At 43.2% G+C, this 57,671-nt stretch carries 38 protein-coding genes (2 of these 38 running past the window's edge); 11 read left to right on the top strand and 27 right to left on the bottom strand.

The annotated features are described in order from the left end of the window. From fliF to QUE46_RS12115, 4 genes are all read right to left on the bottom strand, one after another. Positions 1-1,033 carry the 5' portion of a flagellar basal-body MS-ring/collar protein FliF gene (fliF, locus tag QUE46_RS12100; protein WP_286244955.1) on the bottom strand. Its footprint begins 683 nt before the window's first position, so the window shows 1,033 of its 1,716 coding nt (coding positions 1-1,033); its start codon is at positions 1,031-1,033; the stop codon falls past the left edge of the window. A 20-nt stretch (positions 1,034-1,053) separates the two neighbouring features. Continuing rightward, positions 1,054-1,386, bottom strand: a complete 333-nt coding sequence (gene fliE, locus QUE46_RS12105; RefSeq protein ID WP_004588289.1) for a flagellar hook-basal body complex protein FliE — start codon at positions 1,384-1,386, stop codon at positions 1,054-1,056. A gap of 172 nt (positions 1,387-1,558) precedes the next feature. Continuing rightward, positions 1,559-2,983 carry a sigma-54 dependent transcriptional regulator gene (locus QUE46_RS12110; protein WP_286244956.1) on the bottom strand — a complete coding sequence of 475 codons (1,425 nt, stop codon included), beginning with the start codon at positions 2,981-2,983 and terminating at the stop codon, positions 1,559-1,561. Next, the gene (locus QUE46_RS12115) at positions 2,980-4,092 is read right to left on the bottom strand and encodes a PAS domain-containing sensor histidine kinase (RefSeq protein WP_286244957.1); all 1,113 of its coding nucleotides are present in this window, start codon (positions 4,090-4,092) and stop codon (positions 2,980-2,982) included. The genes QUE46_RS12110 and QUE46_RS12115 overlap by 4 nt, the downstream gene beginning before the upstream one ends. A gap of 132 nt (positions 4,093-4,224) precedes the next feature. On the opposite strand from QUE46_RS12115, the gene QUE46_RS12120 reads away from it, so the two are divergent. Then, the gene (locus QUE46_RS12120; protein WP_286244958.1) at positions 4,225-4,812 is read left to right on the top strand and encodes a DNA-3-methyladenine glycosylase I; all 588 of its coding nucleotides are present in this window, start codon (positions 4,225-4,227) and stop codon (positions 4,810-4,812) included. Positions 4,813-4,907: 95 nt separating this feature from the next. On the opposite strand, the gene QUE46_RS12125 is transcribed toward QUE46_RS12120, so the two are convergent. Beyond that, complete coding sequence (locus tag QUE46_RS12125) at positions 4,908-6,344, bottom strand: sigma-54-dependent Fis family transcriptional regulator (protein ID WP_286244959.1); 1,437 nt, start codon at positions 6,342-6,344, stop codon at positions 4,908-4,910. 358 nt (positions 6,345-6,702) lie between these two features. Between QUE46_RS12125 and fliS the strand changes: the two genes are divergently transcribed. Next, on the top strand, positions 6,703-7,104 hold the full coding sequence (fliS, locus tag QUE46_RS12130; RefSeq protein WP_024032327.1) for a flagellar export chaperone FliS: 402 nt from the start codon (positions 6,703-6,705) through the stop codon (positions 7,102-7,104). A 4-nt stretch (positions 7,105-7,108) separates the two neighbouring features. Beyond that, a complete protein-coding gene (locus QUE46_RS12135; RefSeq protein WP_286244960.1) occupies positions 7,109-7,405 on the top strand; it encodes a hypothetical protein in 297 nt (98 codons plus the stop codon). 106 nt (positions 7,406-7,511) lie between these two features. Here the strand turns inward: QUE46_RS12135 and fliD are convergent, their stop codons facing one another. The 17 genes from fliD to QUE46_RS12220 all read right to left on the bottom strand — a co-directional run bounded on the left by fliD (position 7,512) and on the right by QUE46_RS12220 (position 26,038). Then, complete coding sequence (gene fliD / locus QUE46_RS12140) at positions 7,512-8,918, bottom strand: flagellar filament capping protein FliD (RefSeq protein WP_286244961.1); 1,407 nt, start codon at positions 8,916-8,918, stop codon at positions 7,512-7,514. A 56-nt stretch (positions 8,919-8,974) separates the two neighbouring features. Then, positions 8,975-9,409, bottom strand: a complete 435-nt coding sequence (locus QUE46_RS12145) for a flagellar protein FlaG (RefSeq protein ID WP_286244962.1) — start codon at positions 9,407-9,409, stop codon at positions 8,975-8,977. A 165-nt stretch (positions 9,410-9,574) separates the two neighbouring features. Next, a complete protein-coding gene (locus tag QUE46_RS12150) occupies positions 9,575-11,089 on the bottom strand; it encodes a flagellin (protein ID WP_286244963.1) in 1,515 nt (504 codons plus the stop codon). A gap of 309 nt (positions 11,090-11,398) precedes the next feature. After that, the gene (locus QUE46_RS12155; protein ID WP_286244964.1) at positions 11,399-12,904 is read right to left on the bottom strand and encodes a flagellin; all 1,506 of its coding nucleotides are present in this window, start codon (positions 12,902-12,904) and stop codon (positions 11,399-11,401) included. Positions 12,905-13,179: 275 nt separating this feature from the next. Beyond that, the gene (flgL, locus tag QUE46_RS12160; protein WP_286244965.1) at positions 13,180-14,448 is read right to left on the bottom strand and encodes a flagellar hook-associated protein FlgL; all 1,269 of its coding nucleotides are present in this window, start codon (positions 14,446-14,448) and stop codon (positions 13,180-13,182) included. Between the two features lie 2 nt (positions 14,449-14,450). Beyond that, the gene (flgK, locus tag QUE46_RS12165; RefSeq protein WP_286244966.1) at positions 14,451-16,457 is read right to left on the bottom strand and encodes a flagellar hook-associated protein FlgK; all 2,007 of its coding nucleotides are present in this window, start codon (positions 16,455-16,457) and stop codon (positions 14,451-14,453) included. A 1-nt stretch (position 16,458) separates the two neighbouring features. Then, entirely contained in the window at positions 16,459-17,475 is a 1,017-nt protein-coding gene (flgJ, locus tag QUE46_RS12170) for a flagellar assembly peptidoglycan hydrolase FlgJ (RefSeq protein ID WP_286244967.1), read from the bottom strand. 126 nt (positions 17,476-17,601) lie between these two features. Continuing rightward, complete coding sequence (locus QUE46_RS12175; protein WP_286244968.1) at positions 17,602-18,696, bottom strand: flagellar basal body P-ring protein FlgI; 1,095 nt, start codon at positions 18,694-18,696, stop codon at positions 17,602-17,604. Between the two features lie 11 nt (positions 18,697-18,707). Then, on the bottom strand, positions 18,708-19,391 hold the full coding sequence (flgH, locus tag QUE46_RS12180) for a flagellar basal body L-ring protein FlgH (protein WP_286244969.1): 684 nt from the start codon (positions 19,389-19,391) through the stop codon (positions 18,708-18,710). 20 nt (positions 19,392-19,411) lie between these two features. Beyond that, positions 19,412-20,200, bottom strand: a complete 789-nt coding sequence (flgG, locus tag QUE46_RS12185) for a flagellar basal-body rod protein FlgG (protein WP_004588020.1) — start codon at positions 20,198-20,200, stop codon at positions 19,412-19,414. 21 nt (positions 20,201-20,221) lie between these two features. Then, positions 20,222-20,965, bottom strand: coding sequence for a flagellar basal body rod protein FlgF (locus QUE46_RS12190; protein ID WP_286244970.1), 744 nt, complete (start codon positions 20,963-20,965; stop codon positions 20,222-20,224). Positions 20,966-21,141: 176 nt separating this feature from the next. Beyond that, a complete protein-coding gene (gene flgE / locus QUE46_RS12195; protein ID WP_286244971.1) occupies positions 21,142-22,512 on the bottom strand; it encodes a flagellar hook protein FlgE in 1,371 nt (456 codons plus the stop codon). Between the two features lie 59 nt (positions 22,513-22,571). Beyond that, a complete protein-coding gene (locus QUE46_RS12200) occupies positions 22,572-23,252 on the bottom strand; it encodes a flagellar hook assembly protein FlgD (protein WP_286244972.1) in 681 nt (226 codons plus the stop codon). 13 nt (positions 23,253-23,265) lie between these two features. Continuing rightward, a complete protein-coding gene (gene flgC / locus QUE46_RS12205; RefSeq protein ID WP_004588016.1) occupies positions 23,266-23,697 on the bottom strand; it encodes a flagellar basal body rod protein FlgC in 432 nt (143 codons plus the stop codon). A 5-nt stretch (positions 23,698-23,702) separates the two neighbouring features. Further along, positions 23,703-24,110 carry a flagellar basal body rod protein FlgB gene (gene flgB, locus QUE46_RS12210; protein WP_286244973.1) on the bottom strand — a complete coding sequence of 136 codons (408 nt, stop codon included), beginning with the start codon at positions 24,108-24,110 and terminating at the stop codon, positions 23,703-23,705. A gap of 143 nt (positions 24,111-24,253) precedes the next feature. Beyond that, complete coding sequence (locus tag QUE46_RS12215) at positions 24,254-25,084, bottom strand: protein-glutamate O-methyltransferase CheR (RefSeq protein ID WP_286244974.1); 831 nt, start codon at positions 25,082-25,084, stop codon at positions 24,254-24,256. Between the two features lie 21 nt (positions 25,085-25,105). Beyond that, positions 25,106-26,038 carry a chemotaxis protein CheV gene (locus QUE46_RS12220; RefSeq protein WP_004588013.1) on the bottom strand — a complete coding sequence of 311 codons (933 nt, stop codon included), beginning with the start codon at positions 26,036-26,038 and terminating at the stop codon, positions 25,106-25,108. Positions 26,039-26,178: 140 nt separating this feature from the next. On the opposite strand from QUE46_RS12220, the gene flgA reads away from it, so the two are divergent. From flgA to flgN, 3 genes are all read left to right on the top strand, one after another. Then, positions 26,179-26,886: a flagellar basal body P-ring formation chaperone FlgA gene (flgA, locus tag QUE46_RS12225; RefSeq protein ID WP_286244975.1), complete on the top strand. Its 708-nt coding sequence runs from the start codon at positions 26,179-26,181 to the stop codon at positions 26,884-26,886. A gap of 76 nt (positions 26,887-26,962) precedes the next feature. Further along, a complete protein-coding gene (flgM, locus tag QUE46_RS12230) occupies positions 26,963-27,286 on the top strand; it encodes a flagellar biosynthesis anti-sigma factor FlgM (protein WP_286244976.1) in 324 nt (107 codons plus the stop codon). After that, positions 27,279-27,710 (top strand): flagellar protein FlgN, encoded by a 432-nt coding sequence (gene flgN, locus QUE46_RS12235; RefSeq protein WP_286244977.1) that lies wholly within the window; start codon positions 27,279-27,281, stop codon positions 27,708-27,710. Before flgM ends, flgN begins: the two co-directional genes overlap by 8 nt. Positions 27,711-27,866: 156 nt before the next feature. On the opposite strand, the gene QUE46_RS12240 is transcribed toward flgN, so the two are convergent. Then, positions 27,867-46,115 (bottom strand): Ig-like domain-containing protein, encoded by an 18,249-nt coding sequence (locus tag QUE46_RS12240; protein WP_286244978.1) that lies wholly within the window; start codon positions 46,113-46,115, stop codon positions 27,867-27,869. A 225-nt stretch (positions 46,116-46,340) separates the two neighbouring features. Between QUE46_RS12240 and QUE46_RS12245 the strand changes: the two genes are divergently transcribed. Genes QUE46_RS12245 through QUE46_RS12260 form a run of 4 tightly spaced genes read left to right on the top strand, consistent with a single transcriptional unit; the run spans position 46,341 to position 52,532 of the window. Next, positions 46,341-48,314 (top strand): TolC family outer membrane protein, encoded by a 1,974-nt coding sequence (locus QUE46_RS12245; RefSeq protein WP_286244979.1) that lies wholly within the window; start codon positions 46,341-46,343, stop codon positions 48,312-48,314. A 53-nt stretch (positions 48,315-48,367) separates the two neighbouring features. After that, entirely contained in the window at positions 48,368-50,506 is a 2,139-nt protein-coding gene (locus tag QUE46_RS12250; RefSeq protein ID WP_286244980.1) for a type I secretion system permease/ATPase, read from the top strand. Continuing rightward, on the top strand, positions 50,500-51,921 hold the full coding sequence (locus QUE46_RS12255) for an HlyD family type I secretion periplasmic adaptor subunit (RefSeq protein ID WP_286247760.1): 1,422 nt from the start codon (positions 50,500-50,502) through the stop codon (positions 51,919-51,921). Before QUE46_RS12250 ends, QUE46_RS12255 begins: the two co-directional genes overlap by 7 nt. A gap of 23 nt (positions 51,922-51,944) precedes the next feature. After that, on the top strand, positions 51,945-52,532 hold the full coding sequence (locus QUE46_RS12260) for a LuxR C-terminal-related transcriptional regulator (RefSeq protein WP_286244982.1): 588 nt from the start codon (positions 51,945-51,947) through the stop codon (positions 52,530-52,532). 136 nt (positions 52,533-52,668) lie between these two features. On the opposite strand, the gene QUE46_RS12265 is transcribed toward QUE46_RS12260, so the two are convergent. From QUE46_RS12265 to QUE46_RS12275, 3 genes are all read right to left on the bottom strand, one after another. Further along, the gene (locus tag QUE46_RS12265) at positions 52,669-54,627 is read right to left on the bottom strand and encodes a LapD/MoxY N-terminal periplasmic domain-containing protein (protein ID WP_286244983.1); all 1,959 of its coding nucleotides are present in this window, start codon (positions 54,625-54,627) and stop codon (positions 52,669-52,671) included. After that, a complete protein-coding gene (locus QUE46_RS12270) occupies positions 54,627-55,334 on the bottom strand; it encodes a transglutaminase-like cysteine peptidase (protein ID WP_308447153.1) in 708 nt (235 codons plus the stop codon). Before QUE46_RS12270 ends, QUE46_RS12265 begins: the two co-directional genes overlap by 1 nt. Before the next feature lie 139 nt (positions 55,335-55,473). Beyond that, entirely contained in the window at positions 55,474-55,929 is a 456-nt protein-coding gene (locus QUE46_RS12275) for an LPP20 family lipoprotein (RefSeq protein ID WP_286244985.1), read from the bottom strand. Positions 55,930-56,071: 142 nt separating this feature from the next. On the opposite strand from QUE46_RS12275, the gene QUE46_RS12280 reads away from it, so the two are divergent. Then, positions 56,072-57,268 carry a flagellar assembly protein FlgT gene (locus tag QUE46_RS12280; RefSeq protein ID WP_286244986.1) on the top strand — a complete coding sequence of 399 codons (1,197 nt, stop codon included), beginning with the start codon at positions 56,072-56,074 and terminating at the stop codon, positions 57,266-57,268. A gap of 252 nt (positions 57,269-57,520) precedes the next feature. On the opposite strand, the gene QUE46_RS12285 is transcribed toward QUE46_RS12280, so the two are convergent. Beyond that, positions 57,521-57,671 carry the final stretch of a LysR substrate-binding domain-containing protein gene (locus QUE46_RS12285; protein ID WP_286247762.1) on the bottom strand. It continues 746 nt past the right edge of the window, so 151 of the gene's 897 nt are visible here — the last part of the coding sequence; the start codon falls outside the window, past its right edge; it ends in the stop codon at positions 57,521-57,523.

The following is a 57,671-nucleotide window of genomic DNA, read 5'->3' on the forward strand; positions in this document are numbered from 1 at the left end:
GCCCTGCCACCTCTGGAATAGTTGAATTCACAGGTGGTTGATTAGTGAGTGCCCCAGGAATACCTACCGCTAAGCCACCTATGTTGTTTTCTTCAAATGTAGTTTCGCTTCTTACCGCAGGTAAGTCTGGGTTGTAACGCTTTTGTGTTTCTTCTACTGAGCTAAAGTCCATATTTAAATCAACTTGCGCTGTGTAGTTACCTAAGCCGACTACAGGAATAAGAATACTGTCTATTTTTTCTAGATACTCTTGCTCACGCTTTCTCTCAATGTCGTATTCTTTACGCGAGCGCGCAGCTAATGAGTCTTGTGAACCTGAATTAAGTAGACGGCCATTTTGATCTGTTACCGTCACACGTGCAGGCTCTAGTCCTTGCACAGCAGAGGCAATCATATCAACTACTGAATCAATTTCTTCGCCATCAAGCGTACGCCCACGTTTAAGAGTCAATACCACTGTGGCTGATGGCTTTTTCTCTCTACGGGCAAATACGTTTTCTTTGGGTATAGCGAGTAAAACTTTAGCGCGCGTTACGTTGTTTAGCTCTTCTATGGTGCGGGCAAGTTGTTGCTCGCGGCCATGCTTTAAGCGCTCTCGCTCTAATCGTTGGCTCACACCAAAGCCCATATCTTGCATTATGATATCGGTGCCTGAGGCCGGGCCTTGCTCTAAGCCTTCACGAGCCATCAGCAATTTAATATTTTGGTACTCGCTTTCATCAACCGAAATTACGTTGCCGTCTAGCTCGTAGTCAATTTTTTGTGCATCTAAAAAATCAAGGGTTTGGATCAGCTCTTCTGTTGGCATTTTACCAAGTGGACGCATATCGGGTTGGCGCGCCCAAATAATCACAAATATGGCAATAGCTAAACAAATAGCCAGCGCAATAATTAGGGTGACTTGGCGAAGCACATCAACACCATTTAAGGCGCTTAAGTAGCCCGACTTTTGTTCTTGTTGCTCGTTGTCTTCGCTTTGGTCAATACCGCCGCCAGCAAGAGCAAGATCTGTTGATTGATTAGATTGCGCCACAATAATTCTCCACTACCTACTTAAACAGGCATGTTCATAATTTCTTGGTATGACTCAACAAGTTTATTTCTTACTTGTACTGTAGCCTCAAATGCCACTGACGATTTTTGTGAGGCAATCATTGCCTCAGCAAGCGATACACTTCTGTCACCCATTTCAACAGCCACTACTTTTTGTTTGGCATCTTGTTGTAAGCCATTAACCGTATTTAATGCATCGCTTAGTAAGTCACCAAATTGAGCAGATGACGTTGGCTGAGCTTGAGTTGGTAGCTTATTAATTTGATTTGTATGGCCTGCTTCTAAAGCCATTGATTGCATTTCTTGAAATAGCGCGCTGTTTTGAATTTTCATAATTTTCTCTGGCAAATGCAGTTAACGTTCATAAAAGGATTAAAGCACAAAGCGTGCCATAAAAATAAACCTTTAATTACAAATAGTTAACTTCAATTTTATAGAGTCAGAGATTTGACAACCCTAAACTAAGCGAGGTTAGTTTAGGGTTATTTATAGAGGAGGAGTAAATTTATGCGGGTAGTGAAATACCTAAATCGCGCATTTGCGCTAGTTTATAACGTAAAGTACGCGGGCTGATCCCAAGTGTTTGTGCAACATCTTTACGTTTACCTTGGCAGCGCGCGAGGGTTTCTAAAATTATTTTATGCTCTTTATCTTTTAACTCATCTTTATAGCTGCCAGTATCAACACTTGGCAGTGAGCTACTCGTCTCTAGAGGCGTTATTTTGTCATCATAATATGCGCCACTGGGGGTAGGTGCTCGTTCCGGCACTATCTCCTGTGTAGGCATACTGTTAACTGGCATTTGCATCAAGTTTTCAATAAAAATGGCTTGCTCGCCAATTACATTGCCCGTTCGCAAAATAAGCGCACGTTGAATTACATTATCAAGCTCGCGTACGTTACCAGGCCATGCGTGGCTTAGTAACTTTTGTTCTGCAGCACTATCGAGCGTTGCTAGTGGCTCTTTATTTTTAACCAAATGGCGCTCTATTAAATGTTTTGCCAATACTATTATATCGCCTGGGCGCTCACAGAGCGGTCGCCACATTAGTGGAAACACATTTAAACGATAATATAAGTCTTCTCTAAATTGGTTGTCTGCAACGGCTTCTTTTAAATCGCGGTTACTGGTTGCGAGTACTCTTACGTCGAGTGAAATTGTTTTTCGGGCACCTAAACGCTCAACTTCACGCTCTTGCAATACCCGTAATAGCTTAGCTTGAAGCCCTAAGTCCATTTCGGTTATTTCATCAAGTAATATAGTGCCGCCCTGGGCTTGCTCAAATTTACCTGGGCATGCTTGTATTGCACCGGTAAAGGCGCCTTTTTCATAGCCAAATAAAGTGGCCTCAAGCATATTTTCGGGAATAGCCGCACAATTTATTGCCACAAAAGGCGCATCGCATCGGTTTGACTTATCGTGAATATATCGCGCTAATACCTCTTTACCTGAGCCGCTAGGGCCAAGTACCATAACGCTTGCATCTGAGCGCGCTACTTTACTTGCAAGCTCTAATAGTTGAATGCTACTAGGATCGGCTACGATTGGGCCATCAGTGTCTTTAGGTTTTTCGGGTAAATAGCGACTAACCATATTTAACAACACTTCAGGGGCAAAGGGTTTAGCCATATAGTCAATGGCGCCTAAGCGCATAGCCTCTACTGCATCATCAATCGTTGCGTAGGCTGTCATCATTAATACAGGCAGCTCTGGGTAGTTAAGTTTAATGCTTCTGAGTAAATCTAGGCCGCTCATTGTGCCCATTTGCACATCGCTGACCACTAATGAAAACTCAGACTTTTTTAACTGGATCATGGCTTGCTCAGCACTATCAGCTGCAACGCAGGCAATACCCGACATTTCTAACGTGTCTATGAGTGCTTCTCTTAAGCCTGCATCATCTTCAACTACTAATATAGTATTGCTCATGCTGTTTTCTCCTGCGTTGAGGCCGTGCATATTGGCAGCAATAAACTAAAACATGCACCACCATTGGCATTATTAACCACTTCAACACGTCCTTGATGCGCATTTGCCACAGAACTTACAACAGCAAGCCCAAGCCCTGTACCTTGGCTTTTTGTGGTATAAAACGGTTCAAAAATTTTCTCTATTTGGCTCAGCTCTACCCCAGGGCCATTATCGCAAACGCTAATACGTACGGTGTCAGCTTCGCTGCTATCGCGCTGCGCTTTTAATGTCACCTGTGCTTGGCTGCCAATAATTTGAATACTATTGTGAATAAGGTTTTGAATAGCGCTGGCCAGCGCGGTTTTATTACCGGTGATTTCTATATCTGGCTCTGGTAGCTCAACGGCAAGTTCACTGTTATTTAAGGCCACCATTGCATCAGCACCTAGTTTTACTTCGTTTAAAAGCTGCTGCATAGACACTTGCTCAACCACTTGCTGCTCACCACTTTTAGCAAAAAGCAGCATATCGTTAACTTGGGTTTCTAAATCTTTTAAACGCGACATAAGCTTGGTTTGAAAGTTATCACGCGATGACTCAGGCAGCTTTTTTGAGCCTAAATTTGCAGCATATAACATAGCGGCCGAAAGTGGCGTACGCACTTGGTGTGCAAGCGATGCCACCATTTTACCAAGCGCACTTAAGCGCTGCATGTGGGCAACGCGCTTTTGTAAACGGCGCGTTTCGGTTAAATCTGTCATTAATATTAACTGCCCTGGCTCTGGCGCCAGTGCTGTAATATCAAGTTTTATAAGACGACCATCTTTGAGCGACACTTCATGTCCATCATCTTGGTGAGGGCGAAAAGAGCGTTGAATAATGTTAAACCACTTCTCCCCTTCTAGCGGTTCGCCTAGCATATCAATTGCGATTTGATTGGCTTTTGCAATAAGCCCTTTGCCATCAAGCACAACAACACCCGCTGGCATGGTATCAACTAAGTGCGACAGCCAACTTGCTTGCTGTCTTAAATCACTTAATTCGCCAATGTACTCTTCTTGAAGTAAACATGGGTTATACTGTTTTGCAGTAATAAACTGTGGTTTAAGTACACTTGCAAGGGCCATAATCAAATCTCTTAATGATGTAGATACAGGGCTAAATGCACAATTTATACCAATATTATTTTATATATTTTTCATTTAGTTATCATACAATAACGCGTAACAAAAAAATGACGCACACTAAAAGGAATAACAATGAGTGAGCAAAGTAAATGCCGTTGTGCATGGCTCGACACCACAAAGCCTGATTATGTGAAATACCATGATGAAGAATGGGGAGTGCCACTTTATGACGACACGAAATTATTTGAATTTATCACGCTAGAATCGGCACAAGCGGGCTTAAGTTGGTACACTATTTTAAAAAAGCGCGCTGGCTATAAAAAAGCATTTGCTAATTTTAATGTGCAAAAAGTGGCTAACTTTACAGCCGATGATATAGAACGGCTAATGCAAGATGAGAGCATAGTGCGTAACCGCTTAAAAATTGCTGCCACAGTTAATAATGCTCAGCGTTTTATCGAAGTACAAAAAGAATTTGGCAGTTTTAGCCATTACCAATGGCAATTTGTGGGCAATAAACCAATTATTAATAATGTAAATAGTGTTGAAGACGCCCCTACAATGACCGAGGAATCAAAAGCGTTTGCAAAAGATTTAAAAAAGCGAGGCTTCAAGTTTTTAGGGCCCACAACAGTGTATGCACACATGCAGGCCTGCGGTATGGTAAACGATCATGGTAATGATTGTTTTAGAAGAGCCGAGATAATTAAAAGTTATTAGCTGTAAGCTGTAAGCTGTGAGATGTGAGCTGTAAGCAAAAGATTAAAACAGCCAAACTCGGTAATTCATAATGGTTCGGCACTTGCTACGCTTGGCTAATCTCGCGATAGATTGTACTTTTTCATTTTTTCGACAAGCGTTGTACGCCTTACACCTAATATTTCTGCAGCGCGAGCAACAACGTAATCAAAACGCTCTAACGCTTGAGTAATTAAGCTTATTTCAAGCTCTGCTAAATAATCTTTAAGTTCAATACCCTCTTCGGGTAATACGCCAGATCCTGGTTGGCTAAATTCAGGCTCTGGTTCATTATCATAATCGCTAAAACCTGAACTAAAAATGTCGTTAAAGGCATCTTTTTCAAGTAGCTCTTCAGGGTATTCAGGCTCGTAGGCATCGACCTCAATATAGCGGTATTTATTAGGTAAATCGGGAACATCAACCACCTTTTCAGGGAACATAATCACCATGCGTTCCACTAAATTAGCAAGCTCTCGGATATTACCAGGCCAAGCATGTTCTTTGAGGCTCTCAACCGCGCGCTCTGTAAATTTAGCCGACGTACCACTTTGCTCATTCACACGGCGCATTAACTCTTTAAGTAATAAAGGTATGTCGTCAGCACGCTCATTAAGAGACGGGTTTTCAATAGGAAACACATTTAAACGGTAATATAAATCTTCCCTAAAGCTGCCCTTTTCAATCATTTCCTCAAGGTTACGGTGGGTAGCTGCAATCACTCGTACATCTGCTTGAATCGCTTTAGTGCCGCCTACACGCTCGTAGCTGCGCTCTTGTAATACGCGAAGTAGCTTAACTTGCATTTGCAGTGGCATATCACCAATTTCATCTAAAAACAGCGTACCGCCTTGCGCTAATTCAAACCGCCCTTTACGTGCAGAAATAGCGCCGGTAAACGCCCCTTTTTCATGGCCGAATAACTCGCTTTCAAGAAGCTCTCCTGGAATGGCACCACAGTTTACTGGTACAAATGGCCCAGTATTGCGTTTAGACAATAAATGTACATTACGCGCAACTACCTCTTTACCCGTACCCGATTCACCTAAAATAAGCACGTTTGCATCGGTTTTAGCCACTTGCTCAATTAAAAAGCGTACGTTTTTAACCGCGTCTGTTTCCCCTACTAAACCATCAAATGTTTTGTGTGATTTATGCTGCTTGTGACTACCAGGCAACATACGTTGGTACTGTTGGCAGTCGTGTAAAAGCTGTGTAGTTACTTCGTGATTAAACGGCTCACAAATTAGTCCTACCACATTTGCAATACTTAATAATGGCTTGAGTGTTTCACCAATCAGTAAAAAAGGCAGGGTTGGGTAGCGCTTGATTAAGCTTTCATGATCTAAGCTTTGCAATGCACCTAATATAACAATGCATTCTTGCTGTTGATACTTACTGCATACTTCTTCAAAGCCATTTTCATCAAGCAACTGCACAGCTTCCCCAATAAAGGTAAGCGATGCATTCAATCCTATTGCACGGTTATTATTATTATCTAAAATCAAGATCATAGTTAGCGAGCCATAATTTCACTAATTTATTATATTAGCTAAATTGTAAGCGAGATCTGAATGGATGCAAGTAATAGCGGCGGTTTTTTGACATAAACGCCAAAAAACAGACAGTACGTTAAAAACAATAATACTTAATGATTAAAACTTAAGTATTGTTTTGTTATTTAATACTTAAAGCTAATGCCATGCATTGTTTTTTACTTAGTGCATAAAATTACTTTAGTCAAAAATATAAACTATAATTAACTTAAGTTGAAAGCAACGATGCCGATAACTAAATAAACGCAATATGCTTGGCATTAATATTGCTTTTGTTTCGTATAGACGATTTCACATATTTATTTAGGACTTTTCCATGGCTCATGTTTCATTAAAAAAATATTCTCAAGTGCGTGCCAGCAACATTGCAGAAATGGCACCCTATGAGCAAATTAACCTTATTTTTAGTAACATAATTGGCCGCTTAGCTGCTACTAAAGGGTTTATTGAGCGCAAAGAAATAGAAAAAAAAGGCGAAAACATCTCTGCCTGTATTTTACTCTTGGGTGCATTACAAGACGCGCTTAATTTAGAAGTGGAACAAGACCCGAGTATATCAAATAATTTATTAGCGCTTTATGACTACTGCCAAAGGCGCTTGGTGCAAGCAAATGTTGACAATGACATTGAGATTATTTCTGAAGTAGCTGGCATTATTAAAGAAATAAAAGAAGGTTGGGATAGCATTCCTGTCGATCAGCGTACTCCTGCGGTATAAGCTTATGGCTTTAAAAGAAACAAGCAAAGCTGAGCATATTAATCAATTGCTCAGCAAAATTGAAGTATTAGTGCAAAGCAATGAAGCTGATGAAGCCACTCCTATTATGGATACTTTAAATAGTGAGCTTAAGCGCTGGTGCGAAAGCGATAACCCGCCTACCGCCGAGCAACTTATGGTTGTGCAAGCCAATATCAACAACATTAGCAAACAAGCAAATGCTGTAAAAAATGAATCATCTAAAGCCATAATTAAGCAAAAAAAAACAGGTAAAGCAATCTCGGCTTATAAATCGGTTTAGCTACCTCTAGCAGCTTTTAAACTTACTAAGCACCTTAAAGGTAATATTTAGACATAAAAAAACCGTTTTTAAACGGTTTTTTTATGTTCATAATTAATATGGAAAATTAAGAATTATTACTCACCACACCAGGCATATTTTCAAGCTGCGCTTGCACGTAACTACTTGTAGAGTTTAAGCTCGCTACCAATAAATCCATGGCGTTGTATTGAGCATATAATCGAGAAGATAACGATTCCATTTTACTTGTCAGGCTTTCACGCTGCTCATCAATATCTTCTAATTGGTTTGTTTTACTGTCGATACGGTTTTGGATAATGCCGTCAGAGTCGGTATAAAAACTCATTAACTCATCAAACGATTGGGCAAAGCCACCCTCGTCATCGTCACTGCCTACAAAAAACTGCTGTACTAAGTCGACATCTTCATCAATTTTTTCATTCAAAGTCTCGGTATTAAGCGTCAATACTCCATAACGATCGGCTTCAACACCTAACTGTGAAAGTGATAATGAGTTGCCATTGCCTAAATCTACTGAGTCGGTAATCTGCTCTCGCAATTTAGACATTACACCGCGTAGTAACGAATCACCGGCCATTACACCCGCCCCATCTTCACTCGAAGCGCCTAAGTTGTTACTCAGCTCAAGTAATTCGTTATAACTAGAAATAAAATTGTTTAATCCTGTTTTTATGTTGTTGTTATTTTCTGTAATCGAAATTTTACTTAAATCGTCATCAGCATCCTGTGCTTTTTTTGCCGTAATTGTTATGCCATCTATTACATCGGTAAAGGTATTTGAAGAGCTGCTTACTGTGAGCGAGCCATCGATAGTAATTGATGCATCGGTTGCAGCAATAATTTCAGAGGCGTTTTGAACACCAGCAGAATCAAAGGCTAAACGAGACAATCCATTAGTGTCGGTGTTATTACCATCAGTATCGGTTACCTCTACTTTAATCTCGTTCTCAAGGCCGCTATTTTTGGCAGAAAGTACTAAATGTTGGCCGGTATCATCGGTAATTATTGTTGCGTTTATGCTGTCGTTATCACTGCTGTCGTTAATTGCATCTCTTATTTCACTTAAAGTAGCGGTATCTGATACTTCAATATCAAAACTATTCTCGCCGGAGCTGAATGTCATAGTACCTTCACCCACTGCAGCGTCAGCGTCAAATGCTTCTGATAGTATTTTATGCTCTGTAGCAAGGTTATTAACCTTTACAGAATAACCACCTGGTTGAGCGTCTTCATCAGCACTGATAGAGACAAAATCATCATTGCCTGATGTACTACGTTTTTGATAGTTATCAGCGTCACCCAGCGCTTCCATTGCTGTTTGTACTTGCTGTAGCGCAGACTTTAAAGCACCTACAGCAGAAATATCAGTAGTTAGAGTACTTTCTTGAGTGTTTAAACGAGCCTCAGCTGGAGCCTGCTCAGCATTAACTAATGCATCAACTATGTCTGATACCGCTAAACCAGAGCCTAAACCATTAAACGAAATAGACATACTTCACCTCTTTAAACCCAAAAAACTTAACTAATAATATATCAACAGTACGGCGGCTACACCGTTTGGTCGATTAAAATACCTGCAGACTCAGATAGTTTAGACACTAAACTTAATACTTCTTCCGAAGGGTATTGCTTAATTACATCACCACTTGTTTTATCAAGTATTTTAATTACATCACGGCCTGAGTCTTCATCAACCTGAAATTGCAGAGTACGGTTCATCTCACCCATAAACTCTTGCAATTGCTGCGCCACTTTTTCAAGCTGCTCTCGTTCAAGCTGTTGGTTTTGCGAACTATTAGTCTCAGTTCCTTGTTGTGCGTATTGGTTACTTAACTGGTTTTGTGAGCCTTGTTCATCCATTTTATTTACGTCATCAACAGCGCGCTGAGTCAATGTTGATCCACTCTGCCCTACTTGTTTATCTTCACCAGTTAAAGATGTTGATGCTATCGTAACTTCTGCGTTTGAAGTAATGGTGTTCATAACGCCTCCTAATATTGCCGAACTTGTATAATTATTAGACTAACAATAGCTTAATTTATACCCTTAAACCACAAAAGGAGGTAGCTAAAGCCACCTCCTTGTTTTAAAACTAATACTGACTTTATGTACTAGCTAGCTATTCATTAAGCTATAACGTTTTACTTATTAACCTAATAAGCTAAGTGCTGTTTGTGGTAGCTGATTCGCTTGCGATAAGATTGATGTACCTGCTTGTTGCAAGATTTGGTTTTTAGTCATCTCTGCTGTTTCAGTTGCAAAGTCTGTATCTTGGATACGGCTACGTGATGCAGATACGTTTTCTTCAATGTTAGCAAGGTTACTAATAGTGTGGTCAAAACGGTTTTGAACCGCACCTAAACCAGCTCGTTGAGCATCGATGTTAGCAATTGCGTTATCGATAATTGCTAGTGCATCTTGTGAACCTGATTGAGTAGTGATGTCAACTTGATCCACATCTGTCAAAGTACTTGTTACAGCAGTTGTGCTTTGAGCCATTGTTGTAACAGCTGTTTGAGCCGTAAATGTTTCTGAAGAGTTCAATTGAATTGCGCCAGCTACCACTGTAGAGTCTGCAGTACCACCACTAACAACACTAATTGGCGTGTCGTGATCTACGCCATCATAGCTCTGTGACGTTAATGTCAAAGATGCTGTTGTAGATACAGTACCATCAGCCGCAACACTTTGATAATCTTGAAGATTTATATCTTCACCTAAATCATTTGTGAAGGTTAGTTCACCGTTTTCTAATGATGCAGTTACACCGTGCTCATCTGTACCAGAGTTAACCGCCTCAGCTAGAGACTGTAAATCATCTGCAGCAACCCCTGTTGTGCCGAAAGAAACTTTTTCGTCATTCAAAGAAAAACTAACCGTTTCACCAGCAGTAGCAACAGCAAACTCAACACCAGCGGAAGTTCGCGCTTGAGCTGTTACACCTGTATTACTTGTGTACTGATTTATTGCCGCAGCAGATTCTTTTGCACTAGCACCAGCTGCAATTGTTACAGTCGAAGATGTATCACCACGACCATCGATTACAATATCACCACCAGCCACACCATTACCACCTGATGTATCGGCAGCAGCTGTTGTTGCAGCACCAAAACCGCCAGCAGCACCATCGGCAGCTTGAAGATTTACTTGATTAGAACCAATGTCAGCTGCAGCAACACTTGATAACGAAACATTAATAGTTTCATTTGAATTAGCACCAATTTGGAATGATTTAGAGCCAAAGCTGCCATCTAGAAGCTGTTGACCACCAAATGAAGTTGTATCAGCGATACGCGTTAGCTCTGTTTGGAGTGCACTTACTTCTTTTTGAAGTGATGCTCGGTCTTCTGTTGAGTTTGATCCGTTAGCAGATTGTAGCGCTAGCTCACGCATACGTTGTAAAATGCTTGTAGACTCGCTCATTGCACCTTCAGCGGTTTGTGCCATTGAGATACCATCGTTAGCGTTACGTTGTGCTACTGCTAAACCATTTACTTGTGATGTTAAACGGTTTGAAATTTGTAGGCCTGCCGCATCATCTTTTGCGCTGTTAATGCGCATACCTGATGATAAACGCTCCATTGACGTTGCAAGGTCAGAGCCTGAAGTCGAAAGGTTACGCTGGGCGTTTAATGAAGATACATTTGTATTTACTGAAATCATAATAAAACTCCTGATTACTTTCGTAATGTGACTGTTTAGATTTAACCAAGAGCTGTCACAATTGTATGTTCAAGCTCTGTACTGGTTAAGTTAACGGCAGGAGAAAATTTATCTTTAGCGTTATTTTGATTTATTTTTAAAGTTATTAATAAAATAAACCTAAACAACTAATTTTAAAGGAAATAATAAATTCACTTCCCCCTAAAAAAGTTTTTAATTCACGTACAGCGTGCTACTTTTCGTCCAAAAACAAAAAAGCACACCTATCAAGGTGTGCTTTTTTATCAGTTTTATTAATAGCGTTTATTACTAACCACCTAACAAGCTAATCGCAGCCTGTGGTACTTGATTTGCCTGCGAAAGGATTGATGTACCTGCCTGCTGCAGTATTTGGTTTTTAGTCATCTCTGCTGTTTCCGTTGCAAAATCGGTGTCTTGAATACGGCTACGCGATGCGGTTACATTTTCTTCAATGTTTGCAAGGTTGTTAATTGTAAAGCTAAAGCGGTTTTGTACCGCACCTAATCCCGCACGCTGCTCATCAATATTGGCAATGGCATTATCAATTATTGAAAGCGCATCTTGAGAGCCTTTTTGAGTAGTAACATCAATATCAGCTGCATTTTCAAGTTTACTGGTGGTCTCATTAGTAGTCGCAGCTAAAGATGTATCATCTGCAGTAGCAGTAAACACTTCTGCAGAATTAAGCTGAATACTTCCCATTACTCGTGTTGAGTCTGTACCAGTACCACTGGTAAGTGTTACTGCGGTATCTGGGTTCCCATCATATGAAGCTGCGGTAACAGCTAAAGTAGCAGCAACCGGCGTACCTGTAGCATCAGTCGTTTCAAAATCTTCGATTACTACATCTTCACCTTGATTATTAGAGATAGTTAGCACGCCATTTTCAATTACAGCTGTAACGCCATGCTCATCTGTACGCGCATTTATCGCTTCAGCCATTGCTTGCTCATCGCTGTCTACATTAGCAGTGGCCACAAACGATACTTTTTCGCCATTTAGTTCAAAGCTTACTATTTCATCGGCAACGGTAGCTGCACCACCAATATCAAGAACCGCTTCAGTACGCGCTTGAGCAGTAACGCCGGTAGTCCCCGTCATTTGGTTAATTTTAGCTGCGGCATCTTTTGCTGTGGTACCTGCTTCAATATTTATAACTGAGTCATCACGACCTGAAATCGTATATGTACCCGCAGCGACTGAGTTTGCAGGTGCAGTAGCGCCAGCCGCAGCAGCAGTACCAAAGCCTGTATTTGCAACACCTTGTAAATTTAATTGGTTAGAGCCAATTTTTTCAGCAGCAACGCTTGAAAGTGATACATTAATTGTTTCGTTAGCATTAGCGCCTACTTGGAAAGTTTTACTACCGTAACTACCATCTAGTAACTGTTGACCACCGAATGAGGTGGTTTCTGCAATACGGGTTAGCTCAACCTGAAGTGCTGATACTTCTTTTTGCAGTGCTTCACGGTCTTCGGCAGAGTTTGAACCATTAGCCGCTTGCAGGGCAAGCTCGCGCATACGTTGAAGTATGTTGGTCGACTCACTCATCGCACCTTCAGCGGTTTGCGCCATTGAAATACCATCGTTGGCATTACGTTGAGCCACTGATAAACCATTTATTTGTGAGGTTAAACGGTTTGAAATTTGTAAGCCCGCCGCATCATCTTTTGCGCTATTAATACGCATACCTGATGATAAACGTTCCATTGACGTTGCTAGGCCTTCGCCAGATTTTGTTAAGTTTCGCTGTGCGTTCAATGACGACACATTAGTATTTACTGTTAATGCCATTTGACCATCTCCTAGGTTTAAACAGAGTGTGGTTCAACACGTTTTAACAGGAACCACTATTCGATAATTTCTAATTATTAGAAAAGCATTTACTGTGCCAACTTTGAAATATATTTAAAACCTTGTTTTTAAACAATTTTATTTGAAGCATCATAGAGTTAACGAAGCGTTAAATGTTTAGGTATTAAAGTGACAAATTATTGCCACGCTGATGAGGGAGGTTTTTGCCGCTTTGTATTAACTAAAGCGGCAAGATATTTCTGCTTATAATCTGTTTATAAGTAATCAAATAAAGAAAGGTTTGTTAAACGGCCAAATGTAGCCTGTGAGGCTTGCAGTGCGGTTTCTTGTTTAGTGAGGTCACTAATAGCTTCTGCCATATCTACTTCTACTAGATCAGAAAGGTTGCTTTTGTTTTGAATATCTTGCGCAAGATTTGAGTCGCTTACGCTTTCAACCGCATTCATACGCCCGCCTAAGCTCGCTTGCGTATACACAACTTGCTCACTTGCATTTTGAAGCTGTACTACACCATCGGCTAACACTTGCTGAAAATCATCGTTTTCTAGTGTGCCATCATTTAACCCCGTAATGAGCGATTGTAATGTATTAAGCACATTTTCTTTGTGCGGCTTTTCGAGGGTAAAATCTAGTTGGCCTGGTGCTGCGCCTTCAAATTCGATTTTCATCCCTGCAAAATCGATTGGCTCATCCGTTATCTCGCCTACTTGTGCGGGGTTCAGCGACACGCCGTCACGCAAAATTTCATAAGTATCAGGGTCGTTGGCGGTAGCGCCTGGTGTTATTACCACATTATATGTGTTCGCTGTTGCCGCTGCGGTTGGATCTGCATTGTAATTATCTTGATGGAAACGGTCGAACTCTGTTTGACCATCGACATAAACCGTGCCCGCTGTAATATTATTTGCAGGCGTAGTTACTGGGATAGCAGCTTGATTATCAGTAACATCTAACCTTGCATCACTTTTCTCGAACGTATCAAAACCGTTATCGCTTGATTTAATACTCACGCCTTCAGCAATAGTTATAACATGCTGGCCTTGATCCCCATTGTAGGTGTACTCACCTGTTGTAGAGTCAAATTGATAGGGTTGGGTGCTGTCTTGGTAGCCTGAAAATATAAACTTACCGTCTTCTGAGCGGGTATTCATTAAATTAACGAGTGTTTTTTGTATTTCACTCAGCTCTGCCGCGATTGACTCTAAATCATCTTGAGTATAAACACCATTGCCCGCTTGAATAGCTAGCTCTTGAGCTTGTTGAATATTGGTATTTATACTTTGTAAGATGGTTTCTTCGGTTTCAAGGCGGCCAGTTAATTGGTCAATATTTTTAGTATATTGCTCATTTGTTTGTATTTTATTTGAATACAGCATCCCTTGTGAAATAGCAGCAGGCGCTTCTGAGGTCGTTAAGTATTTTTTACCTGTTGTTACTTGCTCTTGTGCATTAGCAACACTTTGTTGATTATCGAGTATTTTATTAATGTTGTTTTGATACATTAAGTTATTTGATAAACGCATAATTACCTCGCCGCACTTAATAAGGTGTCAAAAACTTCTTGGGCAGCAGCCAATACTTGAGCTGATGCCGAATATGATTGTTGAAAACGTAATAAATTGGCAGCTTCTTCATCAAGGTTTACACCCGAGAGCGACTCATACCACGCTTCAGATTGCTCTGCTAACGCATTAAATGCGCTGGCACTGGTAATGGCTTGACCAGTTACTACGCCAATATCACTGACTAAACCAGAATAGGCTTGATTAAATGTGTCGTGATTGTCGGCAGTGGCTGTTGTCACTACATTTTTACGCACTAATTCGCCATTTTGTAAATCAGCGAGTTTTAAACCATTGCGGTTATCGTCAAAGCCGCCTTCGTTAAATTCAAGGGTAAAGGTGTCTCCGGTAGCTGGCGTGCCTTCAATGTCAAAATCAAAACCATAGTTGCTATAAGGAGCGCCAGCCTGAGCCAGTACGCCCTCTGCTGGAGGCGTTATTGTAAACGTAGTGGTGCCATTTGCATCTGTAATTTGATATTCGTTTGCAGTGCCTGTTTTTACTAGGGTGATATCGCCATTGGCTAAACCTGGGGTAGTGTTAAAGCCACCCGAGGTAACACTTGTTACTTCTCCGGCTGAAATAGACGCTGTACCTACATTATCTATACTGTTAGCTGTACGAATAGGCGATGCCAGTGCTAAGTCTTCACCGCGGCTTGTCGCAAGGGAAATACTGGTTGCGGCTTCTGAGTTAAGTTTAATTTGAAACTGATCACCGGTATTACCTGTACCTGCTACATTAATTTGTAAACCAAACGACTCCCCACTCGTAATGTCATCTGAGTCAATAACACCAGATGGCGGTATCGTCGCTAAAGAAGCGCTACCTATCGGCTCTCCTTTATTATCTATAGGCTGAATGCTCACTTCATTTGCATTAGCGGTATAAGTAACAATAAAGTCGCTGGCAGGCAGTTCACTGCCTTTACCGGCCTCAAGCGTGGCAGTTAAACTGGCGCCGCCGGTATTAGCCTGGTATGCATAAGCGCCCACGGTAGGTATGGTAAAAATATCACCGCCTAGCTCACCGTTAGCATCCATACCCAATTTATTTTGCTCGTTGAACGCATCTGCAATTGCCAATCCCATTTGGCCAATCTGATTTTGTGCAGGCACAAGTATGTCGTCTCTAAATGCGAGTAAGCCGCCAATTTTGCCTTTTAATTTAGTTGCATCTATTTCTAGCGGCACAGCTTTGCCGCCATTAACGTCAAGCGTCAATTCTTTAAAATTAGGATCCGGGTCGCCCGACAGCGAAAACAAGTTAAATGTACCGTTTTCCATAACTAAAGATTCACCGCTCCCCATAAATACGAGTTTTTCGCCGTTAGGGCCATCGAGTGTTTCTATATCTACAAGCTCTGATAATTCACGAATAGCTAAGTCGCGCTGGTTATAAATAGAGCTTGCGTCAGAGGCGTTATTTGTACCATTTACGACTGCAATTTCTTGGTTTAACGTATTTATATTTTGTATGAGCGAATTGGCTTCTTCAGAAAAAATTTCAAGCTGTTCGTTCACAATACCTTGCTGCTCAAGCACAATGCCTGAGAGCCTATCCATTTGATCAACTAAACTTTGCGCGTCGGTCATTACGAGTGAGCGAGCAACTGATGAAGACGGCTGATTTAGCGCCTCTTGCACGTTATTAAATAATGAATTTATGCCCGTTGATAAGTTATTAGATTCTTCTGAAAAAATAGTATCAACACGGTTGGCTTCTGTGACAAATTGATCAAAAAACGATTTATTTGACGTGTCGCGGTTTAACTGCGACTGGGCAAACTCATTTAAAAGCCTATATGTTTCGCCGCGCCCTACTTGGTTATCTACCATCGTAGTAAATTCAGTGCGCTCACGAACGTAGCCTTCTGTATTTACATTGGTGATGTTTTTACTGGTCGTTTGCAACAGCTCAGAGCTTGAGCGTACCCCAGCACTGGCAATATTTAATAAACTAAACGACATATTACTTCACTCCTTTGGCAAACGCGCTTGTTGCAATATTTTTAAGCTCACTGCTATTTAGCACTTTTTTTATTTTACTCGCGTAATTAGGGTCTGTTGCATAGCCTGCTTTTTGTAGCGAATCTAAAAATTCATTTGGCTGTGCTGTTTTTTGTAATGCTTCTTCGTAACGTGGGTTTTGCGTTAGAAAATCGACAAAGTCGTTCACGCTTTCTTTTATAGAATCGTAAGCTCTAAAACTTGCTTGCTTTTTAACAGGCGTACCTTGCTCAAATTCAAGCGTAACTTTACTTGCTTTATCACCATCCCAACTTCTATCTGATTTAATATTGAACAGGTTATTTGAGCTATTCCCGTCGCTTTTATTAATTATGTGCTTGCCCCAACCAGTCTCAAGAGCCGCTTGGGCGACCATTACAGCAGGATTTAAACCAATTTTTTCGGCCGCTGCTTTAGCATGCTCCCACACGGAACTCACAAACTCTTCAGCATTATTAAACGACGACTGCTGTGTAGGCTGTGTTGTGGTTTTAGTTTGTGTTGCTTCACTGCTGGCTACTAAGTCATCTTTATTTACTTGCTTTATACTGTGCACTTTTTCGTGCGGCAGCTCAGAGCCTGCGCGTTTATCGCTCATAAAGTCGTTGGTTGTTCTTAAAACTGAACCAGGCATAAAATTCTCAGCCTCTGGTGAGAGCTGCTGAACGATTAAATCAGCCAAACCCAAAGACCCATTTGATGAAAGCTCAGAAGAAAGTTGCTGATCGTGCATTTCTTCAAAAAACTTTACGCCGCTAGAGTTAAACGGACTGTCTTCATCTTCAAATGCTTCGTTGGCTTTACGCATCCCTTTTAACAGCATTTGTGTAAAAATAGCTTCAAATTGTGCTGCTGCTTTTTTTAGCGCTGCTTTAGAGGCATCTGTAGATGCATCACCGCTGTTTAAAGCGTCTTGACGTAAAGTATTAAGATTACTTAAATCAAAAAAGTTTTGCTTATCGAGGTGATTTGTTTCCATCAGCTTTTTGACACAAAAATGAATAATGTTTTAGAAAATGCAAAAATTGAGCCAAAGGTATTTTTAAAGGAAGGTTCTATTAAAAAAGCTCGGCTACATTACTGGAATACCGAGCTTTTAATAATTTTAGATAACAACAAGTTGTCCGTTAATTGCACCTGCTTCTTTTAGAGCTTCTAAAATAGCCATTAGATCGCCAGGTGCTGCACCTACTTCGTTTATTGCACGTACTAAGTCATCTAAACTTACACCGGGGTTAAATACAAACGCACGAGAATCATCTTGATTAACATCAATAATACTTTGCTGTGTAACAACGGTTTCGCCTTCTGCTAATGGGTTAGGCTGCGTCACATTTTGCTGCTCAGCAATAGTAACTGTTAGGCCGCCGTGGGTTATTGCCGCAGGCTGTAACTTCACATTTTTGCCAATAACAATCGTGCCCGTACGTGAATTGACAATAATTTTGGCTGAGGTGTCAGCAGGCTTAAACTCTAGGTTTTCAAGCGTTGATAAATAAGACACCCGTTGCGATGCATCACGTGGCGCAATAACGCGTACTGAGGCAGCGTCAATAGCTTGTGCACTATTAGGGCCTACCAAATTGTTAATTGTTGTTTCTAGGCGTTTTGCCGTTGTAAAGTCTGGGCGGTTTAAGTTAAACGTAATGTAGTCGCCTTGCATAAAAGGGCTCTTAACTTCTCGCTCAACAGTGGCTCCGTTAGGTACGCGGCCAACTGTCGGGGTATTAATAACCACTTTACTGCCATCAAGCCCTTGAGCGCCTAAGCCACCTACAATTAAGCTACCTTGTGCTATGGCGTATACGTTACCATCAACCCCTTTTAAGAAGGTTTGCAACAACGTACCACCACGTAAACTGCCTGCGCTACCAATAGAAGAAACCGTAATATCGATTGTTTGACCAGGTTTTCTAAACGGCGGCAGCTCAGCATGGACTGCCACTGCAGCTACATTTTTAATTTTAGGGCTTTGTGTTGAAGGCAGCGTAATACCAAAGCTGTTTAACATGCCTCTAAAACTTTGTTGTGTGTAAGAGTTTTGCTCCCCTGTACCAGGTAGCCCCACCACTAAACCATAGCCTACTAACTGGTTGGCCCGTACACCTTCAACCATAGAGACATCTTTTATACGCTCAGCGCTGGCAGAAAATTGCCAGCCTAGCAGTATGATTAAAATAATCGCTTTAATGCTTTTCATACTACTATCCTCTAAAACGGAAATAATGAGCTACTAAAGAAGCGGGTTAGCCACCCTGGGCTTTGCGCTTCTTGTGTTTGCCCTTTGCCTGAGTATTGAATACGGGCATTGGCAATTCTATTCGACTCAACCGTGTTATCGGCGCTCACATCTTGCGGACGCACCAGGCCTTCGAGCCTAATAAACTCCTCGCCGGTGTTAAGTGTTAGCCATTTTTCACCACGGATAACTAAGTTGCCATTGGGTAAAACGCGCATAACATTCACAGAAATATCGCCCACTAAACTGTTTGACTGATTTGATTTAGAATCTCCAGTGAATGATGAATCACTACCAATGCCAAACTGGATACTGTCGCCACCTATATTGACAGGTAAACCTCCTAACCCGATAACGGGGTCTAGGCTGGCTTCGGTTTCTTTATCAGTTTCGGTTTTAGCGGCTTTTGTAGCTTGTGTTGACTCTTCAAGCTTAACGGTGATGATATCGCCTGTTCTAAGTGCTTTTTTGTCTGAGTACAAATCATTAAATGTATTGGTGTTAAACAACGAGCCCGTTGCAACAACAGGCTCTGCTACAGGCTCTGGGTACATGGGTGCGTAGTATGGGTCATCTTGAACCACTTCACTATTTTGCGTAGAAACACAGCCAGTTAAAAATAAGCTGCCTGCTGCAAATAAAATAACATTACGCATAACTATCCCCTTGTGCACGGTTATAACTGTTGATTGATGTAGCTCATCATTTCGTCAACGGCCGAGATTACTTTTGAGTTCATTTCGTACACACGTTGAGTTTCGATAAGGTTTACCAACTCTTCCGTTACATTAACGTTTGATGTTTCAAGCGAGCCCTGAATAATAGTACCTAAGCCCTCTACACCCGGATTGCCTTGTACAGGCGCACCACTAACAGCGGTTTCGGTGTAAAGGTTTTGACCAATTGGCTCAAGACCCGATGGATTAATAAAGTCACTAATTGTTAGCTGGCCAATCACCACATTATCGGCTTGCCCTGCTACACGTACAGATACCTCGCCATCTTGCGAAACAGTGATTGATTGCGCATCATCCGGTACGTTCATTTCGGGCTGAACCACAAAACCCGCACCTGAGGTAACAATGCGGCCGTCTTCATCGGTAGTAAATTGCCCATTACGTGAATAAGCAATATTGCCATCAGGCTGCAACACTTCAAAAAAACCTTCGCCAGAGATCATCCAGTCGAGTGAGTTTTCGGTGGTGAGCATATTACCTTGCGTAAACTCTTTTTGGTTAGCAACTACTTTTGCACCAGCACCTAGCATTAAGCCAGACGGCAACTCAGTATCTTGTGAAGAACGCCCGCCAGGTTGGTTGATGTTTTGATACAATAAATCTTCAAAAATAGCGCGGCTTTTTTTGTAACCTACGGTACTGGCATTCGCCAAGTTATTTGAAATAACTGAAATATCAGTTTGTTGAGCGTCTAGCCCTGTTTTACTTATCCACAATGCAGGATTCATAAGTATGCCCTCATTTTAAAGTTAAACTATGCGCATCAACTGATCTTGACGTTCGTCAATCTCTTCAGCTGTTTTCATTAGTTTTACTTGTAACTCAAATTGACGTTGGTGGTTGATCATATCGACCATTTCGTGAACTGGATTAACGTTAGACATTTCCAGTGCACCACTTAACACTTTTACATTTGCAGAAGTATCGACGGCTTGCCCAAGTACTGGTCTAAATAAGCCATCGTTGCCTTTTTCAAGCTGCCTGCTGTTTCCTTCAACAACACGTAGCGTATCTACTTCTTCTAAAAAATTGGCTGGTGCGCCTTGGGGGCGAACCTGTATGGCACCATCTTCACTAAAGCTTATTTTTTCAATAGGAACAGGTAGAATTACGGGGCCACCTTCGCCAATAACTTGACGACCGTGGCTCGTTACTAACATGCCTTGAGCAGTAATGTTCAGCGTACCTACTTTTGTGTATGCTTCATTTCCTGAGTCATCTTGAACGGCAAGCCAGGCGTTATCGCTCATGGCAATATCTAAATCTCGCCCTGTTTCGATTATGCCGCCAGAGGTCATGTTAGAACCTGGTCGCTCTTGCATTGAAAACACGCGTGTTGGTAAGCCCTCGCCAAATGCTTGCATAGAGCGCGCTTGTGCAAAGTCAGCTTTAAAGCCTGTGGTGTTTGCGTTTGCCAAATTATTGGCTTTAAGTGCAAGCCCTTGTAGGCTTTGCTTAGCGCCAGAGGCTGCAATGTAGACCATTTTGTCCATAACATCGACTCACATAAAAAATCTCTGAGTTGATAAATGCAAAATAGATGCCAGATTAAATTTGACGCAATATTAGGAAGGTGGTGAGCGGTTCAGCTCCGCTAATTTTAGCCACTCAGCTACAAAAAAGGCTGCAAAAATGCAGCCTTAGAATTTTAACCAAAAATAAGATTAACTTATCGAATCTGCAAAATACTTTGCTGAATTGTTGAGTTAACTTCAAGCGCTCGTGAGTTTGCTTGGTAGTTGCGTTGAGCGGTAATCAAATCAACTAATTCGTTTGTTAAGTTGGTATTTGATTGCTCAAGCGCAGATGAGTTAATACTACCAAAAGTACCCGAGCCTGCTTCACCGGCTACTGGCTCACCAGAGTCAATACTTTGCTTCCAACTGGTATCACCTACTTGTGATAAGCCTTGAGAGTTTGGAAAGCGTACCATAGCAACTTGGCCTAAGTAGGTTGAATCACCATTACTGTAAGAGGCGACAATTTTACCATCTGTGCCAATATCAATACCCGCTAAACGACCCACTGTAGAGCCATCTTGGTCAAGTGCTTTTACTTCAAAACCACTTGAATACTGAGTAGGAATACGCCCTGCGGTATTGTTTTCATCGCGCCAGTTTAGCTCAATCCCTGTACTTGGGAAGGTTGCGCCGTTATCAAGCATTGACGATAAACCAGTACCTGCACCTGCCGGTAAATTAATTTCATCAAATGTAGTCGCGTTAGTATTTGCTACACCACCCGTTGTGGCAGGTAAACCGCTAGAATCAAAACCAAGTGTAGTAATCGGTGTATATGGCGTAGTTGTTTGCTCTGCACCAGATGCACCGTCTATTACCTTGCCATCAAGTGTGGCGTAGACTTCCCAGCTATTATCAGTACCACCGGAGGCAGCATCTTCTTCTTTTACAAAAAAGTATTGCAGAATATGTGGTTCACCTAATGAGTCATAAACTGTTGTAGACGTTGATGAGTTATAGGTGCCATTAGATGTCGGATCAAAATCGAGGCCTGTTGCATCAGCTGTTGCATCTAAGTTAAACGATAAAAATACGTTCTCTGTAGCGCGAGGTGAACCAGACGAGTCAGGAATTTGAATCGGGTTTGTAGTACTTAAACTAACTGATGTGGTATCACCTGTAGATGAGTCTACTGGAAAGGCTTGTAAATAATTGCCTTTAGCATCAACCATAAAGTTATCTTGGTTAAGCTTAAATGCACCTGCACGAGTATAGGTTAAATCTTGCGACGAAATATCATCGGTCATTGCAAAATACCCTTCGCCAGTAATCGCTAAGTCTAATGAGTTATTAGTAAATTGCAGTGACCCTTGATGAAATTGCTGTGCAACCATGGTTGTTTGCACACCATCACCATTTTTAGTTTTGCCTGCGCTAAACACAGATGCAGCGTAAACATCAGCAAATTCAGCACGCGATTCTTTAAAACCTGTGGTATTTACATTGGCAATGTTATTTGCCGTCACGTCTAAATCTTTTTGTGCGGCTGCTAGGCCTGTAAGTGCAATATTAAAGCTCATAATTCACCTCTAACTTTTGATCTAATAGCCTGCTAGCAGGCGAAATACTTTTTAATTGGTTATGCGATCTCTGCGACATCTGTCAACCTAACCGCGCCTTCTTTGGTGTTAATAATAATGCCACTAGAGCCATTGATATTAACGCTTTCAATGTTTTTGAATGTAGCCACCGGTAAGCTTGAAAACTCACCATTGGTGCTGCCCTCTGCAGTAATGGTGTATTCACCCTCTGGTAGGCGCTCACCGGATTCATTATTACCATCCCAGCTAAAGCGCACTGCACCCGCTGCTTGCGAACCCATATCGATAGTTCTAACCAGTTGGCCAGAAGCATCTGTGACTTTAATTTTTAAATTATCAACGGCTTCTTCAGCAACCGCAGACCCTTTTGCTTCGCCGCTTTCGCCAAGCTCAAGCGTATTAGATTCTAAAAGCGCTTGCTTACCAACCAGCGTTGATGCTTGTAAGGCAGAGTTTGAGGTCATTGACGAGGCAAGTGACTCAAAGTTTGTGTTTAAATCTGTGATGCCTTGCGCCATAGTAAAATTAGTCATTTGCGCAATCATCTGATCGTTATCAGCCGGATTACTCGGATCTTGATACGATAGCTGCTGAGTTAGCAACGAGAAAAAATCTTCTTGCGTTAAGGCATCACTCTCTCCATCGCTGGTAGCAACTTGTTGTTCTTGCCAGCGTAGTGAGTCCAAATAAGTTGAACTGCTACTAATATCGTTACTCATAACCTACCCTCGGTTATCGCTGCCCAAGTAACAGCGTTTTGCTTAACATTTGCTTAGCTGCATCAGCAACTTGCACGTTTGTTTGATAAGAGCGAGAAGCAGAGATCATATTTGCCATCTCCTCAACAACATTAACGTTGGGTTTATAGATATAGCCATTTTCATCCGCACTTGGGTGATTAGGGTTATATTCAATTTGTAGTGGCTTGTTACTCTCAACAATTCCCAGCACTTTAACACCAACAGCGGAGCCCTGAGGGTTGCTAGCTGAGGCAGACGCTTTAGTCAGCTCGGCAGCAAATACAGGTTGGCGTGCTCGGTAAGTTTTATCTTGGGATGAACTAATTGTATTAGCATTCGAAATATTACTTGCGGTAGTATTTAAGCGCACATTTTGCGCACTCATACCACTACCTGAAATATCAAAAACGTTATATAAACTCATAATTATTACCCTTGACTACCGAGCGCTTTATTCAGGCCCTTAAATTTACTACTTAAAAATTGCAGGCTTGCCTGATACTCCATCGCATTTTGTGTATACAAGTTTCGTTCCACCTGTATATCAACCGAGTTACCATCGCCTGTATCTCCTTGATTTGGTGTGCGAAATAATTCTGCCCCACCTACACTGCGAGTACCGCCAGTAATATGTTTTTCATTGGTAGTAACCATGCTATTGCCGCTTTGCTGAGTTGACCTTGCCGCTTTTAATGCAGAAGCAAAGTCGATATCTTTTGCTTTATAGCCAGGCGTATCAGCATTCGCTATATTTGTGGCAAGTACTTCTGCCCGCTGTGAGCGGATCAACATTGCATGCGGGTGCACACCTAATGCTTTATCAAAACTGATAGCCATAACGTTCTCCAAAAAATTGACTTACCTAAGTTAAAGCAATTAATAAGCCAGTAGTTTTGTGTTACGCTATTTTTTATAGGGGCTTGTTATATAAATGAAAAAACGACGTTTAAACGTCGTTTTTAATGGGAAGGAAGGGCAAATTATTTTTTTTGGTAGATGATCCCAGGGTTACAACGAACCATCTCAAACTCATTACTTAAGCCAGTCATTGACTCTGAGGCACCCAAAAATAAATATCCTTTTGGGTTTAGTGCTTGGGCAAACTGGCTAATGATTTTTGCTTTCACCTCAGGTGAAAAATATATAAGTACATTGCGGCAAAAAATAATATCAAATTTGCCCATTAAGGCATAAGAATCAAGCAGGTTTAAATGCCTAAAGCTCACCTGCTTTCTGACTGAGTCGACAACTTTTGCCATACCGTTGCCGCTATCCATAAAGAACTTTTTACGGCGCTCTGCTGATAGGCCTCGTGCTAATGCCAACGCATCATATTCAGCGTTTTTACACATATCGAGCATTGTATTGGAAATATCAGTACCAATAATTTGTGCCCCCATACGCAGTACGCTCGGTTGCTGTGCCTGAAACTCAGCCACAGACATGGCAATAGAATAAGGCTCTTGGCCTGAAGAGCTGGCCGCTGACCAAATTTTTAATGGCCTACGGAGGTCTTTAAACTCTGGAAACAATTTATTTTTTAAAAGCTCAAAAGGATATTGATCCCTAAACCATAAAGTTTCATTAGTGGTCATGGCATCGACTACAGCGGCTCTAAGTTGCCGCTCATGGGGGGCAAGCGTTTTAGTCACTAATTGTGATAAAGATTCGACATTAAAACGAGCCATAAGCGGAGCAAGCCTACTTTTTACTAAATATTGCTTGTTTTCCCCTAACACAATACCACATTGCTGCTCTAAAAATGAGCGAAATTGATCGTAGTCACTTTGCTGCAAATCTTTACTATTCAAATTACTAACACCTATTGTTGCTTAGTCACAGTGAACCCATTTTTTTACTGCTGTTGCCAATTCATCTGGGTTAAATTTTGCTATAAAGTCATCCGCGCCTACTTTTTCGATCATCGCCTGATTAAACACGCCACTCAAAGAAGTGTGTAAAATAACATGTAAAGGCGCTAATTTTGGATCTGCTTTAATTTCTGCCGTTAATGTATAGCCGTCCATTTCAGGCATTTCAACGTCAGATATCAATAAACCTACACGCTCAGTAATATCATTTTTACAATCAAGCTCGGCTATTTCTTTAAGCCTAACTAAAGCCTCTTTACCATTTTTTGCAAGTTCAGTTTGCACACCAAGTGGCTCAAGTGCTCTTTTTACTTGGTTACGTGCAACAGCTGAATCGTCGGCAATAAATACAATACGTTCACCTAAGTCTTTTTGTATTGCACTGTCGGCAGCAAGGTCGGCACTCACTTCGGTATTTACTGGACAAATTTCGTTTAAGATTTTTTCTACATCGAGAATTTCGACCAGTTCGTTTTCAATCTCGGTAACGGCAGTTAAATAAGAGTAACGCCCTGCTCCCGATGGGGGTGGCATTATTTTTTCCCAGTTCATGTTAACTATTCGCTCAACGCCGCCAACTAAAAAGCCCTGCACTGAACGATTGTACTCTGCAATTATAATAAAGCTGTCTTTTACATTTTCGATAGGTCGACCGCCTACGGCCATTGATAAGTCGATAACTGAAATAGTTTGACCTCGAATATGCGCAACTCCTCTAATGTATGCATTTGATTTTGGCATACTTGTTAAAGGAGGACATTGTAGTACTTCTCTTACTTTAAATACGTTGATCCCAAAACGCTGACGCCCTCTGAGCTTAAATAATAGTAATTCTAGGCGGTTCTGCCCAACCAACTGGGTGCGTTGGTTTACTGAGTCTAAAATGCCTGCCATTCAAATCTCCTAAAGAAAACAAATAATGCGGAACGATAATTGCTTTCTGTTTATAAAGCTACATAACATCGCGGGAGCGTCTACTTTTTGACGCAAAATATTTATACCCTGTTTGAAACCATAAGCATAGTCGAAACATTATGAGTTTGTTAAAAAAGTCCAGAAGATACAATGTTTTTTATTTTCTTGCTAGCTTATGCTTTGCATTACCTACTCAGGCAAATGTGTATAGCAAAGATATATTACAAGAAATAGCAATTTCTCATATTGCTGAACAAGTTACCGTGCCACTTGAAAAAAATGTAGAGATTACCGCCCTTGCCCTCGATAGCCGTATTCCTGATAGAGTATGTGAAAACGAGCCAGAGCTAGTTGTACCAAATGAGCCACCCTTTACACGTCAGGTGACTGTACAAATAAAGTGTAACGATGCGCAAAGCTGGACTCAATATGTCCATGTAAGAATTGTTAAAATGGCACCCGTTGTGGTTGCCACGGCAAATCTAGCACGTGGTGAGGTTATTACTAAGTCTCATCTAAGCGTACAAATGAAGCCTTCGCAGTTTGTAAGAGTACAATATTTAGATGACCCTTTAATGCTCATTGGCAGTCGTAGTAAGCGAAATATTAGAAGCGGGATGCCTGTTTTGCTCAACCAAATTTGTATGGTTTGCAAAGGCGACGCTGTTAATATTTATGCGAGTATTAAAGGACTTAGAATAAAAACCACGGGGATAGCACTTGAAGATGGCACCCTTGGTGAGCAAGTACAGATCAAGAATAAAAAATCCGGTAAAATTTTGAATGCACGTGTAGATGGTGTAGAGTCTGTTCAAGTTAATATTTAATTTCGATTTATACTAAAGTATCCTATGTATATGCCGATAACTTGGCATAAGTTGGGTAATATACAGGTTTATTATTATGGTTAATCAAGTTAATGGTAGTAATCAACAAGCTAATGCGCTTACAAACGCTAAACAGCAACAAGTTGATATTAAAAAAGATAACGCTGCAAGTACACAAACAGCACACACTCCTTCGCCTAAAGCGGCGAGCGATTCAGTGAGCCTGACGCCACAAGCACAGCAGTTAAAAACTCTGCAAGATAAAGCGCAGCAGTCATCTGGCTTTGATAGTGAAAAAGTTGCTGAACTTAAAAAAGCGATTACCGAAGGTAAATACCAAATTGATGCCGAAAAGCTGACTAAAAACTTAGCTGATTTTGAGTTTAACGTATATGGCTGATCACAATAGTTTAATTAGCGTTAAATTAGATGAGCAAGTTAAATGCTTGGATTCATTATATGCGTTATTAAACGAAGAGCTTAGTATTATTGCCTCTCGCAGAGGTGAAGGTTTAAAAGAGCTTGCCCAACAAAAAATGTCTTTTTTAACCAAACTCACCCAGCTCGATAAAGAGTTAAATAAACTCTTTGCTGCTAATGATGAAAATGCCTCTGAAGTAACTGATCGAGTAGCGCAAGTTAAAGTGCAGTTAGCGCAGTGCCAAAAACAAAATAAAGTAAACTCACATGCTGCCCGCCAAGCGCACTTAAGTGTAAAACAACTAAAAGATATTTTAATAGGCGCCCCAACTAGCATGACTTACGACCAAGGCGGTAGCGTGGTTAATACCGACAGCAAGCTGGTTCGTAACCTAAAAGCTTAACTGCTTTTATCTATCCTAATTTATTTAAAAAGCCCTTATTGAAGTCTCAATAAGGGCTTTTTAGGTTCACTACTTAGCACAAAATAATAACCACACTTTTGATTAAGTGAGTTTTAGAAACCCACTTCAGCTATTTAACTGAAGTGGGTTAGTCATTTAAATATCTGTTTGATTGTTACCATTTTCAATTAAGTGTTTAATCATTTCCTCTGATTGGTTTTGAACATCAACGGCTGGCGCTGCCTCATCAACACGTTCTCCACTTTGTGCAGATGAGTACGCAATTGCAGAGCCTTCTTCATCAAGTAAGTTATTTAAGGCAAGTAATTGCTCTGTTTCAGAGTCAATAATTACATCGTTTATATTAAGTGGCTCTGTTTCGCTTACTTGTACAACTTGCTCTGGTGAACTTGTCATACTTCCTATATTTTCAAGGTTTATCGTTTCTGTGCTTAACACTCCATCGCTCTGCGTATCACCCAATGCTGACTCATCAAAAAATGACGAAGGCATGGTATCGCCTGCCCCAGAGCCAGATTGTGACGTGTATATATTTCCGGATTCTATAAACGCATCATTCCCGTTTTTCACTTGATAATTACCTGCGTCATCAACAGTAAAGAAATAAGTGTTTTCAAGGCCTGTACCTAGTAGCCCTAAAAGATTTAAATCTAAGTTAGTTGAGTCCCAATTTCCCTGAGCATCTACTACAGCATGTGGTGCTGAGGTTAAGGCTAAATCAATGCCTAAAACTAATGAATCGACAATATAAACTTTACTTCCCTCACCACCATCAGATGTGCCCTCATAACCAACTAAAACACTCACAGGAGGGAGTAATGGTAGTGACACATCTAGGATGTACTCAGGCGTTACTGTAAAGTTAATTGGCGTAGTATCAATAACCAACCCAGATACGCTACCGCTTGACGTTGTATTGCCTGATGTATCAGTTGCTACTGCTGTTACAGTATAAGCCCCATCAGCTAACCCCGTATCAGGTGAGGCACTCCATGCCCCGGATGCGTCGGCAGTTACCTGTTTAGTTACTTCCGTTGCGCCGCTAAAGGTGACTAATATAGTTTCTCCAGCACCAGCAGTTCCTGTAATAAGTGGACTTTGATCCGCTGTTAGAGCGAGTCCCGAGTCAATCGTAATACCTGAGTCAATTACGCTACTTATGGATTGCGTACCTGTGTTGCCTGCAGCATCAACAATGTTTACATCCACACTGTAGTTACCTTCAGGTAGTACTTCTGTAGCAGTGACGCTCCAAGTTCCATCAGGTCCAACAGTTGTTTCAACATTATGAGTGGCACCCGCTGAATCAGTAAACATAACGACTACTAACGCGCCTGCGAAGCTTCCCGTTACTGAGCCTGTAACAGTAAGCGTAGTATCTTGCCCTCCCAATATTGGTTCTATGACGACAGTTGGGGCTGTGTAGTCTGTGCTTGACACCATAGTATCGCTAGCAGAGTTACCCGCAGTATCACTTATTGATGCTGTAGCGCTAAAGCCACCTTCACTCAGTATGGTAGTCGCTGTTACTGTCCATGTGCCATTTCCTGCGACTTGGGCAGTAATAGTTTGAGAATCGTTATTAGAATCTGTTATAACTACGCTCAGTGTTGTACCTGCTGGCGCATCACTTGTACCTGTAATAGTTGGTAGAGAGTTGTTAGTCACTGGTAGCTGGTCAATTTCGATTGCTGGCGGTGTTAAGTCAACAATACCACTTAGGCTTGTAGAACTTGTAAGGTTTAAGTTTTCGACTGTCGCATCAACCGTAAACGCACCTTCAGCTAATGGAGTGGTTGGTATTAATGTCCACACTCCTGCAATAGCCTGTGTGTTGTAAGTAGTTGCTGTACCACTACTATCGGTTATTACAACTTCCACATCGCCATTTAACACATCGGTAGTACCGCTAATGGTAGGGGTTGTATCGCTTGTATCTATTATTGGGTTGATTAATAGGCCCGGTAAAGTAGTGCTAACGGTGCCCGTTTGTGTCGCTGTTGCTATATTTCCTGCATCATCAATACTAATGGCTTCAACGGTTAAATCACCTTCAGCTAGAACCGGAGTAACAGTAAGCCACGTGCCATCGCCTAATACCGTTGTAGTAACTACAAAGAGTGTATTTGTAGAGTCAGTAATGTTAACCGTGATTAAGCTACCGGTTTCTTCGTCACTGGTGCCAGTAATAGTTGGCGTTAATGTATTAAGTACACCAAAGGCGTCTATCCCTAGCGCTGGTGGAATGGTATCAATGGTCACTTGCTCAGTAACCGATTGACCTACGTTACCCGCAGCATCAGTAATACTTGCGAATACACTATATATACCATCGGGTAGGCTCGTGGTTAGTAATGACCACGTGCCATCACTACCAACAAGGGCATCAAATACTGTTGCGTTGCCGTTATTATCAATTACAGTTACATCAATGTCTGTACCCGGAGCCTCCTCTGAAGTACCCGAAATAGTTAGTATGTCAGTATTACTTATGCTCAACGGTAAAATATCTACCACAGGTACTAACGTATCAACAACAAACTCAAGTGTTTGTGTTACTACATTGCCAGCATCATCAGTGATACTGACGTTGGCAACATGCTGCCCTTCAGTCAGCGCATCAACTTCCAGTGAAAATAGCCCTGCTGCATTCACTGTTGTTGTTAATACTGAACCTCCGTCCAGTTGAATCTCTACCACGCCATTAATTAAATCACTGGTCCCTTGAATAATTGGAGTAGAATCTGACGTTGTACCAATCACTTGCAAATTAAGTGTTGGCGAGATGGTATCTACTACACTGCTTAGCAGCTGTGTAGCTGTGATCCCGACTTCACTTAATACATTTACAGTTACAGTAAACACGCCCTCAGCAAGTGATTGAGGAACTTGTACAGCCCATGAGTTATCTGCCTGTACTATCGCAACGAGTTCTTGTACTACGTTATCGCTATCAATCACTTCAACAAGTACTTCGGTGCCTGGGGCTTGGTCGGTCGTACCGCTAATTATTGGTAAATCTCCCTCGCCAGTTACAAAGTCAACCACCGCATTAAGTAATGGCGTTGAGGCATCTACATCTGCAGTAGTAATAGTGGTGGTGTTACCTGCATCGTCAGTGGCAGAGGCTTCAACAACTGATAAGCCAATAACATTAACTGCTAGACCCAATAACTCCCAATCGCCGTTGGCATCGGTGGTTACATCGTATGTTAAGTCAAGTAAATCACCTGCAAGCTCTAGAGTAACCGTAACGGTTTTACCTTCGCCCAAATCGGATGTACCAGATAAAGAAATCAACTGACCTAATAAGAACGAAGGAACAATAGTAAGCTCTGGAGGCACTGTATCCACTTCGCCACCTGTTTTACTGTCAACCGATGTGTTTCCTGCGTTATCAGTAATCGTTGCTGTAACACTATAAACCCCTTCAGCTAATACATTATCTGCAGCAGCTTGCCAGTCTCCATTAGCATCCGTTTGTACGGTAATTTGATGCGATGCGCCGGCTGAGTCCGTAAACGTAACGAAAACATTTGTATTTGGCTCGTTTGATGTGCCGCTAATTAATGGCGTGCTGTCTTGGGTAAGTATTAATGAACTTTGATCAATACTAATTTCTGGCGCAATTGTATCTATATTAGCGTTAGCGATATTGCTGCCTGTATTTCCGGCATTATCAGTAATAAATACTTCTACTAAATATGCCCCCTGAGAAAGGCTGTTGCTTGCCTCTACTGACCAAGTTCCACCGGCTTGCACCGTTGTATTGACAGTATGCGCATTACCTTGGAAGTCGGTAAATACCACAGCAACCACATCTCCTACAGCTGCACCTGTTACGCTGCCAGAAACGCTAGGTGTTAAGTCTGTACTACCTATAATATCGTTAATGCTTACTACTGGCGCAGTTATATCAACCACACCGGTAGTGCTAGTATTTACAGGATTACCCGCTGTATCACTGGTTGATGCAGTAACAGTATACGTACCTTCGCTAAGCGATAAAGGAGCAGCAACTGACCATGTACCATTTGCACCAACTGTGGCATTAACTGTTTGCTCTGCGCCTAAGCTATCTGTAATCAAAATAGCGACTATCGCGCCTTGTGGGGCTGTACTTGTACCTGAAATTGTAGGCGTTGTATCATTGCTCGTTAGTAGCGGTGTAATATTTAATACTGGGGCTGTTAAATCTATAAGCCCTGTATCTGTTGCACTGCTTGTTAAGCCACCTTCAGTTACACTGGCTGAAACAGTAAACGTGCCCTCAGGAAGAATATTTGTCGCATCTACACTCCATGTATTGTCAATTACAGTAGTTGTAACCGTATGCGAAACATTATTAACATCAGTAATAGTAACTGTAACTACCGTACCATTTTCAGCACTACTCGACCCAGAAAGCGTAGGCGTTTGATCGTTTGTATCAACAATGGTGTTTATATTAATGGTAGGTGCATTAGTGTTAAGTGTGGCAGTCGCATTTGCTTCACTGCTATTACCTGCAGTATCAGTAATGCTTGCTGAAACTGTCACTTGTCCATCAGTTAATGGCGTAGTTACATCAACACTCCATACCCCGCCTGCACCCACAGTCGTTGTGTAGATATCAATGCTATCACCATCAGTAATGGTGACATTGATTGTAGTACCTTCAACCTCATTAGAGGTACCTGAAATAGTAGGCGTGCTGCTATTAATTGTACCTAATGCGTCAATGGTAATAGTTGGTGCTTGAGTATCAACAAGACCTGTTCCAGTCGCTGAACCAGTATTATTAGCATCATCGGTAATACTAACAACAACACTGTAATTTCCTTGCGGTAAATTGGGCGCTGTGGTTTGCCAATTACCATCTGTATCAACCGTAGCAGCTAACGTATGCGTATCCCCATTACTATCTGTAATAACAATATCTACATTTGTGCCAGTAGGCTCTGTTGATGTACCGCTAATAACTGGGGTATCTGTGTTAAATACGGTTATTTCATCCAATGTGACTATGGGTATCTGAGTATCAATTGTTAAGTCAATTGTTGTGCTAGTGACATTATTAGCGTCGTCAGCAACATTAATTTGCGCCGTATAGTTACCATCGGTAAGTGCAGATGGTACCTCTACCTGCCAATTTCCGTCAGTATCTACTACCGCAATAAAGGTTTGGCCATCAATGCTTATTATTACATCAGCACCTATGGCATCACTGGTGCCTGATAGGTTTGGCGTTGTATCTGCTGTAGTGTCGATAGGGTTAACGCTAAGAGTAGGTGCTATGCTGTCTATTTCACCTTGTGCTTGCTCAGAAGTTAAATTCCCAACGTCGTCTCTTACCTCAGCGGTAACCGTATATTGCCCTTGCGAAAGCTCGGTTGGCACTTCAACAGACCAACTTCCATTAGCTTGAACTATGGCCGTAAACTGCTGGCTTTGACCTGCACTATCTACAACGGTAAGTTGTATCTCGGTTCCTTGATCCATATCTGTAGTACCAGAAATCACTGGCGTTGCATCATTCGATAATGCATCTACAGTCACACTAAGCGCAGGTGCTTCATTATCAAAATTAAGTGAGTTAACGCTCGCAACATTGCCGGCCGCATCACTTGCAGTTGCAGTAACATATGCAAGGCTAAGCAAAGGTACTGTTATGTTTGCAAGTCCCCATGTGCCATCAGCATTCGTTGTCGCTGTGTAGGTAGCGCCTACAGCACCGCCAACAAGATACTCGGTAATGGTGATCACTGACCCTTCGGGTAAATCAGAATCCCCAGAAAGAGAAACTAAGTTGCCAAGTAAGAACGAAGGAATGATCTCTAAAGTCGGTGGCGTTACATCCACTTCACCGTTGTCTGTGCCTGTGCCGGTGTTACCTGCTGCATCCGTGATGCTGGCGCTGACGCTGTAGTTACCTTCTGCTAAATCAGTCGCTGGGGTGGCGCTCCAGTTACCGTTGGCATCGGTTTGTACATCAATGGTTTGTACGCCGTTTGCTGCATCGGTAAAGGTCACCGTGACGGTACTGTTAGGAGCATCACTGGTGCCCGTAACCGTTGGTGTGCTGTCGTTGGTGAGCGCTGGTGCATCCACACTCACACTTGGCGCGGTGGTATCGATGTTACCGCTGCCAGTAATATCGTTGCTGTTGCCCGCTGCATCGCTAATGCTGGCCTCAATACTGTACGGTCCTTCGGCAAGTGCCGTGGGTACTTCCACTGAGAAGTTGCCACTGGCATCCACGGTGGTGGTAAAGGTTTGCTCGGCCCCTAAATCATCAATAACCGTAAAGGTGATCACGGTGCCTTCAACCGCATCACTGGTGCCGCTTAAGGTTGGGGTTACGTCGTTACTTGAACCTGGGCTGGTTAAATCAATTGTTGGCGCAATGGTGTCCACTTCCCCTGCGCCGGTGGCAGTGGCTTCGTTACCCGCTGCATCGCTTACGCTTGCACTTACTGTGTAGTTGCCTTCAGCAAGTACTTGTGAGGCGGCTACACTCCAGGTGCCATTAGCGCCTAAGGTCGTTGTAACCGTATGCGTGACGTTATTGCTATCGGTGATCTCTACCGTCACGGTGCTGCCCTGTGGTGCATTCGCGGTGCCGGTGATCGTTGGTGTGGTGTCGTTTGTTACGCTTAGCGTATCAACTTCAATCGCTGGCATAGTGGTGTCTATAATACCGGTTTCTGTAGCGCTGCCAATATTTCCTAGGCCATCGTCTACTTCGGCAGTGACCGTGTATTCGCCTTCAGCTAAAGCACTTGGTGCATCCACACTCCAGATGCCACCCGTTACAGTCGTATCAACAGTCGTAATATTCCCTGCACTGTCTTCAAACGTTAGGCTAATGGTGGTGCCATCGGCTGCATCGCTTGTTCCATTAATGGTTGGCGTGGTGTCATTGGTGTCCACCAAGGCATTAATACTAATGCTTGGCGCAGTGGTGTTCAGTGTCGCGCTTTCACTCACCGTGGTGGTGTTACCGGCGTTGTCGCTTACACTTGCCTCAATGGTGAGCTCACCATCGCTTAAGGCGTTCGGTACATCCGCTGACCAGCTGCCATCGGCTTGCACTGTGGCGGTGAAGGTTTCGGTTGTGATGCCATCGCTGACGCTGATACTAATCACCGTGCCCGCTGGCGCATTGGTGCTTCCGCTAATGGTCGGGGTGCTGTCGTTGGTCGCGCCCACGGTATCGAGTGTCAGTGTCGGTGCAAGGCTGTCTATGGTGCCCGCTTGTGTCGCGCCTCCGGTATTGCCTGCCGCATCGGTAATGCTGGCTTGCACACTGTAGCTGCCTTCTGGTAATTCTGGGCTAGTTGCTTGCCAGTTGCCGTTGGCATCCACTGTGGCGGTAATGGGAGTTTCATCGCCATTACTGTCGGTGATAACAATGTTTACAACGGTGCCTTCAGGCTCTGTTGAGGTACCACTGATAAGTGGCGTGCTGTCGTTACCAAGTCCCAGTGCATCCACGGTTACAACCGGGGTGATGGTATCAACATTGCCACTGCTGTTGGCTGTGCTCTCATTGCCGGCGGCATCACTAATACTGGCCGTTACAGTAAAGTCACCTTGTGCTAGCGCACTGGGCACTTCAATGTCCCAATGGCCATCCGTGCCAACAGTGGTAGTGATGGTTTGTACAGCGCCGTCGCTGTCGGTTACAGTGAGTGTGACTGTGCCGCCAATTTCGTTACTGGTGCCTTGCAAGGTCGGGGTTAAGTCGTTTACATCGCCTACATTTTGTATCGTAAGCGTGGGCGCTTGCGTGTCGATAGTGCTGGTTTCACTCACAGTGGTTTCGTGGCCTACGCTGTCGCGTACGCTCACTTCAATCGTGCTCTCGCCTTCACTGAGTGGTGTGCTTGGTGTGGCACTCCAATCACCGTTTGCATCAACAAGGGCGGTAATGGTTTGTGGGTTGCCGTCACTGTCGGTTACGACAATCGTGACTTGTGCCCCTTCGCCTGCATCGCTTGTGCCGCTAATAACTGGCGTGTTGCTATTGCTTTGTGCGTCAACCTCAACCGTCAGCGTGGGTGGTGTGTTATCAAAATCATCTGAGCTGATTGTGCGTGTATTACCCGCAGCATCGGTGGCTGTGGCAATCACAGAGCCGACGTCCAGTAGTGATACATCAAGCCCCACTAAAGACCAATTACCATTAGCGTCGGTTGTGGTGGTGTAAGTGACACCAACCCCGCCGCCAATAAGTTGCTCGGTGATGGTGATTTCACTGCCTGCTGGCAGGTCAGAGGTACCACTTAGGGTAACCAATAAACCAAGCTCAAAGGTCGGTGTAAAGGCAAGGATTGGTGGCGTTACATCCACTTCACCGTTGTCTGTGCCTGTGCCGGTGTTACCTGCTGCATCGGTGATGCTGGCGCTGACGCTGTAGTTACCTTCTGCTAAATCAGTCGCTGGGGTGGCGCTCCAGTTACCGTTGGCATCGGTTTGTACATCAATGGTTTGTACGCCGTTTGCTGCATCGGTAAAGGTCACCGTGACGGTACTGTTAGGAGCATCACTGGTGCCCGTAACCGTTGGTGTGCTGTCGTTGGTGAGCGCTGGTGCATCCACACTCACACTTGGCGCGGTGGTATCGATGTTACCGCTGCCAGTAATATCGTTGCTGTTGCCCGCTGCATCGCTAATGCTGGCCTCAATACTGTACGGTCCTTCGGCAAGTGCCGTGGGTACTTCCACTGAGAAGTTGCCACTGGCATCCACGGTGGTGGTAAAGGTTTGCTCGGCCCCTAAATCATCAATAACCGTAAAGGTGATCACGGTGCCTTCAACCGCATCACTGGTGCCGCTTAAGGTTGGGGTTACGTCGTTACTTGAACCTGGGCTGGTTAAATCAATTGTTGGCGCAATGGTGTCCACTTCCCCTGCGCCGGTGGCAGTGGCTTCGTTACCCGCTGCATCGCTTACGCTTGCACTTACTGTGTAGTTGCCTTCAGCAAGTACTTGTGAGGCGGCTACACTCCAGGTGCCATTAGCGCCTAAGGTCGTTGTAACCGTATGCGTGACGTTATTGCTATCGGTGATCTCTACCGTCACGGTGCTGCCCTGTGGTGCATTCGCGGTGCCGGTGATCGTTGGTGTGGTGTCGTTTGTTACGCTTAGCGTATCAACTTCAATCGCTGGCATAGTGGTGTCTATAATACCGGTTTCTGTAGCGCTGCCAATATTTCCTAGGCCATCGTCTACTTCGGCAGTGACCGTGTATTCGCCTTCAGCTAAAGCACTTGGTGCATCCACACTCCAGATGCCACCCGTTACAGTCGTATCAACAGTCGTAATATTCCCTGCACTGTCTTCAAACGTTAGGCTAATGGTGGTGCCATCGGCTGCATCGCTTGTTCCATTAATGGTTGGCGTGGTGTCATTGGTGTCCACCAAGGCATTAATACTAATGCTTGGCGCAGTGGTGTTCAGTGTCGCGCTTTCACTCACCGTGGTGGTGTTACCGGCGTTGTCGCTTACACTTGCCTCAATGGTGAGCTCACCATCGCTTAAGGCGTTCGGTACATCCGCTGACCAGCTGCCATCGGCTTGCACTGTGGCGGTGAAGGTTTCGGTTGTGATGCCATCGCTGACGCTGATACTAATCACCGTGCCCGCTGGCGCATTGGTGCTTCCGCTAATGGTCGGGGTGCTGTCGTTGGTCGCGCCCACGGTATCGAGTGTCAGTGTCGGTGCAAGGCTGTCTATGGTGCCCGCTTGTGTCGCGCCTCCGGTATTGCCTGCCGCATCGGTAATGCTGGCTTGCACACTGTAGCTGCCTTCTGGTAATTCTGGGCTAGTTGCTTGCCAGTTGCCGTTGGCATCCACTGTGGCGGTAATGGGAGTTTCATCGCCATTACTGTCGGTGATAACAATGTTTACAACGGTGCCTTCAGGCTCTGTTGAGGTACCACTGATAAGTGGCGTGCTGTCGTTACCAAGTCCCAGTGCATCCACGGTTACAACCGGGGTGATGGTATCAACATTGCCACTGCTGTTGGCTGTGCTCTCATTGCCGGCGGCATCACTAATACTGGCCGTTACAGTAAAGTCACCTTGTGCTAGCGCACTGGGCACTTCAATGTCCCAATGGCCATCCGTGCCAACAGTGGTAGTGATGGTTTGTACAGCGCCGTCGCTGTCGGTTACAGTGAGTGTGACTGTGCCGCCAATTTCGTTACTGGTGCCTTGCAAGGTCGGGGTTAAGTCGTTTACATCGCCTACATTTTGTATCGTAAGCGTGGGCGCTTGCGTGTCGATAGTGCTGGTTTCACTCACAGTGGTTTCGTGGCCTACGCTGTCGCGTACGCTCACTTCAATCGTGCTCTCGCCTTCACTGAGTGGTGTGCTTGGTGTGGCACTCCAATCACCGTTTGCATCAACAAGGGCGGTAATGGTTTGTGGGTTGCCGTCACTGTCGGTTACGACAATCGTGACTTGTGCCCCTTCGCCTGCATCGCTTGTGCCGCTAATAACTGGCGTGTTGCTATTGCTTTGTGCGTCAACCTCAACCGTCAGCGTGGGTGGTGTGTTATCAAAATCATCTGAGCTGATTGTGCGTGTATTACCCGCAGCATCGGTGGCTGTGGCAATCACAGAGCCGACGTCCAGTAGTGATACATCAAGCCCCACTAAAGACCAATTACCATTAGCGTCGGTTGTGGTGGTGTAAGTGACACCAACCCCGCCGCCAATAAGTTGCTCGGTGATGGTGATTTCACTGCCTGCTGGCAGGTCAGAGGTACCACTTAGGGTAACCAATAAACCAAGCTCAAAGGTCGGTGTAAAGGCAAGGATTGGTGGCGTTACATCCACTTCACCGTTGTCTGTGCCTGTGCCGGTGTTACCTGCTGCATCCGTGATGCTGGCGCTGACGCTGTAGTTACCTTCAGCTAAATCTGTCGCTGGGGTGGCGCTCCAATTGCCGTTGGCATCGGTTTGTACATCAATGGTTTGTACGCCGTTTGCTGCATCGGTAAAGGTCACCGTGACGGTGCTGTTTGCTGCATCACTGGTGCCCGTAACCGTTGGCGTGCTGTCGTTGGTGAGCGCTGGTGCATCCACACTCACACTTGGCGCGGTGGTATCGATGTTGCCGCTGCCAGTAATATCGTTGCTGTTGCCCGCTGCATCGCTAATCGTCGCGTCGATACTGTAAGGGCCTTCGGCAAGTGCCGTGGGTACTTCCACTGAGAAGTTGCCGTTAGCATCCACGGTGGTGGTAAAGGTTTGCTCGGCCCCTAAATCATCAATAACCGTAAAGGTGATCACGGTGCCTTCAACCGCATCACTGGTGCCGCTTAAGATTGGGGTGACATCGTTACTTGAACCTGGGCTGGTTAAATCAAGTGTTGGCGCAATGGTGTCTACTTCACCACTGCCGGTAGCAATGGCTTCGTTACCCGCTGCATCGCTCACGCTTGCGCTTACAGTAAAGTTGCCTTCAGCAAGTACTTGAGAGGCGGCTACACTCCAGGTGCCATTAACGCCAAGCGTCGTTGTAACCGTATGCGTGACGTTGTTGCTATCGGTGATCTCTACCGTCACGGTGCTGCCCTGTGGTGCATTCGCGGTGCCGGTGATCGTTGGTGTGGTGTCGTTTGTTACGCTTAGCGTATCAACTTCAATCGCTGGCATAGTGGTGTCTATAATACCGGTTTCTGTAGCGCTGCCAATATTTCCTAGGCCATCGTCTACTTCGGCAGTGACCGTGTATTCGCCTTCAGCTAAAGCACTTGGTGCATCCACACTCCAGATGCCACCCGTTACAGTCGTATCAACAGTCGTAATATTCCCTGCACTGTCTTCAAACGTTAGGCTAATGGTGGAGCCATCGGCTGCATCACTTGTCCCGCTGATAGTTGGCGTGGTGTCATTGGTGTCAACCAAGGCATTAATACTAATGCTTGGCGCAGTGGTGTTCAGTGTCGCGCTTTCACTCACCGTGGTGGTGTTACCGGCGTTGTCGCTTACACTTGCCTCAATGGTGAGCTCACCATCGCTTAAGGCGTTCGGTACATCCGCTGACCAGCTGCCATCGGCTTGCACTGTGGCGGTGAAGGTTTCTGTTGTTACGCCATCGCTGACGCTGATACTAATCACTGTGCCCGCTGGCGCATTGGTGCTTCCGCTGATTGTCGGGGTGCTGTCGTTGGTCGCGCCCACGGTATCGAGTGTCAGTGTCGGTGCAAGGCTATCTATGGTGCCCGCTTGCACGGCGCCTCCGGTATTGCCTGCCGCATCGGTAATGCTGGCTTGCACACTGTAGCTGCCTTCAGGTAATTCAGGGCTAGTTGCTTGCCAGTTGCCGTTGGCATCCACTGTGGCGGTAATGGGAGTTTCATCGCCATTACTGTCGGTGATAACAATGTTTACAACGGTGCCTTCAGGCTCTGTTGAGGTACCACTGATAAGTGGCGTGCTGTCGTTACCAAGCCCCAGTGGATCCACGGTTACAACCGGGGTGATGGTATCAACATTGCCACTGCTGTTGGCTGTGCTCTCATTGCCTGCGGCATCACTAATACTGGCGGTGACAGTAAAGTCACCTTGTGCTAGCGCACTGGGCACTTCAATGTCCCAATGGCCATCCGTGCCAACAGTGGTAGTGATGGTTTGTACAGCGCCGTCGCTGTCGGTTACAGTGAGTGTGACTGTGCCGCCAATTTCGTTACTGGTGCCTTGCAAGGTCGGGGTTAAGTCGTTTACATCACCCACGGTTTGCATGGTTAACGTGGGTGCTTGCGTGTCTAGAGTAATTGTATCGGTTACTGTTGTTGTGTTTCCTGCTTCGTCAGACACACTTACTTCTATGGTGTTATCACCTTCATTCAAGTCTGTTTGAGGGGTTACTTCCCAATTTCCATTAACATCTACTGTGGTTGTTAGTGTTTGTTCAACCCCGTTTTCATCAGTGATCACTACAGTAATCGTTGTCCCTACATCAGCATTACTCGTGCCCGAAATAGTCGGCGTTGTATCATTGGTAACAGCCTCAAAATCAACGGTTAAACTAGGGCCTACAGTATCAATATTACCGGTTACAGTATCTAAAGCACTATTGCCTGCAGCATCAGAAACCTCTGCCTGTACAGTGTAATCCCCAGAAGCTAACTCTTGAGAAAGCTCTACACTCCAATTCCCTTGTGCATCCGTTGTCGTATTAAACAAGCGAACAACGCCTTGGGAATCAGTAACAGTCAAGCTTACTACAGTGCCAAATACCACGCCTGTAGTATTACCGGCAATAATTGGTGTTGTATCATTACTAGTTTCTAGTTCATTTACTTGTATGGTTGGAGGCGTAATATCTATTACAGCATCAAGATCTGCATTTGCGCTTCCACCACCTAGGTCTGTTACAGTTGCACTGATTGAAATAGTACCCTCAGCCAAATCGGCAGGCGGAGTTACACTCCACTGTCCATTTGCATCAACAACTGTAGTTAAGGTCACAGTCGTACCTGTAGAGTCGGTGATCTGAACTTCAACAGACGAACCTACTTCTGCATTAAAAGTATCACCGCTTATTTGTGGGGTTTGATCGTTAGTTTCACCAATTACATCAATGGTAATAGTCAACGCGCTTGTATCAATTGTACCTGAAGCATTTGCAGTACCTTCATTACCAGCGCTATCACTAATAGCAGCATCTACGGTGTAACTACCTTCCGCTAAAGCGACAGGTACTTCAACTGTCCAACTTCCATCAGCAATTACTTGTGCCGTAAGAGTTTGAACAGCACCATTGGCATCAGTCACAGTTAAATTAATAGTCGAGCCTGTTGGCTCACCGCTAACAGTACCTGAAATGGTAGGTGTTGTATCACTGGTATCTCCTAACGCGTTAATAGTTACTACTGGCGCCGTGGTATCAACCTCACCGGTGGTGGTGGCTGTGGTTTCATTGCCTGCGGTGTCGGTTACCGATACCTCAACGGTAAATTCGCCTTCACTTAATTCGTTAGGTACATCCACACTAAAGGTGCCGTCGGCTTGCACTTCAGTAGTAATAGTTTGCGGATTACCCGCTTCATCCGTCACGGTGATCGTTACAACGGTGCCCTCTGGCTCGCCGGTTGCAGATCCTGAAATAGTCGGTGTGGTGTCGTTTGTATCGCCTACAGGGTCAATTATTACTGTGGGTCCTGCGGTATCAACCTCACCGGTGGTAGTGGCTGTGGTTTCATTACCTGCGGTGTCGGTTACTAATACCTCAACGGTAAATTCACCTTCACTTAGCTCATTAGGTACATCCACACTAAAGGTGCCGTCGGCTTGCACTTCAGTAGTAATAGTTTGCGGATTACCCGCTTCATCCGTCACGGTAATCGTTACAACGGTGCCCTCTGGCTCGCCGGTTGCAGATCCTGAAATAGTCGGTGTGGTGTCGTTTGTATCGCCTACAGGGTCGATAATTACTGTAGGCGCTGCGGTATCAACCTCACCGGTGGTAGTGGCTGTGGTTTCATTGCCTGCGGTGTCGGTTACTGATACCTCAACGGTAAATTCACCTTCACTTAATTCGTTAGGTACATCCACACTAAAGGTGCCGTCGGCTTGCACTTCGGTAGTAATGGTTTGCGGATTACCCGCTTCATCCGTCACAGTGATCGTTACAACGGTGCCCTCTGGCTCGCCGGTTACCGATCCTGAAATAGTCGGTGTGGTGTCGTTTGTATCGCCTACAGGGTCGATAATTACTGTAGGCGCTGCGGTATCAACCTCACCGGTGGTAGTGGCTGTGGTTTCATTGCCAGCGGTGTCGGTTACTGATACCTCAACGGTAAATTCACCTTCACTTAATTCGTTAGGTACATCCACACTAAAGGTGCCGTCGGCTTGCACTTCGGTAGTAATGGTTTGCGGATTACCCGCTTCATCCGTCACAGTGATCGTTACAACGGTGCCCTCTGGCTCGCCGGTTGCCGATCCTGAAATAGTCGGTGTGGTGTCGTTTGTATCGCCCACGGGATCAATTATTACTGTGGGTCCTGCGGTATCTATAACGCCTGTGGTTGAAGCTGAGGCTTCATTTCCTGCTGCATCAGTGGCTGTGGCCGTTATTGTAAACTCTCCCTCAGCTATAGGTGCTGTAGCTCCTACTTGCCATGATCCATCTTCTGCAACAACTGCCGTTAAGGTTTGCGAATCACCATTAGAGTCTGTTACTAATACAGTGATCAAGCTACCTGGTTCTACATCAGTTGTGGTACCACTAAATACAGGGGTTGAATCGTTAGAGTCAGTAAAGTTATTTACACTAATAGTTGGTGCGGTTAAATCTATAGTGCCGGTTTGTGAGTCTTGCGCGCTATTACCAGCGCTATCACTTACATTTGCCACCACGCTAAACTCACCCTCAGCTAATGCTTGTGGGACATCTATACTCCATGTGCCATCACCATTTATAGCAGTTACAAATTGCTGCTCAGCGCCAGCATTATCAGTCACAATCACAGTAACCACACTACCCGCTGCTAAACCTTGAGTAGACCCGCTTATAGTAGGCGTTGTATCGTTTGTATCACCAATATTATCTATAGTTACGCTAGGTGCGGTTAAATCTATGGTGCCAGTAACCGTTGCTGTACTGCTATTGCCTGCTTCGTCACTGACACTTGCAGTAACTGTAAAGTCACCTTCGCTAAGCTCATTAAGTATATCGGCGCTATAGCTTCCATCGGCATTAGTAACTGCTGTAATAGTTTGTTGATTACCGTCACTATCGGTTATTAATAAAATGACCTCAGTACCTTGAGGTACATCTACTACGCTACCTGTCACACTCGGTGTTGTATCATTTGTATCTGTAATTGGGTTAATAGTAATTGCAGGATCAGTTAAATCAATTTCGCCTACTTCAGTAGCAGAGGCAGTATTGCCAGCAGCATCGGTTACTGTTGCAACCACCGTAAATTGGCCCTCTACCAACTCATCCGTTGCTTCAATCGACCACGAACCATCAGCATTTGTGGTTACTTGCACAGTTTCTGTTGCGCCATCGCTGCCTGTAAAGGTAACAGTAACAACCGCTCCTGCGTCAACATCTTGCGTAGTACCGCTAATTGTTGGAGTGGTATCATTTGTATCAATAATAAAGTTAATACTTACGGTCAAATCTACATTACCGACCGTACTTGCTTGCGCCTCATTGCCCGCATCGTCTATAACAGCTGCAACGACAGTAAAATCCCCTTCAGGCAGAGGCTGTGTAACTTGAGCGCTCCAAGAACCATCTTCTTGAGTGACCGCTAAAAGATTAAAAGTACTGCCATCACTTGCGGTAATAGTTAAAGTTATAGTGGTACCAGCAGGCACATTAGCGGTATTACCACTTAAAAATGGCGTGGTATCGTTGGTATCGGCAATAGAGTCAATTTGAATAGAAATAGGGGCAAATGTAACTTCACCACTTGTTTGCGCGGATGCTTCGTTACCCGCAGGGTCACTCACTGTTGCGGTAACATTAAAATCTCCGCCAGGAATAGCGTTAGGCGATTCAACACTCCACGTGCCATCAGCCTCAAGCGTGGTTGTTAAGGTTTGTATATTACCATCGCTATCGGTTACTAAAACTGTAATTACCGAGCCCTCTGGTGCTCCTTCAACACGGCCTACAAAAGTAGGTGTTGTGTCATTAGTGTCTGCAATGGCCGTAACCGTTATCTCTGGGCTAGTTAAATCAACTAACCCTTGCTCTACAGCTTGTGACTCATTACCAGCAGTGTCGGTCACGGTTGCATTAACTTCAAACTCACCTTGTGCTAAAGGTGTAGAAACACTGACAGACCAGCTGCCATCATCATTTGTTTGCGTTAACAGCGTTTGAACTTGTCCATTAATGTCAGTAATAACCACAGTAATTACCGAGCCTGCTGGCACATCTTGCGCAGAACCTGTAATTACAGGGGTTGTATCTTGCGTATCGGCAATCGCATTAATTTCTACAATTGGTGCCGTTAGGTCAATAACTCCAGCATCACTTGCAAGTGCTTGGTTGCCTACGCTATCACTCACCTGCGCATCAACAGTAAAATCACCCTCTGGTAGTGCCACACTCACATCAACAGCCCAGCTACCATCTTCACCGGTAATAGCTGTTAAAAGCTGCACTTCGCCTGCACTGTCGGTTACTGTGATTGTTACTTCAGTACCTTGTGGCACACCGGTTGTAGTACCCGTTAATGGCGGCGTTGCATTATTAGTTTCACCTGCTACTGTAACTGTAATTTCAGGAGCAGTTAAATCAATACTCGCAACTGCTTGATCAATTGCTTGGTTACCAGCGGCATCAGCTGCTACTGCGTTAACATTAAACTCCCCTTCTGCCAAAGGCGATGTAGTGGTAATACTCCAATTACCTTGTGCATCAACTTGTGTCACTATCGTTTGTTGTGTGCCTGTGCTATCGGTAAGTGTTACAGAGACGTTGTCGCCAGTATTCAAGCCCGCTACCGACCCCGTAACCGTTACTGTTTGAGATGCAGAGTCTGCAACAGGGTCAATATTAATTACCGGCGCTGTGGTGTCTATCTCAATAGAAATAGCATCGTTAAACGCATTACCATCCGGGTCGGTGGCTTCAACAACTACGCTCACGGGTCCATCGGCTATCGGGTTAGGCAATGTAATTTCAAACGTGCCATCTGGGTCAATAACCGCGCTTACTACTTGAGAGTTACCATTTTCATCTGTCACAGTAATATTTACTGTTTCACCCACTAAGTTTTCACTTGTACCACTAATTGTTGGCTGAGATGAATTAGTTAAACCTACCTCATTTAATGATAGTGACGCAGTACTTTCATCAGGAACTACCCCATCAGAGGTGTCGCGAATATTTAGTGCTTCTGTAGAATCAGGATCAAAGCTTGAATCAAATGCAACGCTATTAGGGTTAACCCCCTCTGCAATACGTGTAAGCTGAACAAACGAGCTTCCTCCGCCAGAGCCCGCGCCACCAGCACCACCTGCGGCTGTTGCTTCTAAATTATCTAAAATATCACCATCGCCCTCTAAGGCATCTAAAAAGTCAGTAACATCAGAATTAGCCGCCGTTTGGCCATCGTTATTATCATTTTGTTCTAAGCTTGCAATGGCCGCGTCTAAGCTTTCGTCAAACACTGTGGTTTCGCTGCTATCGCGGGTTTCTTGTGCTAGTAAGTCAGGGGTAATTTTTACGTTTTGATTAGCAGGAATCGACAGAGTTTCTCCTTGCACATCAATTGTTAGCGATGAATTATCAGCGGTAACCACTAAATCGCCCACAGTAATAGTATCGCCTATTTCAAGTGGCTTAATTGTGCCATCTTCTAAAACAACACCAGCAGACCCTTTTAAGTCTATTACTAATAATTGATTAGATTCCATTTCACTTACCTCAAACATAAGAATTAAAAACTATTAATTAAAATGTAGAACAGCAAAACGCATTAGATACTGTACTCAAGTACAGTTTTTAGAAAAACATTAAAAATAAAAAAGTGGTAGATAATAAATTTTATGCTAGCCAAAACGATTATTTGCGAAATATGTATTTATTGACTAAACCATAGGGTAGGTATTGATAGCCTAAGTAACCCCTAAGAGGAAGAAATGATTACAAAAAATACTTTACTAAAGCAAAGAGGAAAACTGCTTATAGGCATAACGCTAAGTGCGCTGGGCGCAACGCATGTGGCAAACGCCAATGACAGCTCAGTGCTACCGCTTACGTACGTTACCAGTAAAGCAATTGAAAATAATCCAGAAGTACAGCAAGCATGGCATACTTTTAAATCCTCAATTTATGGCGTAGATGCAGCTCGCTCAGGCTACTTACCTAGTGTTGATGTATCTGCCAGCGCAGGCTATGAGCGCCGAAATTACGGTATTGAAGACGAATACAACCGCAACACGGCAGAGCTTAGCGTTACTCAAATGCTTTACGACGGGTTTAGAACGTCTAACACCGTTGAAAGATTTGAGCGCATTCAGCTCATTCGGTATTTTGAATTACTCTCACAAACAGAGCAAACAGCATTAGATGCATCTATTGCATTTTTAGATGTGCAAAAATTTAAAGAGCTTGTGACACTCGCTGAAGAAAACCTGCAAGAACACGAGTCTGTATACCAACAAATTGAACAAAGTGTAGGAGCCGGTGTTGCCCGAGCAGCAGATCTAGAGCAAATTAGCGGGCGCTTATCGCTAGCGCAATCTAATGTGCTAACCGAGTACGCTAACCTGCACGATGTAACAGCGCGTTATTTAAGAGTTGTTGGCGAGCTACCCGTTAATGATATAAAACAAGCTAAATTAGATGAGCAAAACGTGCCCATTTCTATTAACCAAGCGCTTGATATAGCCTATAAAAACAGCCCTACTTTTTACGCATCTCTATATAATATAGAAGCGCAAGAAGCCAATGCTCAGGCACAAAAAGCAGCGTTTCATCCAAACGTAGACTTATCTGCCCGTTACGGCACACAAGACAGAGACGAGCTAGGTTTAAACGAAACCAGAACCGAAGCACGGGTCGGTATAGACATAACCTATAACCTGTACAACGGGGGCCTAGATAGCGCTAACCTTAAGCAAGCATACCAAGATGTAAATATTGCCAAATATCAACGCGATCAAGCTTGTGTTGATATTCGTCAAAGCCTACAAATTGCCTATCATAATGTGAGCAATATAGAGCAAAAGCTACCCACGCTTGAAAGCTATAAAAACTCGTCAAACAGGGTAAAAATAGCCTACCGAGACCAATTTGATATTGGCCAACGCACCTTGCTTGATGTTCTTGACGCTGAAAACGAAGCGTTTCAATCTAACCGTTCGTACATTGTTGCTCAATACGATAGACAAACAGCCATTTTAACTATGCTTAACGAAATGGGTAAACTATTGCCAGCCCTAAATGTTATGTCTGACAAGTACCCAACATTAACAGAGTTAACAGATGATCCAATAGTGCATAACGCACAAAATATATGCCCAAGTTACGATGTAGCTGCCACCTTTAAACGCAAAGCTTTTTTACAAAAAAAAGCCGAGCAAGATAACGCCTACATGAGCGTTACTGCAATGCCAAGGTATTTAGAGATGCCACCACAAGCCCCTAGCGCATCGAGTTTTGCAGATGACGATAACGACGGCGTTCCTAACGAGCAAGACACCTGTCCAAGCACGCCAGCGGGAACAAATGTAGACCTATCTGGGTGTACTTTGTATGACCAAGAAACCGACTCAGTTGAAATAGGTATTCCCTTTTCTGCCGACTCAAGCCAAGTGCGCCCAGAGTACTTGCAAGAGGTAGAGAAGCTCGCGGAGTTTTTAAAAAATAACCCTGACAAAAAGGTAGAGATCCAAGGTCACGCCTCATTAGATGGCGATAAAAAATATAACCGTAAACTTTCAGAGCAACGCGCCTTTGCCGTAGCACAATTACTTATTGAGCAATTTGGTATAGCGCCTAATCGCGTTCAGTCATTTGGTTATGGCATTGATCAGCCACGCGTTAATGAAATTTCTGTACGTGCTAATGCGGCAAACCGGCGCATTGAGGCGGTTATTACCGATAATTAAGAGGTGTTTGAAACAAATAAATTTATAAGGTTTTTCATAACATTGGATGGTATATGGAATTAAATGATGTACTTGATCATGGCGGCGCACTGGTAGATTGCCTTGCAGTATTGTGCCGCTTTCATGATAAAGATTTTTCGAGGGAGGCCCTATTGAATGGCCTCCCACTAACAGATGGAAATTTAACGCCTTCAGGGTTTGCACGTGCGGCAAAACGTGTGGGGTTTAAGTCAAAAGTTGTAAATAAGCCTCTTAATCAAATTAATACTGCTTTATTACCCGCCATAATTATTTTAAACAATAATCAGGCGTGTGTAGTAACCGCTTTTGATAACCAAAAACAAACAGCGCAAGTTATTTATCCCGAGCTAACCGAGTCTGTTGTAGAAGAAAACCTTGAACAGTTAATTGAAAAATCAACAGGTTTAATTATTTACGCTCATCCAGAGTTTATGTTTGATGAGCGCTCCCCGGTGCTTGAAAAGCTCTCTAAGGATGGCTGGTTTTGGGGCGTAATAAAAGAATGCCGCTCACTTTATAAAGACGTCATAATCTCCGCCATTGCGTTGGGCGTTTTGTCTGTTGCCATGCCTTTATTTGTAATGAATGTATATGACCGAGTAGTTCCTAATCATGCAACAGAAACCCTCTGGGTTTTAGCCATAGGCATTTTAATAGCCCTAACCGCCGACTTTGTACTACGCTTAGTGCGCAGTTACTTTGTAGAGCTTGCGGCGAGTCGTATAGATGTAAAAGTGTCTGCGGTTATTATGGAGCGCGTACTTGGAATGAAGCTTAAAAATAGACCCTCATCAGCGGGGTCATTTGCAAGTAACATACAATCGTTTGAAGCCGTACGTAACTTTTTTAGCTCAATAACCTTGGTCGCGCTGGTTGACTTACCCTTTGTGGCTATATATCTAATTGTTATTGCAATAATAGGTGTACCGCTAAGCCTACCCATTATCGCAGGCGCACTCATACTTTTAAGTTATGGCATCGCAGCGCACAGAAAACTTGAAGCGCTTTCAGAGCAAACCATGAAAGCAAGCTCAATGCGCAACTCCATACTTGTAGAAAGCTTAACCAACATTGAAGATATAAAAAGCTTTCACAGCGAATGCAAAACCCAATCAACATGGGAAAAATCAACAATTTATATTGCTCAGGTTAATGCGCAAAGTCGCTTAATCTCAAGCTCAATCTCTAATAGCGCAGCATGGATACAACAATGTGTTGGCGTGATCATTATGATCATAGGTGTACATTTAGTTATAGAAGGTGAGCTCACACAAGGGGGGTTAATTGCTGCTTACTTACTTTCATCGCGAGCAATGGGGCCGCTTGGGCAATGCGCCGCTGTTCTTGCGCAATATCATCATGCCGCCATTGCTATGCAATCGCTTAACGAAATAATGGAAAAAGACGTTGAACGTCCGCCAAATAAACACTGGTTAAGCCATCCCGTATTAAACGGAGAAATAGAGTTTGAAAACGTATGCTTTAAGTATGAAGACGGTGCAGCCAATGCCCTAAGCAATATTAGCTTTAAAATAAAAGCAGGCGAAAAAGTCGCTATTTTGGGTCGTAATGGCTCAGGGAAAAGCACCCTCGAAAAACTTATTCTAGGCCTTTACGACCCGACCTCAGGCTCCGTAATGGTTGATAACAACAATATCCAACAAATTGACCCCGCAGAACTTCGTCATAACATAGGGTATGTGCCACAAAATATAGCGTTGTTTTTTGGTAGCTTAAAAGACAACCTCACTATAAGCGCATGGCATGCTAAAGATGAGCAAATAATTAGCGCATGCGAAAAAAGCCAGTTATTCGATTTAATCAATTCTCACCCCGATGGGTTTGACCTGCAGGTTGGTGAACAGGGTCGCCTACTCTCTGGCGGCCAAAAGCAAGCAATAGGTATAGCGCGCGCACTAATAAACGACCCCCCTATTATGCTGCTAGATGAGCCTACCTCATCGCTTGATCACAATAGTGAAAATAAAATTATTCAAAACTTAAAAACCGCCACCCAAGATAAAACCTTGATTGTAGTTACTCACCGCTCGTCTTTGCTTGCGCTGGTCGATCGTATCATTATGCTCGATAACGGAAAAATAGTTGCCGATGGACCTAAACAAAAAGTCATTGCCGCACTGAACAACCAAACAGTGGAGCAAGCATCATGAATAATAAAAAGCCACTGGAGCAGCGCTCTTTTGAATCGGTTAGCAAAGCGATAGAAGCACGTAAAAAAGGTAAGCCTTCAATCTTTAATCGCTTATTTAAAGGCTGGCTCTCACCTCCTGAATCGCAAGATTGGGTGGTCGATGCCCAATGGGAAAAAATGCAGCAAGAGCCTGCCAGCGCACGCTTTTTGTTATACCTTATTTGCATTGCATTCATTTTGCTTACTGTTTGGGCAGGCTTTGCGCCACTCGATGAAGTAGCCCGTGGTGAAGGACGCGTTATCCCATCAAATAAATTACAGTTAGTGCAATCTTACGATGGCGGTATGGTAGAAAAAATAAATATTCGAGAAGGGCAAATTGTTGAAGAAGGTGACGTATTAATAAAAATTGACCCTACTCGATTTATTTCAAGCTTTAGAGAAAACCAATCTAAAGTGCAATCACTCACTGCAAAAGTAGCTAGATTACAAGCCCTTACCAGAAAAGAAGAACTCGTTTTTCCTGATGAGCTTGTTAAGCAAGTACCCGAGGCGGTCGCTCATGAGCGCTCAATATATTTAAGTAATCGCCAAGAATTAGAGCAGCAAGTGGCAATTCATAAACGCCAGTTAGAGCAACGCAGGCAAGATCACATTGAAGCAAAAGCTGCTTTGCAACAGCACACAAGCGCTTTGAAGCTAAGTAATCGCGAGCTGCAAGTAACACGCCCACTGTTAAGAACAGGTGCTGTCTCTGACATAGACATAATAAGGTTAGAGCGAGAAATAGTCGATTTAAACGGCGAAATAAACCGTACAAAAGCCGTTATTAACCGCAGCTTATCAGCTATCAACGAAGCTAAAAACAAAGTAACAGAAGTCGAACTTGCAATGATCAACCGCTGGAACAACGAGCTTTCGGAGGCATTGCTGCGTTTAGAGTCAATAAAAGAAACCGAATCAGGGCTTGCCGATAAAGTAGCCCAAACTGAGATCAAATCACCTGTTAAAGGCACTGTACAACGTTTATTAGTTAATACCGTAGGGGGCATTTTACAACCCGGCAGTGACGTTTTAGAAATAGTTCCTTTAGACGATCAACTTATTGTTGAGGCCAAAATACCGCCTAAAGATATTGCCTTTTTACGCCCAGGGCAGCCCGCCATGATTAAGTTTAGCGCCTACGACTTTGCAGTTTATGGCGGACTAGAAGCAGAGGTACTGCATATAAGTGCAGATACAATCACCGACGATAGAGAAAATACTTTTTATTTAGTGCAATTAAAAACCACTAAAAGTAACTTTTCGGAAGAGTTGACTATAATTCCAGGGATGACCACACAAGTGGATATTATTACTGGTAAAAAAACCGTCTTAGAATATTTACTTAAACCCGTACTGAGAGCTACATCGCAAGCAATGACAGAACGCTAAAGTGAATTTATTGGAGTAAATTAATGCGTCAAAGTATATTTATTACACAACCAAACCTTGAATCGAGCCACTGGCAAAGTGCGTTTGCAGGTTGTGTAATATGCACCAAAGAACCAAAGCAAATCAATGCATCGAGTATTATATGGGTTCTGGCGGGCACTTCGGGATGGCTTGAACTGGTAAAAAAATATGCCCATAAACGCTTGCCGGTTATTGTGATGACCACAAACCTAGAAATAGAGGAGCTCAGAGCAGCCCTGCAAGCAGGCGCAAGAGGCTATGTAGAAGCACTTGCATCTAAAGTAATACTACAACAAGTACTTGAAACTATTTGCTCAGGCGGCTTGTGGTTACCTGGGCAGCTACTATCTAATATTGTTGGGGCACTAAGCCAGCAGCAAATAAATTACACCCAAGCGTGCGATATTCAAAGCTTAACTAAACGGGAGCGCCAAGTTGTAGATATAGTTATAACAGGGGCAACCAATAAACAAGCCGCTGAGTCACTTAATATTACAGAGCGAACAATTAAAGAGCACATGAGCTCAATTTTCACTAAGTTAAAAGTGCGTGACCGTATACAACTTATGCTAGCAGTTAAAGGTAGCTAACCTAGGCTAGAATAACAAAACCTACACCAATCATAGTTAAATTTAATAAACAACGGCGTAAAGGTTAAATAGCTATACTGCCTTTACCTTTTCGCCACCACTATTAAACCGCTCCGCTTTTAATTAAAGAGTCGCTTTACGACTCTTTAATTACTCCATCAAAGCCAAGATTAACCAGTGTATCTATATCGTCTTGGCTCGTTACGCCCTGCGCGACCACTTTAATACCAATAGAATGCGCTAATGTGCAAACACCGCGTAAGAAAGTTTGATTGTCTTGGCTATAACTAATGTTATGCGCGTAAATGCTGTCTATTTTTAGCATTTCTAAGCCAAATTCTTGAATGTTCTTAATTTTAGTAAATTCAGGTCCCACACGTTTTAGTGCCACTTTAGCGCCCATACAACGCACCTGCTCACAAAATTCTCTAAATATATCTTTTTCGTTTACGACAATGTTTTCGCGTATATCAAAACATATATTTTTTGCCAATTCAGGAAAGGCAGACACATAAGTTAATACCGAAGCAAGCGCAGTATCATCCATTAATGTTTGCGCCGAAAGCTCTACAGCAATTAACTCATTTGGTGGCGCTTCACCGTACTGTTTAACAATTTGCTTAATTAAACTCCAATCCAAACGCGCTAATAGGTTTAAGCGATTAGCCCATTGATAGTAGTAGCTAGATTTATAATGTTGACCGCCAAACTCTAAACTTAAACTAAGCTGGTGCTGTAACAAGACGTCGTTAAAACCCATAACCTCTAAACAATTTAATTGTATAGTTTTTTGCTCAAGTGCATCCTCAATAGCCTTTTTCCAGCCAGCAGAGTCATCAAAAATTTCACTCTTTTGTTTATTATCAATTACTTTAGCTTGCACTCCAGGTTTTTTATCTGCTGTTTTTAATAAACCATCTACACGGCGTAATAAATCAAAGCGGGTGTCATTTTTCTCTATGTAGGTACAACTGTGTACAATGGCCAAATCAATATTTTTGTATTCGTCAACAATCGATTTATGAAGTAAGGTAATTTGCTCGCTAAGCGCCTGTATATCGTCAGTATCGCTAAACAAAACGGTAAAGTCGGTATGTGATATACGCGCAATATAGTTTTCTGAAAAATGCGCCTGATTCGACTCCAAAAACTGGGTTAACACCTGAGAAAAACGGCGTAAAAAGTTAACCATTTCTACACGACTAACCGATTCACTTATTTTATCTAAATTAACCACCCTAAATAAAAACAAAGCACCATGAGCATGATCTTTCACTTTTTGTAAATGAGCCTCTAATGTGGCACTAAAATATTCGCGATTGGCAAGCCCTGTTAGCTCATCGTGCTGGGCTTTAAAACGCAACTCCTCTAAGCGTTTATTATCTTCTTTTATAATGCGGCTAAACCGCGTTGATAACAAATTCATCGACTGCACAAGGCGTGCAAACTCAAAGGTGTTTGGCACTTTTGATTTAATAAAGCGCTTATCGCCAAAGGCGTTAGCTTGGTAAACCACATCATCAAGTGGCGTTAAAATTTTACGTAATAAATACGCACTTATGGCACAGGCAAAAAAGGCGACCACTAAAAAGCTAAAAAACAATTTGAGAGCACTTTCCCACAATGCTTGCTCGGCATATTGGCTGTGGCTTTCAACAAATAAGGTGCCAAATTGCTGCCAACCGTTATTAACCTGCCCTACGCCTGGTTGTACATTAAGTGCATATACCGCTCTAAACCAAGCGGGTGCGGTATTTTCTAACGTGTCGGTAAATACGCGTTTTACAATCACTTCACCATTCGGGTCTTGCAGTTCTATGCGTTTATAGTGGCCAGTATCAAATGTGGCCGACACTAAAAGCTCAAGCTCTACAGGGTCTTTTTCAAGCTGACTAATCATTAAAGCTAGAGAGCTGGCATTATCAACATTTTTTAAATACAGCTGCGTAGAAAAATAGTTTCTAGCAGAGTTAGTACTTATTAACACGCTACTTATAAAGCCAACAAAAATCACCACCAGCAAGGTGATCCACAACTCTTGCCTAAGAGTAATTTTTCTTTTTTTGAAAAACTTAAATAAGGAAAATGATGCCATTACCACATAACCCCTTCTTGTGATGTCTGCTCCAAAATTTTACGCCAACGCGATAGCCTTGCTGTCGGGCTAGCTACACTTTTGGTCGAGTTATTTGCCCATAAACCTTGGCTGTTAAAACTAAATACCGGGCTTAAATCAACGCGTTTTGCTGCAGGTAACACTTTTGTTATTAAACTATCTAAAATAAGCGGCTGAGCATTAGGCGTAGCAAAGTAGCCTAATACCATGTGTGCTTGTGTTTTGTTTGTTCCAGCAAGCTTAGCTTTTACGTATATCAGCCTAAGCTTGTCGTCGCTTACACCTAAGGCGCGTAAGCTAATGTATTTAGCAATGGCATAATCTTCACAATCACCTAAACCACGGCCTAGGGTTTCTAATGGCGTTGCCCAATAGTCGTTTTGCTTCCAAAGCTGTATATCGGTTTGGTAACGAAGGTTGCGTGCAAAAAAGTCGTTCACAATAAGTATTTGTTGTTGTTCTGGTTTATTTTGCGTTTGTACCAACATTCTTTGCCAATTTCGGGCAACAGTTACACGCGCAGGGCCATACTTTTGCCCCATTAATTCTATAAAGGTATTAAATTGAATGGTTAAACGGCTCGCAAACACACCGCTTGAAAGTAAAAAAAATAGCAGTAAATAGCGCAAATTGCTTTTGCACCAAAAAAATAGCTTATTAGAGGAAAGAGTAGGCCTAAGTGTCATTCACAGCCCAAAAAAAGAAAAATTAAAAACATATCCTAAATGCTACACTACTTGTTCAAATATTATTCGTAACAACAGCATAGCACTCAATATAGCCGGGTGAGATATTTTTCAGTGTTTTTTTAGTCACCCTAGCAACTTAGTAGTAGGTCACCTTTTTAACTTCACGTGGTTTAATTTCGCCTATGTATAAGTCGTGAACGCGCTTCATGTTTAGCTCAAGCTCGGTCACGTATACATCGTCAACAGAGTACGTTTTAATAATTTGTGCCCCTTTAATTATGCCCTGCACCTTACTTTCCATATAATCGTTTTGAGCAATTGCACCCGCTACAGACGTGCCCGCTGTAATTTTTTGCCCATAAACCTGCTCAGTCAGCTCGCGGTATGCCTCAAGCTTAGAAGCTTTAATTGCCATTAATTGCTTTTGCGATTTATTAGCCCCTTGCTGCAAGCTAATAGGCGCATAACCAACCGCTTTAAGTGTGGGATAATTATTTGGTTCTACATATTTATATTCAACATGTTTATCAAACACGTTGCTGCAACCGGCAAGGCCAAGGCTTGCTAAAGTAAGTAATATAATTGCACGCATTTATTTGCACCTTTTAAACTAATTGCGTAAACAAATGCAGGTTTAATGCCATTAATTACTTACAAGTTAACTTAGAGTATTAATATTGGTGCACTCCTTGCTTAGCTAAAGCGTAATTAACTAATTTATGTGGAGTACCAGTATGAGCACGTTTTTATCGTCACTATTTGCAGGTGTAACTAGCGCTGCTTTATTAACGTTTTCTGCCAGTACTTTCGCACAGTGGTTTGAATCTACGGGCCATGCACAAATACAAAATGGCGACATTAGCAGCGCTAAATCGGCTGCCATTAAAGATGCAATAACCCAAGCGCTAGTGTTTTCTGGCGCACGGGTTAGTTCTGTACAAACCTTGGTAGACGGCGTACTAACACAAGATCAGCTTAAAATTAGCAGCCATGGCGAAATCCAAAAAATAGAGCTGGTGAGCGAGCAACGCCAAAACGATCAATTTGCCATTACCCTTAGGCTAGATGTATTTGCCCAAACAGAGCAATGTCCACAAAGTAACTTTAATAAATTTGTTGCTGTAACCCAAAGCCAACTTGTTCATCGTGAGCACGCCTTAATGGGTCAAATATTTGACGTAAATAAAGCCATTAGTAAAAAGTTATTTAGCGCTTTGCAAAGCACAAAAATGAGCGCCCTCCCTGTTGCTTACTACAATAAAGCAATTAATGTAGACAATTACTTTAATCAGCAGCACGACTACTCAAATGCACAGCTAGAAGAGCTTTCAGCCAGAAGCAACGCGCAATATGTTTTATTAAGTCAAATAACCAATTTAGCACCAAGCGATAAACTCAATAACGACTACGCCTTTTGGCAAGACGAAACCTACCAGCGCAGCTACACTATTGAGTTTATGCTGTTTGATGGCACCACGTACGAGCAATTATGGCAAAACAGCTATCATACCCAAGCTGTATGGCCATTTGAAAAAACAGCCATAGTTGATGTAAATAGCGATAGGTTTTGGCAATCGCCTTTTGGGCAAAGTATTAGCGATATCAATCAAACGGCCAGTTACGATATACAGGCTGCCATGGCGTGTTTTCCTACTAAGGGAAAAATAATGCACATGGAAAACAATAAATTAGTGATAAACCTAGGCAAAGATCATGGCCTTAAAAAAGGCCAACTATTAAGCATTGCGCACCATAACTACTTAACCGATGCACAAGGCAATACCATGCCGCATACCATTACCACGCTTAACACCATTATGGTTGAGCAGCTTTATAAACAAAGTGCCATTGCTGTAAGCCTTAACGATAAACCACTACCTGGGGTACAAATAAACGACGTGGTAGAAATTGTAAGCCAAGACGGTAAATAGGGCGTGTTAACCTTTGGTGATTTAATTTGCAGCCGTGTGTTTGGTTTTTAGGCAAGGCAGAGCCTATGAAGTGTGGTTATTCCCCATAAATAGGCGATAACGTAGCATAAAGACCAAACATGCGCTGCCCAACGGGTTCTTTTTAGGGACGATTAACTCCTTGTTGTTCGCTTTTTACTTAGCCCACTAGGTTACAAACCTCACGCCGCGATTTAATCGCCCCTAGATTGAACAAATTTCAATCCACAAAGGTCAACACGCCCTGAGCGCTCGCTTTAAATTTGGGTGCTCTGCTAACCATTGCGCTAATTGCTCTACGCCCGCTAAATGTGGGTAGTGTTTTCTACAAGCAAATACCACATTACGTTGCTGATTAGGAAAAATAGGTAAATAATCAATCCCT

Origin of the sequence: Pseudoalteromonas sp. MM1, from assembly GCF_030296835.1 — a bacterium.
Classification (GTDB): Bacteria; Pseudomonadota; Gammaproteobacteria; order Enterobacterales; family Alteromonadaceae; genus Pseudoalteromonas.

Bases quoted from the DNA above. Each gene is read 5' to 3' on its own strand.
- QUE46_RS12220 (WP_004588013.1), bottom strand. From the start codon at position 26,038: ATGGCAGGCATTTTAGACTCAGTAAACCAACGCACCCAGTTGGTTGGG.
- flgA (WP_286244975.1), top strand. From the start codon at position 26,179: ATGAGTTTGTTAAAAAAGTCCAGAAGATACAATGTTTTTTATTTTCTT.
- QUE46_RS12200 (WP_286244972.1), bottom strand. From the start codon at position 23,252: ATGAGTAACGATATTAGTAGCAGTTCAACTTATTTGGACTCACTACGC.
- flgC (WP_004588016.1), bottom strand. From the start codon at position 23,697: ATGAGTTTATATAACGTTTTTGATATTTCAGGTAGTGGTATGAGTGCG.
- fliD (WP_286244961.1), bottom strand. From the start codon at position 8,918: ATGTCTATTTCGTTTAATGGTTTAGGCTCTGGTTTAGCGGTATCAGAC.
- QUE46_RS12155 (WP_286244964.1), bottom strand. From the start codon at position 12,904: ATGGCATTAACAGTAAATACTAATGTGTCGTCATTGAACGCACAGCGA.
- QUE46_RS12135 (WP_286244960.1), top strand. From the start codon at position 7,109: ATGGCTTTAAAAGAAACAAGCAAAGCTGAGCATATTAATCAATTGCTC.
- QUE46_RS12175 (WP_286244968.1), bottom strand. From the start codon at position 18,696: ATGAAAAGCATTAAAGCGATTATTTTAATCATACTGCTAGGCTGGCAA.
- flgM (WP_286244976.1), top strand. From the start codon at position 26,963: ATGGTTAATCAAGTTAATGGTAGTAATCAACAAGCTAATGCGCTTACA.
- QUE46_RS12250 (WP_286244980.1), top strand. From the start codon at position 48,368: ATGGAATTAAATGATGTACTTGATCATGGCGGCGCACTGGTAGATTGC.
- QUE46_RS12150 (WP_286244963.1), bottom strand. From the start codon at position 11,089: ATGATTTCAGTAAATACAAATGTATCTTCATTAAACGCCCAGCGTAAC.
- QUE46_RS12115 (WP_286244957.1), bottom strand. From the start codon at position 4,092: ATGGCCCTTGCAAGTGTACTTAAACCACAGTTTATTACTGCAAAACAG.
- flgJ (WP_286244967.1), bottom strand. From the start codon at position 17,475: ATGGAAACAAATCACCTCGATAAGCAAAACTTTTTTGATTTAAGTAAT.
- flgN (WP_286244977.1), top strand. From the start codon at position 27,279: ATGGCTGATCACAATAGTTTAATTAGCGTTAAATTAGATGAGCAAGTT.
- QUE46_RS12280 (WP_286244986.1), top strand. From the start codon at position 56,072: ATGAGCACGTTTTTATCGTCACTATTTGCAGGTGTAACTAGCGCTGCT.
- flgB (WP_286244973.1), bottom strand. From the start codon at position 24,110: ATGGCTATCAGTTTTGATAAAGCATTAGGTGTGCACCCGCATGCAATG.
- fliE (WP_004588289.1), bottom strand. From the start codon at position 1,386: ATGAAAATTCAAAACAGCGCGCTATTTCAAGAAATGCAATCAATGGCT.
- QUE46_RS12265 (WP_286244983.1), bottom strand. From the start codon at position 54,627: ATGGCATCATTTTCCTTATTTAAGTTTTTCAAAAAAAGAAAAATTACT.
- QUE46_RS12120 (WP_286244958.1), top strand. From the start codon at position 4,225: ATGAGTGAGCAAAGTAAATGCCGTTGTGCATGGCTCGACACCACAAAG.
- flgK (WP_286244966.1), bottom strand. From the start codon at position 16,457: ATGTCGTTTAGTTTATTAAATATTGCCAGTGCTGGGGTACGCTCAAGC.
- flgG (WP_004588020.1), bottom strand. From the start codon at position 20,200: ATGAATCCTGCATTGTGGATAAGTAAAACAGGGCTAGACGCTCAACAA.
- QUE46_RS12145 (WP_286244962.1), bottom strand. From the start codon at position 9,409: ATGAACACCATTACTTCAAACGCAGAAGTTACGATAGCATCAACATCT.
- QUE46_RS12245 (WP_286244979.1), top strand. From the start codon at position 46,341: ATGATTACAAAAAATACTTTACTAAAGCAAAGAGGAAAACTGCTTATA.
- fliS (WP_024032327.1), top strand. From the start codon at position 6,703: ATGGCTCATGTTTCATTAAAAAAATATTCTCAAGTGCGTGCCAGCAAC.
- flgE (WP_286244971.1), bottom strand. From the start codon at position 22,512: ATGAGCTTTAATATTGCACTTACAGGCCTAGCAGCCGCACAAAAAGAT.
- flgH (WP_286244969.1), bottom strand. From the start codon at position 19,391: ATGCGTAATGTTATTTTATTTGCAGCAGGCAGCTTATTTTTAACTGGC.
- QUE46_RS12240 (WP_286244978.1), bottom strand. From the start codon at position 46,115: ATGGAATCTAATCAATTATTAGTAATAGACTTAAAAGGGTCTGCTGGT.
- QUE46_RS12270 (WP_308447153.1), bottom strand. From the start codon at position 55,334: ATGACACTTAGGCCTACTCTTTCCTCTAATAAGCTATTTTTTTGGTGC.
- flgL (WP_286244965.1), bottom strand. From the start codon at position 14,448: ATGCGTTTATCAAATAACTTAATGTATCAAAACAACATTAATAAAATA.
- QUE46_RS12275 (WP_286244985.1), bottom strand. From the start codon at position 55,929: ATGCGTGCAATTATATTACTTACTTTAGCAAGCCTTGGCCTTGCCGGT.
- QUE46_RS12190 (WP_286244970.1), bottom strand. From the start codon at position 20,965: ATGGACAAAATGGTCTACATTGCAGCCTCTGGCGCTAAGCAAAGCCTA.
- QUE46_RS12125 (WP_286244959.1), bottom strand. From the start codon at position 6,344: ATGATCTTGATTTTAGATAATAATAATAACCGTGCAATAGGATTGAAT.
- QUE46_RS12110 (WP_286244956.1), bottom strand. From the start codon at position 2,983: ATGAGCAATACTATATTAGTAGTTGAAGATGATGCAGGCTTAAGAGAA.
- QUE46_RS12260 (WP_286244982.1), top strand. From the start codon at position 51,945: ATGCGTCAAAGTATATTTATTACACAACCAAACCTTGAATCGAGCCAC.